General features: G+C 64.0%; 46 protein-coding genes and 2 pseudogenes (2 of these 48 only partly in view). 14 read left to right on the forward strand and 34 right to left on the reverse strand.

The window, feature by feature from the left end:
* Positions 1 to 150: the 3' end of a TetR/AcrR family transcriptional regulator gene (locus HDC29_RS18000; RefSeq protein ID WP_373562835.1), read on the forward strand. Its footprint begins 441 nt before the window's first position; the window shows 150 of its 591 coding nt (coding positions 442-591); its start codon lies off the left edge, out of view; it ends in the stop codon at positions 148 to 150.
* Between the two features lie 13 nt (positions 151 to 163).
* Here the strand turns inward: HDC29_RS18000 and HDC29_RS18005 are convergent, their stop codons facing one another.
* The 5 genes from HDC29_RS18005 to HDC29_RS19330 are packed head-to-tail and all read right to left on the reverse strand — an operon-like array spanning position 164 to position 3,445.
* Positions 164 to 571: a hypothetical protein gene (locus HDC29_RS18005; protein WP_179499675.1), complete on the reverse strand. Its 408-nt coding sequence runs from the start codon at positions 569 to 571 to the stop codon at positions 164 to 166.
* Positions 568 to 1,353: a 3-hydroxybutyrate dehydrogenase gene (locus HDC29_RS18010; RefSeq protein WP_179499676.1), complete on the reverse strand. Its 786-nt coding sequence runs from the start codon at positions 1,351 to 1,353 to the stop codon at positions 568 to 570. The genes HDC29_RS18005 and HDC29_RS18010 overlap by 4 nt, the downstream gene beginning before the upstream one ends.
* A 36-nt stretch (positions 1,354 to 1,389) precedes the next feature.
* The gene (locus HDC29_RS18015) at positions 1,390 to 2,574 is read right to left on the reverse strand and encodes a patatin-like phospholipase family protein (RefSeq protein ID WP_179499677.1); all 1,185 of its coding nucleotides are present in this window, start codon (positions 2,572 to 2,574) and stop codon (positions 1,390 to 1,392) included.
* Positions 2,571 to 3,320, reverse strand: a complete 750-nt coding sequence (locus HDC29_RS18020; RefSeq protein WP_179499678.1) for an acetoacetate decarboxylase — start codon at positions 3,318 to 3,320, stop codon at positions 2,571 to 2,573. The genes HDC29_RS18015 and HDC29_RS18020 overlap by 4 nt, the downstream gene beginning before the upstream one ends.
* On the reverse strand, positions 3,317 to 3,445 hold the full coding sequence (locus HDC29_RS19330) for a hypothetical protein (RefSeq protein WP_257018372.1): 129 nt from the start codon (positions 3,443 to 3,445) through the stop codon (positions 3,317 to 3,319). Before HDC29_RS19330 ends, HDC29_RS18020 begins: the two co-directional genes overlap by 4 nt.
* 454 nt (positions 3,446 to 3,899) lie before the next feature.
* On the opposite strand from HDC29_RS19330, the gene HDC29_RS18025 reads away from it, so the two are divergent.
* Positions 3,900 to 4,730: an alpha/beta fold hydrolase gene (locus tag HDC29_RS18025; RefSeq protein WP_179499771.1), complete on the forward strand. Its 831-nt coding sequence runs from the start codon at positions 3,900 to 3,902 to the stop codon at positions 4,728 to 4,730.
* A 279-nt stretch (positions 4,731 to 5,009) separates the two neighbouring features.
* Here HDC29_RS18025 and HDC29_RS18030 read toward each other — a convergent pair whose 3' ends face one another.
* On the reverse strand, positions 5,010 to 6,395 hold the full coding sequence (locus HDC29_RS18030) for an SRPBCC family protein (protein ID WP_179499679.1): 1,386 nt from the start codon (positions 6,393 to 6,395) through the stop codon (positions 5,010 to 5,012).
* Positions 6,392 to 7,342 (reverse strand): acyl-CoA desaturase, encoded by a 951-nt coding sequence (locus tag HDC29_RS18035; RefSeq protein WP_179499680.1) that lies wholly within the window; start codon positions 7,340 to 7,342, stop codon positions 6,392 to 6,394. The genes HDC29_RS18030 and HDC29_RS18035 overlap by 4 nt, the downstream gene beginning before the upstream one ends.
* Between HDC29_RS18035 and HDC29_RS18040 the strand changes: the two genes are divergently transcribed.
* Positions 7,311 to 7,751 carry a metalloregulator ArsR/SmtB family transcription factor gene (locus tag HDC29_RS18040; RefSeq protein WP_257018373.1) on the forward strand — a complete coding sequence of 147 codons (441 nt, stop codon included), beginning with the start codon at positions 7,311 to 7,313 and terminating at the stop codon, positions 7,749 to 7,751. The genes HDC29_RS18035 and HDC29_RS18040 overlap by 32 nt on opposite strands.
* Before the next feature lie 150 nt (positions 7,752 to 7,901).
* Here the strand turns inward: HDC29_RS18040 and rtcA are convergent, their stop codons facing one another.
* Positions 7,902 to 8,930, reverse strand: coding sequence for an RNA 3'-terminal phosphate cyclase (gene rtcA / locus HDC29_RS18045; RefSeq protein WP_179499681.1), 1,029 nt, complete (start codon positions 8,928 to 8,930; stop codon positions 7,902 to 7,904).
* Positions 8,931 to 8,973: 43 nt separating this feature from the next.
* Complete coding sequence (locus tag HDC29_RS18050; RefSeq protein WP_179499682.1) at positions 8,974 to 10,200, reverse strand: RtcB family protein; 1,227 nt, start codon at positions 10,198 to 10,200, stop codon at positions 8,974 to 8,976.
* A gap of 320 nt (positions 10,201 to 10,520) precedes the next feature.
* On the opposite strand from HDC29_RS18050, the gene rtcR reads away from it, so the two are divergent.
* Positions 10,521 to 12,110 carry an RNA repair transcriptional activator RtcR gene (gene rtcR, locus HDC29_RS18055; RefSeq protein ID WP_179499683.1) on the forward strand — a complete coding sequence of 530 codons (1,590 nt, stop codon included), beginning with the start codon at positions 10,521 to 10,523 and terminating at the stop codon, positions 12,108 to 12,110.
* A 119-nt stretch (positions 12,111 to 12,229) separates the two neighbouring features.
* On the opposite strand, the gene HDC29_RS18060 is transcribed toward rtcR, so the two are convergent.
* From HDC29_RS18060 to HDC29_RS18100, 9 genes are all read right to left on the reverse strand, one after another.
* Positions 12,230 to 12,697 (reverse strand): DUF6130 family protein, encoded by a 468-nt coding sequence (locus tag HDC29_RS18060; protein ID WP_218844755.1) that lies wholly within the window; start codon positions 12,695 to 12,697, stop codon positions 12,230 to 12,232.
* The gene (locus HDC29_RS18065; RefSeq protein WP_179499684.1) at positions 12,694 to 13,131 is read right to left on the reverse strand and encodes a cupin domain-containing protein; all 438 of its coding nucleotides are present in this window, start codon (positions 13,129 to 13,131) and stop codon (positions 12,694 to 12,696) included. Before HDC29_RS18065 ends, HDC29_RS18060 begins: the two co-directional genes overlap by 4 nt.
* Before the next feature lies 1 nt (position 13,132).
* Complete coding sequence (locus tag HDC29_RS18070; protein WP_257018374.1) at positions 13,133 to 13,351, reverse strand: DUF2798 domain-containing protein; 219 nt, start codon at positions 13,349 to 13,351, stop codon at positions 13,133 to 13,135.
* Positions 13,352 to 13,447: 96 nt separating this feature from the next.
* Positions 13,448 to 13,858 carry an organic hydroperoxide resistance protein gene (locus HDC29_RS18075; RefSeq protein WP_179499686.1) on the reverse strand — a complete coding sequence of 137 codons (411 nt, stop codon included), beginning with the start codon at positions 13,856 to 13,858 and terminating at the stop codon, positions 13,448 to 13,450.
* A gap of 27 nt (positions 13,859 to 13,885) precedes the next feature.
* The gene (locus HDC29_RS18080) at positions 13,886 to 14,680 is read right to left on the reverse strand and encodes an SDR family oxidoreductase (protein ID WP_179499687.1); all 795 of its coding nucleotides are present in this window, start codon (positions 14,678 to 14,680) and stop codon (positions 13,886 to 13,888) included.
* A gap of 137 nt (positions 14,681 to 14,817) precedes the next feature.
* A complete protein-coding gene (locus HDC29_RS18085; protein ID WP_179499688.1) occupies positions 14,818 to 15,720 on the reverse strand; it encodes a LysR family transcriptional regulator in 903 nt (300 codons plus the stop codon).
* A 141-nt stretch (positions 15,721 to 15,861) separates the two neighbouring features.
* Positions 15,862 to 16,098, reverse strand: a complete 237-nt coding sequence (locus HDC29_RS18090) for a 4-oxalocrotonate tautomerase family protein (RefSeq protein WP_056369379.1) — start codon at positions 16,096 to 16,098, stop codon at positions 15,862 to 15,864.
* Positions 16,099 to 16,123: 25 nt separating this feature from the next.
* Positions 16,124 to 16,834 carry an SDR family NAD(P)-dependent oxidoreductase gene (locus HDC29_RS18095; protein ID WP_179499689.1) on the reverse strand — a complete coding sequence of 237 codons (711 nt, stop codon included), beginning with the start codon at positions 16,832 to 16,834 and terminating at the stop codon, positions 16,124 to 16,126.
* A 150-nt stretch (positions 16,835 to 16,984) separates the two neighbouring features.
* Positions 16,985 to 17,914 (reverse strand): LysR family transcriptional regulator, encoded by a 930-nt coding sequence (locus HDC29_RS18100; protein WP_179499690.1) that lies wholly within the window; start codon positions 17,912 to 17,914, stop codon positions 16,985 to 16,987.
* Between the two features lie 159 nt (positions 17,915 to 18,073).
* Here HDC29_RS18100 and HDC29_RS19335 point away from each other — a divergent pair.
* Positions 18,074 to 18,493, forward strand: a pseudogene (locus HDC29_RS19335) (tyrosine-type recombinase/integrase); the annotation flags it as partial.
* Positions 18,494 to 18,602: 109 nt separating this feature from the next.
* Here HDC29_RS19335 and HDC29_RS19340 read toward each other — a convergent pair.
* The 5 genes and pseudogenes from HDC29_RS19340 to HDC29_RS18120 form a co-directional block, all read right to left on the reverse strand.
* Positions 18,603 to 19,520 (reverse strand): annotated as a pseudogene (locus HDC29_RS19340) (recombinase family protein); the annotation flags it as partial.
* A gap of 15 nt (positions 19,521 to 19,535) precedes the next feature.
* Complete coding sequence (locus HDC29_RS19345) at positions 19,536 to 19,685, reverse strand: hypothetical protein (protein ID WP_257018376.1); 150 nt, start codon at positions 19,683 to 19,685, stop codon at positions 19,536 to 19,538.
* Positions 19,686 to 19,706: 21 nt separating this feature from the next.
* Positions 19,707 to 20,099: a hypothetical protein gene (locus tag HDC29_RS19350; protein WP_179499629.1), complete on the reverse strand. Its 393-nt coding sequence runs from the start codon at positions 20,097 to 20,099 to the stop codon at positions 19,707 to 19,709.
* Positions 20,100 to 20,118: 19 nt separating this feature from the next.
* Complete coding sequence (locus HDC29_RS18115) at positions 20,119 to 20,424, reverse strand: sigma factor-like helix-turn-helix DNA-binding protein (protein WP_179499691.1); 306 nt, start codon at positions 20,422 to 20,424, stop codon at positions 20,119 to 20,121.
* Entirely contained in the window at positions 20,417 to 20,875 is a 459-nt protein-coding gene (locus HDC29_RS18120; protein WP_179499692.1) for a hypothetical protein, read from the reverse strand. Before HDC29_RS18120 ends, HDC29_RS18115 begins: the two co-directional genes overlap by 8 nt.
* 262 nt (positions 20,876 to 21,137) lie before the next feature.
* Between HDC29_RS18120 and HDC29_RS18125 the strand changes: the two genes are divergently transcribed.
* Together HDC29_RS18125 and HDC29_RS18130 are read left to right on the forward strand one after the other, a co-directional pair.
* On the forward strand, positions 21,138 to 21,293 hold the full coding sequence (locus HDC29_RS18125) for a hypothetical protein (RefSeq protein WP_179499630.1): 156 nt from the start codon (positions 21,138 to 21,140) through the stop codon (positions 21,291 to 21,293).
* Positions 21,294 to 21,379: 86 nt separating this feature from the next.
* A complete protein-coding gene (locus HDC29_RS18130; RefSeq protein WP_179499693.1) occupies positions 21,380 to 21,970 on the forward strand; it encodes a hypothetical protein in 591 nt (196 codons plus the stop codon).
* A 264-nt stretch (positions 21,971 to 22,234) separates the two neighbouring features.
* On the opposite strand, the gene HDC29_RS18135 is transcribed toward HDC29_RS18130, so the two are convergent.
* Positions 22,235 to 23,635 carry a sulfotransferase gene (locus HDC29_RS18135; protein ID WP_179499694.1) on the reverse strand — a complete coding sequence of 467 codons (1,401 nt, stop codon included), beginning with the start codon at positions 23,633 to 23,635 and terminating at the stop codon, positions 22,235 to 22,237.
* 520 nt (positions 23,636 to 24,155) lie between these two features.
* On the opposite strand from HDC29_RS18135, the gene HDC29_RS18140 reads away from it, so the two are divergent.
* On the forward strand, positions 24,156 to 38,117 hold the full coding sequence (locus tag HDC29_RS18140) for an autotransporter-associated beta strand repeat-containing protein (RefSeq protein WP_179499695.1): 13,962 nt from the start codon (positions 24,156 to 24,158) through the stop codon (positions 38,115 to 38,117).
* Between the two features lie 152 nt (positions 38,118 to 38,269).
* On the opposite strand, the gene HDC29_RS18145 is transcribed toward HDC29_RS18140, so the two are convergent.
* Both HDC29_RS18145 and HDC29_RS18150 read right to left on the reverse strand, forming a co-directional pair.
* Complete coding sequence (locus tag HDC29_RS18145) at positions 38,270 to 38,968, reverse strand: pirin family protein (RefSeq protein WP_179499696.1); 699 nt, start codon at positions 38,966 to 38,968, stop codon at positions 38,270 to 38,272.
* Positions 38,969 to 39,020: 52 nt separating this feature from the next.
* Positions 39,021 to 39,719, reverse strand: coding sequence for a pirin family protein (locus HDC29_RS18150; protein WP_179499697.1), 699 nt, complete (start codon positions 39,717 to 39,719; stop codon positions 39,021 to 39,023).
* 113 nt (positions 39,720 to 39,832) lie between these two features.
* On the opposite strand from HDC29_RS18150, the gene HDC29_RS18155 reads away from it, so the two are divergent.
* Positions 39,833 to 40,762, forward strand: coding sequence for a LysR family transcriptional regulator (locus HDC29_RS18155; protein WP_179499698.1), 930 nt, complete (start codon positions 39,833 to 39,835; stop codon positions 40,760 to 40,762).
* On the opposite strand, the gene HDC29_RS18160 is transcribed toward HDC29_RS18155, so the two are convergent.
* From HDC29_RS18160 to HDC29_RS18190, 7 genes are all read right to left on the reverse strand, one after another.
* On the reverse strand, positions 40,759 to 42,117 hold the full coding sequence (locus tag HDC29_RS18160; RefSeq protein ID WP_179499699.1) for an alginate export family protein: 1,359 nt from the start codon (positions 42,115 to 42,117) through the stop codon (positions 40,759 to 40,761). The genes HDC29_RS18155 and HDC29_RS18160 overlap by 4 nt on opposite strands.
* Positions 42,117 to 43,706, reverse strand: a complete 1,590-nt coding sequence (locus HDC29_RS18165) for an MFS transporter (protein ID WP_179499700.1) — start codon at positions 43,704 to 43,706, stop codon at positions 42,117 to 42,119. The genes HDC29_RS18160 and HDC29_RS18165 overlap by 1 nt, the downstream gene beginning before the upstream one ends.
* Positions 43,703 to 44,110 carry a DoxX family protein gene (locus HDC29_RS18170; RefSeq protein WP_179499701.1) on the reverse strand — a complete coding sequence of 136 codons (408 nt, stop codon included), beginning with the start codon at positions 44,108 to 44,110 and terminating at the stop codon, positions 43,703 to 43,705. Before HDC29_RS18170 ends, HDC29_RS18165 begins: the two co-directional genes overlap by 4 nt.
* Before the next feature lie 3 nt (positions 44,111 to 44,113).
* Entirely contained in the window at positions 44,114 to 46,048 is a 1,935-nt protein-coding gene (locus HDC29_RS18175) for an amidohydrolase (protein ID WP_179499702.1), read from the reverse strand.
* Positions 46,045 to 46,293, reverse strand: coding sequence for a XapX domain-containing protein (locus HDC29_RS18180; protein WP_179499703.1), 249 nt, complete (start codon positions 46,291 to 46,293; stop codon positions 46,045 to 46,047). Before HDC29_RS18180 ends, HDC29_RS18175 begins: the two co-directional genes overlap by 4 nt.
* Before the next feature lie 22 nt (positions 46,294 to 46,315).
* Positions 46,316 to 47,152 (reverse strand): alpha/beta fold hydrolase, encoded by an 837-nt coding sequence (locus tag HDC29_RS18185; RefSeq protein WP_179499704.1) that lies wholly within the window; start codon positions 47,150 to 47,152, stop codon positions 46,316 to 46,318.
* Positions 47,153 to 47,220: 68 nt separating this feature from the next.
* A complete protein-coding gene (locus tag HDC29_RS18190; RefSeq protein ID WP_179499705.1) occupies positions 47,221 to 47,880 on the reverse strand; it encodes a hydrolase in 660 nt (219 codons plus the stop codon).
* A gap of 495 nt (positions 47,881 to 48,375) precedes the next feature.
* Here HDC29_RS18190 and HDC29_RS18195 point away from each other — a divergent pair, with 495 nt between their 5' ends.
* Positions 48,376 to 50,529 carry a catalase gene (locus HDC29_RS18195; protein WP_179499706.1) on the forward strand — a complete coding sequence of 718 codons (2,154 nt, stop codon included), beginning with the start codon at positions 48,376 to 48,378 and terminating at the stop codon, positions 50,527 to 50,529.
* A gap of 237 nt (positions 50,530 to 50,766) precedes the next feature.
* On the opposite strand, the gene HDC29_RS19425 is transcribed toward HDC29_RS18195, so the two are convergent.
* Complete coding sequence (locus HDC29_RS19425; RefSeq protein WP_179499707.1) at positions 50,767 to 53,544, reverse strand: hypothetical protein; 2,778 nt, start codon at positions 53,542 to 53,544, stop codon at positions 50,767 to 50,769.
* 173 nt (positions 53,545 to 53,717) lie between these two features.
* On the opposite strand from HDC29_RS19425, the gene HDC29_RS18205 reads away from it, so the two are divergent.
* From HDC29_RS18205 to HDC29_RS18220, 4 genes are all read left to right on the forward strand, one after another.
* Positions 53,718 to 55,127, forward strand: coding sequence for a sulfatase (locus tag HDC29_RS18205; RefSeq protein WP_179499708.1), 1,410 nt, complete (start codon positions 53,718 to 53,720; stop codon positions 55,125 to 55,127).
* A gap of 214 nt (positions 55,128 to 55,341) precedes the next feature.
* Entirely contained in the window at positions 55,342 to 56,202 is an 861-nt protein-coding gene (locus HDC29_RS18210; protein WP_257018379.1) for an FAD:protein FMN transferase, read from the forward strand.
* 15 nt (positions 56,203 to 56,217) lie between these two features.
* Positions 56,218 to 57,477 (forward strand): Gfo/Idh/MocA family protein, encoded by a 1,260-nt coding sequence (locus HDC29_RS18215; protein ID WP_179499709.1) that lies wholly within the window; start codon positions 56,218 to 56,220, stop codon positions 57,475 to 57,477.
* 25 nt (positions 57,478 to 57,502) lie between these two features.
* Positions 57,503 to 57,671 carry the start of a Gfo/Idh/MocA family protein gene (locus tag HDC29_RS18220; protein WP_179499710.1) on the forward strand. Its footprint extends 986 nt past the window's final position, so the window shows 169 of its 1,155 coding nt (coding positions 1-169); its start codon is at positions 57,503 to 57,505; its stop codon lies beyond the right edge, outside the window.

The following is a 57,671-nucleotide window of genomic DNA, read 5'->3' on the forward strand; positions in this document are numbered from 1 at the left end:
CCCGCCGAAGCCGCATGGATTACGCTCGCGCTGTGCCTTGGTTTCAATCATCGCCACCTCCTGGCGCGCGATGTTGTGAATGCCGATGAGGACGACGCAGACGGCGCCGACGGCGTGATGTCCATCCTGCGCCGTCTATACGGCCCCTGATAGCTTTATCAGTTCAGGCGTTGGTGGAGACTGGTTCGGACGCTGCGGCCAACCGCACCGAGACCGCGGCGCAGTCGATGGCGCCCGCGAGCGGGCACCGCGATGCGCTGAAATCGAGCCAGCCGTCGGCGGTAGCGAGCTGACCGGTCGCCAACAGCGCGTCGATGCCGCACTGGTCGCGCGTCGGTTGGTCCGCGAGGCCGGCAAGGAGCGGACGACCGGCGGCGTGCTCGACCAGCAGCATCAGACTGTCGAAGCTGGCCGCCATCATGAAGAGCCCGAGCGGCGCAAACAGGCGATGGAGTGCCGGACCGCCGGGCTGCGCGCGTTGCCGCGCCCCGCACCAGCGGCGGGTCGCCTGCACGATCAGGGCGGTGGACAGCACCGGCTGGGCGCGGCGCGCGACCCCGCTGGCTTTCATTCGGCGGTCCAGCCGCCGTCGATGGCGATATTGGCGCCGGTGATTTGTGCCGCGGCATCCGAACAGAGGAACAGCGCCATGGCCGCGACCTCTTCGGGCTGAACGAACGCCTTGGTTGGTTGCGCGGCGAGCAGCACGTCGTGCATGACCTCCTCGCGCGTCATGCCGCGCGCTTTCATCGTATCGGGTATCTGCTTTTCCACGAGCGGCGTCCACACATAGCCGGGGCTTATGCAATTGGCGGTGATGCTCGACGTCGCGAGTTCGAGCGCGACCGTCTTGGTGAGGCCGGCCAGCCCGTGCTTGGCGGCCACATAGGCGCTCTTGAAAGGCGAGGCGGTCATCGAATGCGCGGAGGCGGTCGAGATGATCCGGCCCCATTTGCGCCTTTTCATGCCCGGCACGACCGCGCGGATGGCGTGGAAGGCCGACGACAGGTCGATGGCGATGATCTGGTCCCATTTCTCGCCCGGAAATTCCTCGATCGGCGCGACAAACTGGACCCCGGCATTGTTAATGAGGATGTCGACACCGCCGAGGCGTGTTTCCGCTTCCGCGATCATCGCGGCGATCTCGCCGGGTCGCGTCATGTCGGCCTCGAGATACAGCGCCGTGATATCGTTCTGCGCTTCGAGCGCCGCGCGTTCGGTCTCGATCTCTCCGGCATCGCCGAGGCCGTTGATCACGATGTTGGCGCCCGCCGCCGCGAGCGTGCGGGCGTAAGCCAGCCCGATGCCGCTGGTCGATCCCGTGATCACGGCCGTCTTGCCTTTCAAAGTCATGTCATTCTCCAGATTGCTGTTTCGAAAGCCCGGCATTCAGGCCGATTCTTCGCGGTGGATGTCGTGAACGACGATGCATTCGTCGTTGAGCAGCGGTTCGAGCCACTGGCGGTGGTGCAGCGTCTTGCGCGTATCTTCGCAGCCGGCGGCGATATGCTCGCGCATCGAGACCGCCGAGAACTCATAGTCCTTGGCCTGGCTCTCGTAGGTTTTCTGCTGATAGATGAGATGGATGATGTTGACCGAGGCCGGCGCACTCGTCCGTTCGAGCTGGATCTTTTCGAGCGGCGTCAGCTGATCGGGCGGCACGCGTTTCAACGCTTCGCGCAGCTGGAGCTTGAGATCGTGAATGTGCCGGTAGCTGTCGGTATTCTGCCGGGTGCGGCTGGAATAGAGGATGTCTTTCTGGCGCGTCAGGACATCGTCCATGTCGCGCGGCAGCATGCCGCGTGCGGAGAAAAGATCGACCTGGAAGACCAGCGATCGCATTTCCTCTTCCTGCGCGAGCAGGTGCTGGAGCGGCGTGTTTGAGACAAGGCCGCCGTCCCAATAATCCTCGCCGTCGATCTTCACCGCGGGAAGTCCGGGCGGGAGCGCGCCGCTCGCCATCACATGTTCGGGGCCGAGGCGCATGTTCGCGCTGTCGAAGAAGGTCAAATTGCCGGTGCGGACCTTGACCGCGCCAAGGCTGATCCGTTTCTCGCCATTGTTCAATATGTCGAAATCGACGAGCCGCTCCAGCGTTTCACGCAGGGCGTCGGTGTCGTAGAAGCTGGTGGCCCCGGGCGCCCCGGGCGGCAGCAGCCAGGGATTGGGCTGGCGCGGGGTAAAGAATCCGGGCGCGCCGCCCGACAGGGTCAGCATCGCGCTCATCCGGTTGCGAAGCTGCTTGTATACGTCCCACTCGGGAAGATGGTCGCTCCACAATGTCCGCCCCGAGACCGTCGCCCAGAACTCCTCCAGCCGGTCGAGCCGATCGGCGGGCCGGTTGCCCGCGATGATCGCGGCGTTGATCGCGCCGATCGAGACCCCGGAAATCCAGTCGGGCTCGGCTCCCGCCTCGGCGAGCGCCTTGTAGACGCCAACCTGATAGGCGCCCAGCGCACCGCCGCCCTGGAGGATCAGCGCGACGCGGTCGTAATTCGCAGTCACCTCTTCGATACGCGGCGTCGCATAGGGATCGAAATAATTGGGATCGCGCGTGGGCGCCGGGCCGGTCATGCCGCGTCTCCCGCGAGATAGTCGTGGACCACCTCGCCGAGCCCCAACGTAAGGTCGGCAATGAAATGCGTTGCGCCGAGCACCTCGAGCACGGGGAGGCGGGCGACATCGGCGATCACATGCGGAAAGAGTGCCAGCGCTGCCGGGCCGCTCCACGCGCCCTTGAGGTCGATATCCTCAAGCGAATAGCGGACGAGCTCGCAGATGCGCGGCGTGCCGTCGACGTGCGGGATGATCTTGAGCATGAAGTTAGGGCGGCGCATGCCGTCGAGAACCGGTGCGGGGTTGAGGATTTCGTGCTTGTAGCCCACCGATCCCGAAGCGCAGAGCGCCGAGCCATAGTGCAGTGTCCCGCGAATGACGTCGGACTCATGGACGATCGCCGGGGCAGCAAGCTTCTTGGGAAAACCCCAGATTTCACGGCCGCCGGCGATCGGTGCCTCGTCGTCGAGATACATCGAGTGGACATAGCCGCCAGCTTCGCCGCGATAGCTAACCGGGATGACCTGACCGGTCTCGGTATAGTCACCGAACCCGGTGGAATCGGGCATGCGGATAAATTCATAGCTCACCACCGGCTCGGCGATCTCGAGCGGCTCGGGCACCACGGCGCGCAGCGCATCGGGGTCGGTGCGATATTTGATGATGATATATTCGCGGTTGTAGAAGCGATAGGGCGGCCTCGGGTAGGCGGGGTTGGTGAGCGGCATGGCAAAGGCCTGCGCCGTGACGTCTTCGATCTTCATGCAGATTTCCTTAGAACTTTAGCGAGGTTGCGGGGCGGCGTGTCCGGCCCGTGCGCCTCGGCGGCGCCCAAGTCATTGGCGACCGGTGCGTGATCGGCGAGGTGGAACGGCATCCGGAAAGTCATGGGCGGTCTCCTTGCGTGCCGCCGAGCTAGACGGCGCGGGCAACGCCCCGCGACTGTGCCGCGGGGTTAGGGAGCTAGGCTGTTCGTCTAGGGAATGGTGCGTTCACCAGCTGGCAGCGGAGCCGAATGTTGCGCTGCGTGATCCGGGGGGCTGTCTGCCCCCACCCAAAGCGCACGGAGCGCCTCGACCTTCGCATAGGCGCCCTCTGCTTCCCGGACGGTCGTGAAGCTGTCCCAAATCTTTATGTCGGACGGGCTGGCTCCATCCAATATCGGCACGTCACGGAGCTGGCCTCATGCAGGGGACCGCAACATGCCGCTTCTCGAAGAATTCATGATCGATCGCCGCGCGCTCATGGTCGCGGGGACCGTGGCCGCAATTGTCGGCGCTACCGAGTGGTCCACCGCTGGTTTCGCCGCCCCTCCCATCCCGGGATCCGAAGGAGACACTATAATGAACTTCATCAAAACCGCCGACGGCGTGCAGATATTCTACAAGGATTGGGGGCCGCGCGACGCACAGCCGCTTGTCTTCCATCACGGCTGGCCGCTCACCGCCGACGAATGGGACAATCAGCTGCTGTTCTTTCTGTCGAAAGGCTACCGGGTGATTGCCCACGACCGAAGAGGGCATGGCCGATCGAGCCAGACGGACACGGGCAACGACATGGATACCTACGCCGCCGATGTCGCCGCGCTGGTCGCTGCGCTCAATCTCAAGGGCGCAGTGCATATCGGGCATTCGACTGGTGGCGGCGAGGCCGCGCATTATGCCGCGCGAGCAAAGCCCGGGACGCTGTCGAAACTGGTTCTGGTCGCCGCGGTTCCGCCAGTGATGGTCAAGAAGCCGGGCAACACCGGCGGACTGTCAATCGACGTGTTCGACGGATTCCGTACATCGCTCGCCGAAGATCGCTCGCAATTCTATCTCGATATCGCGTCCGGGCCTTTCTACGGCTTCAATCGCGACGGTGCAAAGATTAGCCAGGGACTGATCCAGAACTGGTGGCGTCAGGGCATGGTCGGCAGTGCCAAGGCGCATTACGACTGCGTGAAAGCATTCTCCGAAACCGACTTCACGGAAGATCTCAAGAAGATCCAGGTGCCGACGCTCGTCATGCATGGGACCGACGATCAAGTCGTGCCCTTCGCACATTCGGCGCCGTTGTCGGCCAAGCTGCTCCCGAAGGGCGTCCTCAAGGCATACGAAGGATATCCTCACGGCATGGCGGCCGTGCATGCCGATGTCATCAATCGCGACTTGCTCGAGTTCCTCCGCGCCTGAGCAGGTCCGGGATGGGGCGCGGCTCAAAAAGGGCCGCGCTCCATCCGATTGACGGCTGAGAAATGCCAAGTTTCGATGGCTGGAATGGCATCATGCAGCGCTCTGGTTCGATAAAATGACGAAGCGTTGTGCTCGGACACATGTTCGTAGAATTGCCGCAACCGGTCGATGCAAATCATCCCCGCCGAGAGACGCAGTCGAGCGGCCGCTTTCCTAGGATCGTCACGCAAAGCTGCCTGACCGCAAACGGCCAACTTTGTTGGGTGCGGCGCGAAATTCTCATGACGCGAACTGTGAGGACATCGCCAGCGCGGCTTCATGCCGCTCCGCTTCAGTACGCTGCTCGGCATCATTCCGGACGTCGGTCAATACTCGCGCAACATTGCGTTTGATCGCCCAGCGCGCGATCGGACCCCAATAATATACAGGATCGATGCGCAGCACGTGATCTGCGGTGGCGATCAGTCGTGTCCGCCCGTTCGGCAACGGCACAAGGTCGAACCGTGTCTCACCAGTGTCGAAGTACCCGATGAGATGAGGCGTGTGGAGCTGCCGGTACGGGCTCATCTCCTCCATCGCGGGCGGTTGGCGGACAACGCGAAACGCCAGCGTTCGGCCGGGTTTCCAGATGGTGACACGCTCATCGGCGGTGCCGGTCGAAAAGACGCCAATACGGCGCGCGCCTTCGCCTTCGCCGGCAACGCGGCTTGCAACGGGATAGGCCAGTCCCGCCAAGCCAACTAGCCCTGGCGCTTCTGTGACTTGGCGGTCGACGGTCAGGCTGCGCCATACCGCATCGGGCGACGCGGCGATGACGATGCTGGTGCGCGTTTCGATCGGCAGTTCGGGCGGCATCGCCGCGTCGAGCAGAAAAATCAGCGGTAGAAGCGCGACACTGTAGAAAGGCTGGCGCGGATCGACTAGCCGCTTTGCCGCCGCGCGGCCGATGAAGCCGCCGATCAAGGCGAGCCCAACCGCAAGCGGCAGGACTAGTATCACACACATCAGCCCTTCGAGCGCCAGCATCAGCAGCGCAACCGTGCCCAGCGCTCCCGCCGCCGCGACGGCGCCGAAGGTCTCGGCGGCGCTGCGCACATGGCTGCGGTTGACGAGGAAGCCGGTAATCAGGCCGACGAGAAAGGGGGTCGCGACGAACAGGCCCCAGCCATAGGCGCCCATCGTCAGCGCGGAGACCGCGACTGCGGCGACGATCAGCGCGGTTCCGGAAAAAATGCCAATCGCGAGCTGGTAGGGCGGCGCGGGGTCGCCGACCTGCTCGGGCGCGGCCTCCGCGCGGCGCGGCCACAGCAAAGCAAGCGCGAGGACAGCGAGAATCTGCAGGGTCGGGATCATGGTTGCCAGCGCCAGCCAGCCGCCACGTCCGAGCCGGTCGGCACGGCGTAGCGAGAGGCGGGCGAGGATTCCCGATATCGCCAGACAAAAGGCGAAGCCGCCAATCGCAGCGAGCGGTGGGATATCGGGTCGCATCGCGAGCTGGCGGATCGGGAACAGCCAGAACATATCGTTAATGGCGAGCGGAGTGCCGAGTACGCGACACGCAAGCGCGACCATGGCGTGCTGCGACAGGATCAGCGCCAACGCGGCCAGCGCATAGAGGCCAGCGGTAGGCGCTTCGCTCCGGAGTCGTTGAAGTAGGTCGTTCATCGCACTGTCCCGGCGAGGACGGCGGGCGGCATCGCGTCCTTCCGTACGGGGCTCAGTCCGTTCCGCACGCCAAGCGTCGCGGGAGTCTGGACGTGCGAAATCAGTCCAACCCCCTCGCACAGGCGGATGAAGGCATAACCCCAGTCGCTCTGGCCGGGATGAAGGCCGATACGCGCCGATCCAGGATACGCGTGATGATTGTTATGCCATGCCTCACCCATCGTCGGAATCGCGGCCCAAGGGACATCGAACGCCTGCACCCCGTGCGCATCAACGGTCCAGTGCTGCGGTCCTCGATTATGTGCGAGATGGCCGACCAGCCAATGCCCGTGGTTAGCGACTGCGACGCGCGCGGCGACGCCCCACACGACCCAGCTCCAGCCGCCGATCGCGAGGAAGACCAGCGCAACGGGCAGTTGCTGCCAGCGCCACGTCGCCTTGAGCCAGCGGTAGAAGGGATCGCGGTCGAGTTCAACAAAATCGAACCTCGGGGGCCGATCGAGGTCGAGGCGGCAATAGATCTGCCACCAGGCGTCGCGGATGATGTGGGTCTTGTGCGCAAGGAAGGGGTGGCAATCGGTCTGCCGCTGCGCCCAGTCGCGCGTGTCGTGCGCGCGGATGATGCCATAGGGGCCCGCCATGCCGACGAAGGCGCCGAACCAGACGAGGGTGCGCGTCAGCCAGCGTCGCGCATTAAAGCTGCCGTGGATCATCATGCGGTGATATCCGACGCTGTGGCCGAGCAGCAGCGCCGCGCCGGTGGTAACGAAGAAGAGGAGGATCGCTGACGGCGTGACGAAGAAAGGGCCGGCTATCAGCGCGACAGCCGCCATGCCGCCGTTCCAGACGATGCTCGGCAAGTCGGCGCGGACGCGGCCGCTGCGCGGATCGGGTCCCTCCTCGTCGATCAGGAAATTGACCGCATGGGGATCATCTTCGCTGCGCATTGCCCGACTCCTCATTAAAAAGAATATAAGTAATTACTTAAATAAATTATTGCTTGTCAAGAGGCTCGGCGATGCCCATTTTGGGACCATGGAACGGGTTTTTCAGGCATTGGCATCGACGCCGCGGCGCAAGATATTGGCGTATCTGGCGCATGCCGAGCTAAGCGCGGGCGACATCGCCGCGCGGTTCGAGATGAGCAAACCGGCGGTGTCGCAGCATTTGTCGGTGCTCGAAAATGCCGGGCTGATCGAAAGCGAGAAGCGCGGCCAGTTCGTATTCTATCGCCTTTTGCCCGACGCGCTTACCAACGTGCTCAACGGTTATGTTCAGGAAGTCTGCCCGGTGTCGCGGCCGCTGAAAGCAGAATCGCGGGCGATCGCTGACAGACGAAGGCAGACGGGGAACTGAGGTCCCGCAAATAAACTCGGTCGTCATTTAGCGAATTCGCCGCCTACGTCGATGCGCTTGATTTACGTCACCAGCAGACCGGAAATTTGTATGTCAGCTTTAGCGATTTTCGCGTCAAAAAGCTGTCTGAGCGCAACCGGCCAGATCCAGCTAGCTTGTGCTAACGTCAACCTCCACGAGATTAGCACCTTCGTCACGCTCCAAAAGCCTGAAGCGACTTCCGACAAATTGTTCGATCAGACTGGCGGCTGTCCGCGTGTGCTCGCTGATCTTGACCGTTGTGAACGCCCCGCCGCGAGCAATAGCCATTGGGAGCAAAAGCTGATCCTGTAAATAGGGGCCCGCGAAGGCATCTGACGCAAGATAGCCTGCCATGCGCCTAGCCGCCGTCTTAGCTAGACGTTCGGCTGGGACGCCAATCTTGCCAAATGCCGACATCATTTCCGTCACATGCTCGAAGCTCGCCTCGAGCAGGAGCGCATTGCCCGGGCCCTGATCGGCGGGAAGCTGCCGTGTCACGAAGGCTTCCGCGGGCCAATCCATCAGGACCTTCTGTGCCGCTTTCAGCTCTCGATCCGCAACGTCAAAGGGGATACCCGCAACAATCGCGGTAACCTGCATCGGTCCGGCTGTACCGCGGTCGATGCACTTGATCGCGCGCAGCGGCGCGGGGTCGATATCGATTTCGATACGGCCGCCCCCACGCGGAAAGAAGCCGTGCCGAACCAGCTTTGCCGTAATGGTCGGCCCCATGCGGTTGATGACCGGGAGCAGAGTCCGCTCGATAAAGTCGAACGGGGGAGCTGCCAGTGCATGGGTGCCCCCCTCGATCACAAGCCGCGAGGGCACGCTTGCGAGCATCAGCGGCACAAGGACCGTCTGAAGTACGAGACCCGTGCTGCCGGCCGTGCCGACGGCAAAATGATAGTCGCCAGGCGTGACGGTGCCGGGCCGAAAGCTGATGCTGGTTGAACCTACGGCAAGACCGGAGCACTCTGCGTTACCGATTACGCATGCGGCTTCGATCGCGGTCACATGCTGACGCATAAGCCCCGGCTTTTCTCGCCCACCGCGGATATTTTCGATCGTGAAAGGCTCACCCGTCAGCAGTGACAGGGCGCATGCGTAGCGCAGAACCTGACCGCCGCCTTCGCCTTCTGATCCGTCAATCGTGATCATTTTTCTGTTCTTTTTTGAAAGTGGCCGAGGGCGGCGTGGAGGGTCACCCCTTCACGCACACTACCTGCTTCAGCGTATGGACGATCTCGACGAGGTCGGCCTGCGCCGCCATTACCGCCTCGATTGGCTTGTAGGCCCGGGGGGTCTCATCGATCACGCCTTCGTCCTTGCGGCATTCGACGCCTGCGGTGTCGGCGATATGCTCGTCGAGGGTGACGAGCTTCTTCGCCGCGGTGCGGCTCATGACGCGGCCAGCGCCATGGCTGCAGCTGTCGAACGACTCCGGGTTTCCGAGCCCGCGCACGATGAACGATTTCGCGCCCATCGAACCCGGAATGATTCCCATAGTGCCCTTGGCTGCACGCACCGCCCCCTTGCGGGTGACGAGCACATTCTCCCCGAAATGGTTCTCGCGCGTCATATAATTGTGATGGCAGTTCACCGCCTCGGCTTCGGCCTCGAAAGGCTTCGCGATCCGCTGCCGAAGTGCAGCAATAACGTTCGCCATCATCATGCGCCGGTTCAGCGCTGCAAAGTCCTGCGCCCAACCCACCGCTTCGACATATTCGTCGAAATGGTCCGTCCCTTCCGGAAAATAGGCGAGATCTTCATCGGGCAGGTTGATGAACCACTTGCGCATGTCCTTCTTCGCCAGTTCGATGAAGTAGGTGCCGATCGCATTGCCGACGCCTCGCGACCCCGAATGCAGCATCACCCACACGCGCGCATCCTGGTCGAGGCACAGCTCTATGAAATGGTTGCCCGTTCCGAGCGTCCCCAGATGCGTAAGATTGTTGGTGTTCTTCAGCCGTGGATGCTTGGCCACGATATGACCGAAACGCTCGGCGAGCGTCGCCCAGGCATCGACGATGGCCTGCGGGGGATCGCCCCACGAACCATGGTCGCGCCGACCGCGACCGACCGAGCGGCCGTGCGGCACCGCGGCCTCAATTGCCGAACGGATTGCTTCCAGATTGTCGGGCAGATCGTGCGCCATCAGCGTTGTGCGCGCCGCCATCATGCCGCAACCGATGTCGACGCCTACCGCTGCCGGGATCACCGCGCCTTTGGTCGGGATGACCGACCCGACCGTCGCGCCGATGCCGACATGGACATCGGGCATCGCGGCGACATGCTTAAAGACGAACGGCATCTGCGCCGCCTTGCGCAGCTGCGCACGCGCCATGTCCTCGACGGGGACACCGCGGGTCCACATCTTCACCGGGCTTCCGCCCTCGACATTCAGCACTTCATAGGTCGTCTGGGTCATGGCTGACCTCCTGCTTTCTCTTTGCGGCAAGCTACGCGTTGATGCGAGCATCGCCGAATATTCTTCACATCGGCTCAAATGCGTTCTGGGGCGGCCAGCCTATTCCGGCCGCCCCATCGCTTCGTCCTGTCGGGAGACGTGAACCCCGACACCCATATGATTGCAGAAGCCGTGCCAAGTGGAATCGCCACGCGCATATTCGCTACATTCCATTGTTATATAACAATTTCTTTGACTGCGAATTCCGGCATCGCCGCTGCGCCTTCGCCAAGGTGAGAGATATCTGTATCGTCATTTATATTTCTGTATAATATTTATTTATGAAACCGCTCACCGTCATCGGCTTCCTTGGCTCGACACTCGACGCCGCCAAGTTCGGCCCCTCCCGTTGGAACAAGTGGCGGCCGACGGTCAGCATCTGCATGCAGGAAAATCTGCGCGTCGATCGCTTTGTCATGCTGCACGGCACCCATCACCGCCGCCTCGCTGAATATGTCGCCGATGATATCCGGGATGTGTCCCCCGAGACTGAAGTAGCGCCGCATGTCCTGGACTTTGACGACCCTTGGGATTTCGAAGAGGTCTATGGAAAACTCCTCGACTTCGCGCGCAGCTTTCCATTCGATCCCGACAATCAGGATTATCTGATCCACATTACAACCGGGACACACGTTGCGCAGATCTGTCTCTTCCTGCTGACTGAGGCGCGCTACTTGCCCGGCAGGCTACTCCAGACCCAACCGCAACGGGGTGTGCCGCAGCCAGTGGGGACGTGGGGCGCCATCGATCTCGACCTCTCGCGCTACGACAGCATAGCGACGCGCTTTGCGGAGGCGAGCGCCGAAAGCGCGAGCTTTCTCAAAAACGGCATCGAGACCCGCAACGCTGCCTTCAACCGCATGATCGACGAGATCGAGCAAGTCGCAGTGCGCAGCCGTGCGCCGATCCTCCTCATGGGTCCAACGGGCGCGGGCAAAAGCCAGCTCGCGCGCAAAATCTATGAGCTCAAGAAACTGCGGCACCAGATCGGCGGCGCTTTCGTCGAGGTGAACTGCGCGACCCTTAAGGGCGATAGCGCAATGTCGGCGCTGTTCGGGCACCGCAAAGGTGCTTTCACCGGCGCGGTCCAGGATCGTCCTGGGCTGCTCAAGACCGCCGACAAGGGCGTGCTCTTCCTCGACGAAATCGGCGAGCTCGGCCTCGATGAGCAGGCGATGATCCTGCGGGCGATCGAAGACGGGCTGTTCCTACCGGTAGGCTCTGACAAGGAAGCCGCGAGCGCATTTCAGCTCATTGCCGGCACCAATCGTGACCTCGTCGACGAGGTGGCCGCAGGGCGTTTCCGCGAGGATCTGTTTGCGCGCCTCAACCTGTGGACATTCAGCCTTCCGGGGCTGGCGGAGCGCCGAGAGGATATCGCCCCCAACCTCGACTATGAACTCGAGCGATTTGCGGAGCGCGAGGGAACGCGGGTGACCTTCAACAAGGAAGCCCGCGATCGCTATCTGCGCTTCGCCGAAAATCCTGGATCACGCTGGCGCGGCAATTTTCGGGACCTCGCCGCCAGCGTTACGCGCATGGCAACGCTGAGCCAGACAGGGCGCATCGATGTCGACACCGTCGCGCTGGAAACGTCCCGGCTTCATTCGCTTTGGGCCGGCGACAAGAAGGTGGGGGATGGGCTCGAGGGTCTATTGTCGTCCGATCAGCTAGCCCAAATCGATCCGTTCGACCGCGTCCAGCTTGCCTATGTCGTTGGTATCTGCCGTAGCTGCGGTAGCCTTTCCGCTGCGGGGCGGCAATTGTTCGCCGCCTCCCGGGAGCAGCGCGCATCGACAAATGACGCCGACCGACTGCGCAAATATCTTGCACGGTTCGATCTCGATTGGATCACCGTTACGGGCAAGTAGATGCGTGGAGCGCCGCCCGAAAGTGAGATCAACACGACATCTCCCCGATGCGCCTAAGAATGTCGGCTATCCGAATACTCGGCCGCAAAGCCGACAGGCTTCTAACGGCCAATCCTACATTAATGATCGTGTGACGGTTCAATCGCGGTAGCTTTCGTCAAGTCTGGCACGATGAAGGACACGGATTTGCCAGTCAGAACCTTGTGCTCGGGCGTCGCCAGCTCGATCGTAATTTTATGGGGGCCGGCAGGCAGTCCGTTCACGACGACAGCGCCATTGTTACCGGCGTCCGCCCACCGCCAAGGCAGATCGTCAACGCTGACGTGAAGATGTCCGGCGCGTGGCGAGACGTCCACGGCGCTTGCTCCAAAGATCGGTAGGATCCGAAAATGCTTCGTCCGGTAGGGAATGATGACTGCTCCCCGCGCAAGCGGACCGGCAAGCGGCGCATCGACGAACAGCTCGGCAGGCGGTTCGTTGCTAATCGGGACGAATTGTGAAGCTTCGCGACTGGTGTCAATCGGCTGCGCGACTGCGGTCGTGGCCAACATCGAACCGAGCACGGCATAAAGCGCGGAGCGAATCATCGCAATTTCTCCTGCGTTTCGGATTCGCCCGTTGACACCTCGGCAGGAACGAGCAGCGGCTTGCCTTTTTCGACGATATAGGTCGCAAGTTCGGCGCCGTTGCTGGCGGTGCGATTGCGCGCCATATGGGCAACGCCCGCGGGAACGAAAAGAACCTGGCCGGCCGCGACGGTGACTGGCGGTTGACCCTCGAGCTGATATTCGAGCGTTCCCTCGATGACGTAGATGACTTCCTCGCCCGGATGGCGATGCCACGGTGCCACCGCTCCCGGGGCAATGTCGATGCGCGCCTGCACGGTTTCGCGGCCCGCGATCGACAGGTCGTGCCGCTGCAGGTCGGTGCGCGTGACGCCTGAGGGCGTGGGCGTTGCAGCGGATGCCGTGCCAGCCGTCAACAGGATGGCGGCTAACAGATTTGAGATTGCGTGCTTCACCTTAAGCCTCCTTGCCGATGACCCGGTCGATCCGGGCCTGCAAACGCGGGCCGATCAGAAGAATCGCGGGAATGACGATGACATAGGCGATCGCCCAGGACCGCAGCCATGTCCTGACAAAGCCAGTCGAAAAACCGAGATTGAGCGCGAGGAGCGTGAAGGAAATAATTCCCGTGGTCACGACTCCCATCAGGAGGGCGAAGGCGATCTTGCGTTTCATTTGGATGTTCATGATCGAGGTCCTTATTCATCCGCAGTTTGGCGGCAAAAACCGTCGCGCCATGTCATGGCGACAGGCGCGACGGTTTTGGGTGGGTCAGGCGATGTTGATGTCGACCGCGATATTGCCGCGCGTCGCCTTCGAATAAGGGCAGATCTCGTGCGCGCGGGCGGTCAGCGTTTCGGCGGTTTCGCGGTCGATGCCAGGCAGGCTGACGTTGAGGCGCGCGATCAGCGAAAAGCCCCCGTCGTCGAGCGCAAGATCGACTTCGGCGTCGATGGCGGCGTCGGCAGGCAGCCGCAATTTGTGTTCGCTGGCAGCCTTGCCAATCGCGCCGAGGAAGCAGGCCGACCAGCCGGCCGCGAACAGCTGTTCGGGGTTGGTGCCGGTGCGGTTCGATCCGGGCGGCGACAGCGCGATATCGAGTTCGCCGTCCGAGCTGCGCGATGCGCCGTCGCGGCCGCCGGTGGTGTGCGTTTTTCCGGTATATACGATATTCTGTGACATGGTTTTACTCCTGCTAGGCTTCGGGGATCAAGCGGCCAGGTATCGGGCCGCGAGGGTGCTGGTGGACAATTCGCCCGCCATGGCCTGCCGGGCTGCCTCGAAGGCGGCCCAGCGGGATTCGTCGTGAAGACTGGGGATGGTCGCAAATTCGCCGCGCGCGAGGCCGGTCAGCGCGGCATCGACGAGCTGATCGGCGCGCATGACGATCTCGCGGGGCAGATGCTCGACGGGCGTGCCCGCGATGTCCCAGAAATCGGTCGCGGTCGCGCCGGGCAGGACGACCTGTACATGGACCCCGGTGCCGTCGAGTTCGTGACGCAGGTTCTGGCTGAAGGCGAGCACGAAGGCCTTGGACCCGCCATAAACGCCGTTGAGCACCTCGGGGGCGACCGCGACGATCGAGGCGATGTTGACGATCGTGCCGCGGCCCCGCGCCACGAAGGCAGGTATGACCGCATAGGTCAGCCGCATCAGCGCCTCGACATTGAGCGACACCATCGCGCTCATCGTATCGACGTCGGCGTCGAGGGCGCGAGCGGTCGATCCGATGCCGGCGTTATTGACCAGCAGGGTGATGCTGCGCTCGTTCGCGAGCCGCGCTTCGATCAGCCGAAGATCGCCCGCGTTCGCAAGGTCGGCGGGCAGCGTGTCGATCTGGCGGCCCGTGGCGTCGCGGATCGCTTTCGCCACCCGTTCGAGCTTGTCGGCGCTTCGGGCAACGAGGATCAGGTCATAGCCTTGGCGTGCCAGGCGATCGGCGTATAGCGCGCCGATACCGCTCGACGCGCCGGTGATGAGGGCAGTGCCCTTTGTTTCGTTCATCGCTCTTCCTTTCCGAATAGGGACGGATGCCGACCAGCCGAGATGGACGGGGCGGACCAGAGCGATTTAGTCGGGCGGGAAAATGCCGGTAGCGGGCGAAAGCGAGAGCCAGCCTCTCAATTGCAGCAAGGGCCGGGTCAGGGGCAGTCGAACCCCGCACATGCGGCGCGCAGTCGCGGGGTCGCCCAATCGATGAAAGCCCTGACCTTCAGCGGCAGCAACCCCTGGCGCGGATAAACGATATGGACGGGGCGCGGCTCGCTGTCACAGTCGGGAAGCACGCGCACGAGCGCCCCCGACTGGATCTGTCCCGACAGCTGATAGTCGAAGAGGCGCGCAATCCCGACCCCGCCGAGCGCCGCCGCGAGATTTCCCGCGGCGCTGTTGACGGCGATCCGCGTCCGCGGCACGCAGACCATCTCCTCGCCGTCGACGCGGTAGGTCCAGAACATTTGCCGGGTGCCGAAGAGGATGCCGTCGTGCCCGGGAAGGTCGCGCGGGTCGGTCGGTGTTCCGCGCCGCTTGAGATAGTCGGGACTGGCACATGTGATCAGGCGAAAGTCGCCTGTCTTGACCGCATAGAGCGCACTGTCGGCCAGATGGCCGAGGCGGATGGCGACGTCGATATGTTCATCGACCATATGGGTGCGCCGGTCGGAGGCGATGAGGTTCAGGGTGACTTCGGGATATTCGGCCATGAACGACAGCGCGATCGGCATCACATGACGCGCGCCGAATTCGACCGGCATGGTGACCGTCAGTTCGCCGCGCGGGGTGTTATATTCGCCCGATGCGCGCCGTTCGGCCTCGTCGAGATCGGCAAGGATCCGCCGCGCGGAATCGACATAATCGCGCCCGGCATCGGTGAGCTGGATGTTGCGGCTGGTGCGGACGAGGAGGTTGGTGCCGAGATGCCGCTCGAGTTCGGCGACCTTGCGGCTGACGCTGGGGAGCGGCGCATTCAGCTTGCGGCTCCCCGCGGACAGGCTGCCCGCGTCGACGACCGCCAGAATCACCCGCATGGCGTCAAGACGATCCATCTGTCTCCCTCTCTTGCCCGCACGCTGAATAGCGGAATTTGCCCGGTCGTCACAGCTGCAAGCAATTGCCGCTCGCGTCGCAAACAAACACCCGCCATCGGCGATCAATGGCGGGTGTTTTCGGGGGTGCGTTGACGAGACTCAGCCCGGGGGACCAGCGAGCTTCTTTCGATATTCTGCGACGGGCATTCCGCCCCAGCCCCAGTCCTCCATCTCGACTTCCTGGAAGATCACCCAGGTCCATTCGGGGGGCTTCTTGAGCACATCGAACAGAACCTGGCTCATTCCCTTATAGATAGCGGCTTTCTGCTCGGGGGTTACATGATCGACACCGGCTTCGGTGCCCTCCTTGGTGACTTGTACGGTTACGATCGGCATGATCTGTCTCCTCGCTCTCGCCGGATCAGTGGCCGGCTGACTGGCCGCCATCGACATGGAGGATTTCGCCCGTCACGAAACCGGCGCTTTCAAGATACAGCACGGCCTCGACGATGTCCGAAATATCGCCCATCCGGCCGACAGGGTGCAGCGCCGACAGGAAGTCGTGGGTTTCGGGGGTGTGCATCGGCGTCTTGATCACGCCCGGCGATACGGCATTCACGCGGATACCACGCGTCGCATATTCGATCGCCAAGCTCTTGCTCGCGGCGTTGATGCCGCCCTTTGACAGTGAAGCGAGCACTGACGGCACCTGCGACAGGGCATGATCGACGAGGCTCGTCGTAATGCTGACGACATGGCCGCGGCCAAGCTTTTCCATCGCCGCGATGGCCGCCTGGGTGATGTAATAGAATCCGTTGATGTTGGTCGAGACGACATCGGCATATTGCTGTGCGCTGTAATCGGTGAACGGACCGGCGAGGAAAATGCCGGCGTTGTTGACCAGCGTATCGACGCGCCCGAATTTTTCGATCGCTGCGGCGATCACGCGCGGCCCGGTTTCGGGATCGCCGATGTCGCCGGCGATCGTCAGGATATCGGGATTGTTCGAGGGCTGGATCGAGCGCGACGTCGCGACGACGCGATAGTTGCGATCGAGATAGGCGCTGACGAGGGCCGCGCCGATCCCCTGTGATGCGCCGGTGATGACGACGACTTTCTTTCCATTGCTCATGATATTTGACCTTTCTTCGGATGAATGCGGGCCAAATTTCATTGGTCCGGCCGGCGCAATCCGCGTCGACAGGACCTATCTAGGGCAGGTCGTTTTCCGTGATAATCTAGACAGATTGACAGACATCATGCCGATTAACGGCATAATAGCCTAGAGCTTGCTAGCGTCGAGAGCCAACCGGTTGAACGCGGTACGCAGCCGCGGTGCGGCAAAATCGATGAAGGCGCGGACTTTCGGTACGGCTTGGCGCCCGGCGGGCGTCAGCAGGTGCGCCGGCTGGACCGGCGGCTCGGCGTCGGCGAGCACGACCTGCAAACGCCCCGCCCTCACTTCTTGCGCGACATGATAGGAATAGACTCGGGTCAACCCGCCCCCGGCCACCGCCGACGCGACCGCCGCGCGCACGCTGTTGACGATGAGGCGGGGCGCGAAGTGAACGGTCCGCGCGGCGCCGGATTTGCCGGTGGCGGAGAAGGCCCAGGATTCCAGCCCAAAATGGGTCAGCGAAATGATCTGGTGTCCGACGATGTCGCCGGGCGCTTCGATCGGCGGATGCTGTGCCAGATAATGCGGCGCGGCAACGATGACCCGGCGCACCCCGTCGCCGACTCGCGTTGCGAGCAGCGATGAATCGGGCAGCTCCGCGACCCGGAGCGCGATATCGACGCCTTCGTCGATCAGGTTGACCGACCGGTCCACCAGAAGCAGGCGCGCCGTGACCAGTGGATAGGCATCGAGAAAATCGTCGAGGATGGTACGCAATATTTCCTCACCACTGATGGGCGGCGCGGTGAGCGTCAGCAGCCCGCGCGGTGCCGCACGCTCGCCCCCGGCGAGAAGATCGGCCTCCTCGAGCTCGGCGAGAATGCGGCGGCACGATGCCGCATAGTGCTGGCCTGTGTCGCTTAAGCGGATGCTGCGGGTCGTGCGGTGGAGCAGTTCGGCGCCGACATGGGCCTCCAGCGACGCGATCGCGCGACTGATTGCGGTCGGCGAACGGCGGAGGCGACGCGCTGCGCCCGCGAGGCTGCCCTCGTCGACCGCCGTCACAAATATCTTCATCGCATCGATGCGGTCCATCGCCCATCCGAAAACAGCTTTGAAAGTTTGATGCTACATGCGGCGCGCGGATTGGTCGAGCGTTGGCCATCCAGCGTGCCAGACCACGGCAGAAAAATGCCTGCGACCGAGAATTTGAAGCGTTTCGTCCGTGGCCATGTTGGCCTCAGGAGAACGATCATGGGAAGGTCAGAATTTGACTATTCGATGCCCCGTCCGGCGTGGAATGCCGGCAGGAAGGTTGGAACAAAGCGCCCACTGAAACCTCGCCAGATATGGGCCATTCGCTTTCATCTCGATCGCGAGCACCGACTTAGAGACCGGGCGCTGTTTGATCTTGCGATCGACAGCAAACTGCGGGGCTGTGATCTGGTGAAAATCAAGATCGGCGATCTAGTGACGGGTGGAGAATTGCGAACGCGGGCAATCGTAATTCAGCAGAAGACGGGTAAGCCAGTTCAATTCGAAATAATGTCGGACGCGCGAGGGAGCCTGCTGGCGTGGCTCGAGCGTCGGGGCGGATCGATCGAGGACTATGCGTTCCCCAGCCGCATCGACCACTCTGCCCATATGAGCACGCGGCAATATGCGCGTCTCGTGCCACATAGGCGCGCTTGCGCGTCGTCTGTTCCTGCCGCCGGTCCAGAACGGCGGACAGGATGGTCTCCAGCCGATCGGGCCGGAGAAGCTCGTCCTCCAAATTCTTTGCTATCAGGTCGTCCAGCTTCTCCATTGGCACTGTCATGCCCGTGCAGGCAGTTGGTCCTTGCCGCGCCTTGGTCGAGCCGGCGTAATAGCGATACTGCCCGCCCTTGCCGGTGCGAATGGTCATGGCGCCCCCGCACTTGGCGCAATGGATGAGCCCGGTAAGCAGCGTAGGGCCGCTCACGACGCGAGGCGGCACCTTCTTGGGGTTGCGGGCCTGCAAATGTGCCTGCACCGCGTCAAACGTCTCCTGATCGATGATCGGAGGCGCCTCGACCACGACGGCCTCAGACTTCGGCTTAAGCTTCCTGTCCTTGCCGCGCCGATTGAACTCGTGGCGTCCGGTATAGGTCGTGCGGGTCAGTATCTGGTGGACGGCACCGAGGCCCCAGCGCCCGCCGTCGCGGGTGCGAATGGACCTTTCGTTGAGCCGCGCGGCAATGGCCTTGACCCCCATCGAGCCTGACACGCCATCGCCCTCTAGGGCGAGCCGGAAGATGGTTCGCACAGTCTCCGCATTGAAGGGGTCGATCTGCAGCCGCTCCTTGACCTTCGCGCCGCGTTGTTCCGCCGCGACGACACGGTAGCCGATCGGTGGCAGCGAGCTGTTCCAGAAGCCTTGCCGCGCATTCTCGCGCATTGCGCGCAGCACGTGCTTGGCGGTCTCTTTTGACTGATACTCGTCGAACAGTGCCATGATCTGGCGCATCATGACGTGCATCGGATCGTCGCCCATCTCCTGCGTGATGGAGACGAGCTTCACGCCATTCTTGGCGAGCTTTCTGACATAGAACTCCAGCTCGAAATGATCGCGAAAGAAGCGGGAGAAGCTGTGGACCGCAACGAGGTCGAACGGCGCCGGTTTGGATGTCCCCGCCTCGATCAGCCTCTGGAACTCGGGGCGGCGGTCATTCGTCGCAGAGGCGCCCGATTCAACTTAGGTGTCGACGACCTTGAGGCCCCGCGCCGCGCACCAGCCTTCACCTTGCCGTCGCTGGTCGGGGATCGATACGTCATGCTCGGCCTGCCGCGCGGTCGAGACGCGAAGCGCCGCGCGCGCCCCCGTGATGGTCTGCGGCGCGGTCATGGCAGTCTCCGTAAGGTCAGATCAAAGGGGCGAGGAAAACAGCTCGTCGAAAAGGTCGCCGAACCAGCGCTCAAACACTTCGACTTCGGCAAGCGTGACCGGAACGGGATTGGGCCAGTCGTTGACGACGCGCCACGTCGAGAGGTCGTGCTTGGGAGGCCGACCGGGAACGGGCCAAGGCTTGCCGAGCAGGGTTCCAAGCTGCTCGGATGCGCTGGGCGCTCGCCCGGGGGGGGGGGGGGCGGGCCATGCCGCAACGGTCGCGCAGTTCATGGTGCGATGGAACAGCAATCCGCCTTTTCGCGGCGCGCGTGCAACGATGGAGAAGAAAGACAGGCCATAGGAAAGATCGGTTGCGGGCGCCGCCGCCGCTTTCGGGCCTCGGTTCGGCCTCGGTCTGCGAATCACCGTCATTACCGCCCATGCCAGACGGCTATTTGGAAAGTTCGCGGGCAGGTTCTTCCCTTGCCTTGCGAATAGTCCATAACGCCCGGACCATTTCCCGCTCGACCGCTTTTTCGCTGATGCCGAGTCGATGTGCGATGCGGTCGTAACCCAGATTATCGAAGCGGTGCATAAGGAACACATCGCGGGTGCGCTTTGGCAGGCGCGCAATGGCCCACTCGACTCGCCTGATCTCCGGATCGACATTTTCATCGAACCTTGGAACGATCGGCGGCGGCACGAGCAGGTTACGGATCGTACGCGCAAAGCGGGCGGCCATGTTGTCGTCAGCCATGAGCCTTCCCCCGCCGGGGGCGAGCGTGGCCTGTCACTCCCTGTACATGATCGAGCAAGTCACGGAGCAGCGGTGGAATGTCAGGTAGCAGTTCAGAGGCCGGGGGCCGTGACCCGTCAAGGCTCGGATTGCGCCACACGTTATAGGGTGACAGCACCGGGGTCAGCCGCTCCAGTTCCGGGGAGTGATAGTTGAGGCCGGTCGCGTTGGCATATGCCAGTGCCTTGCCGATATGCAGGCCGATGTTCCGGGCGCACCATCTATCATCAAAGCCGATGTCCAGCAGATGCGAGCTTAGCGCCATCTGGGCCACGATGCCGGTCTGGTAGAGAAGATCGCCTGTATCGGGGAAACGCAAGTCCGCAATGGCGAGGTAGAAACTCTCGCCGTTTCGATAACGGGATCGGCTTAGAATTCGGCCCTCCCGTGTTCGACCGATGAGGATAGGCATTCGGTTAACCACCGGTGACGCAAAGTTTGAAAGAGCGCCAGGGAGAAGAGAGGTGGCGGCGAGCGTCTCTCGCCGCGAGAGCGTCACGCATCGCTTGGCTGCGTTTTGGCAATCATCGGGTATCTCCCGCTGTAATAGTAACCGATATCGGATATACGTCAGCCCGAACTTCAAGGCAATAAGCGATATCTCTTATTAGGGTTGTGATTGCGCGACCCACTGGTCCGGTTAGGTCGATCCTATGGGAAGACCGCCGCTAAAAGTGAAATCTACGGTTGTTCGCCTGCCAGAAGGCATGGGTAAACGAATCGACAATCTCGTTGGAAAGCAGCGTCGCGCCGCATTTATCCGTGACGTTGTTGAGCGAGAGGTTGAGCGGCTGGAACAGAAGCAGCGGGAGATGGGGCTGCTCAAATAGGCGGGCTAGGATAGGCGAAGACTGCGCCGGGCGGATGCACGTCGCGTTTTTTCGGCCGCTATTTCCAGCTCCTGATTCCAGATGGAATGGTGTCGGAATCTGATTTTGCAGACTTGGTCGACGCTGCCGCCGACGGCGTCGCGCTCGCTGCTGCGATTGACGGCTTTCGCGCGAGAGGCGCCCTTCCAGCGTTGGTTGCACGCTTCGACGAAGCGGTCGATCAACTTCCGCTCGAACATTTCGAACGGCTGATGCCTGCAATCTTCGGCCTTGGCGAGGAACTGAGCAGTGCGCCAGGTTCGGACAGTCCGTTCAACACGCCCTTCATTTCCGCGTGGCGCTCGGCCACGTGGTTCCTGCGGCGTATTGAGGATCGAAAGGAACGCGCCCGCATTCTTTCGGCGGCAATGGTCGAGACGCAGGCGCTAGCAGTGCCTTCTGTGCTTATCAGCCTCGAGGCTGAAGCACTCGAAAAGGACGAGCCGTCCCGTGCGCCTGAGCTCGACGCAGAGGACGTAGAAAAACTAAAGCAGGCTTGGCTCCAGATCATGACGGATCGCGCTGATAACGATCCGACCATCCTCGATCATGATCGGCTGGTCGGACACCTCTATCATTGGCAGGATTATGCAGGGAGTATTGGCGCTGGCGTAAGTTGGCGCACTTTGACCAAATAAACTGCAGCTGCGGGCTTACGTTGCAACGCGGCATTCGCTTGGATTGCGCCACCGCCGGATTTGTCTTTGTCCATTGACCGAGCAGTCGGCGGTTTCCGCCTCGCACCCGATGCTGAGAGTGGGCGAGCGGGCGGGTGGTTGGGCTCAAGATATCCACTGTCGGGCGTCATCGTTTCGGCAGGCGACATGCTGATCGAGATCGTTCCGCAAGGCAGGGCCCTGGCCTGCCGGTCGACATAATTTCATGGCGATAAACAAATGCCCTCATGCGCCCAGCGAAGTTTGGAGCGAACCCAGCCAAGGCAGGTAATTGCGAAACCGGTCGTGTGTTCGATGAATCGCCGAGCGAACCTGCTGAGCGCTCGGCGTATAGACGGCGCGGGGGTTCTTTTCCGGCGCGAGGCAAGCTTCCGCAAAAGGAAGCCGCAACTGATCGAGCAGAGCGGGTATCTCGCGGTCCGGGTCGGATACGAGCCGCTCATAGTCGACGTCGCACAATCTTTCGGTTGCGGAGGCTTGGGCAATTTCCATCATACGGCGATAGGATTGGTAATATCGGCCGACGTCCGCCAGTGCGTTCGGAAAATCGGTATTGCGATTGAAATGGGTGGTGAAGGCAGAAAAGCCACACGCCATCGGATCGCGGCGCACGTCGACGATGCGCGCATCCGGCATGATCCGGCGAATAAGCGCAACAAATCGCCAGTTGGCGGGCATTTTGTCCGTGAAAAATGGGCGGACGGTGCGGCGATAGCGGCCGGCTCTCGCCAGATAATCCGCGCCGAGTTGTTCGGCCTGGCCCTGCGTCAACAAATGCAGGCGGCCGACGAAGGCCGCAGGGTTGTCGAAAGCGCCGATCGATGCGGCGACATCCTCGAGCGCGAACAGTTCCCCGAGACCCTCGACTTCCGGATGGCTGGCGAGGATCTGTTCCACCAAAGTGGATCCCGAGCGCGGCATGCCGACGATAAAGATCGCGCCATGCGCTTCGGCGGGAACGTCTTCGACCGCCGCGAAAAAGGATGGTTGCAAAATCCGATGCGCCTCGACGAAGGCAGCAAGCCGCGCTCCGTCATGGGGAATGATGGAGTCCCGCAAGGCGTTGGCCTTGGCGTAATTGTCGAACGACCGGGCGAAATCTCCCCGGTCGCCCAGTGCCCGGCCAAGTGCGAAGGAAACTTGGATCCGTTGATGAGGGTCAGGGGCCAACCGCGACGCCCGCTCCATTTCTTCGATATCGCCATCGGAAAAGGGCGCGCCGCGCAAATTGGCGATCCCGAGCCAGGCTGCGCCCATTTCTGGCGCGCGCGCAACGGCGCCTCGATAAGCGGCGGCGGCGTCGGATGTCATGCCGAGGGCTGCGAGGTCATGTCCGAAATTGGACCAGAGAACCGGCACCTCCGGCGCCATGGCAACGAGCTTGCGATGGAGATCGATCGCTTCGCCGGCGCGCCGCTCGGCGGAGAGAACGCCCGCCTTTAACGATAGCGGCCAGATGCTCGATGGCCGCTGCCGCGCCTCATGGTCGAGGTGAAACAGGGCTTCGTCGATGCGCCCCGCGCTGCACAGATAGGATATGAAGCCGGTATGCGCGCGAGCGGAATCCGGTTCGGCCCCAATGGCCTGGCGTAGTCGCCGCTCGTCGTCGGAGCCGAGTGAATTCACAGCCTTGGATCGCGGCTCGAAAGTAACATCATGACGCACATTATCGGTGCGCTCGCCCGCAGCGCAAGTAACCAGCAGCGGCGCAGCGACGCAATCCGGTGGATCGCCGGATGTTACCCGGCCTCAGTCTCTCCCATCGATACGGTAACACACCCCCATTCACTGTCATTCGGTAACCTGCTGATAATAATTTGATTTATATCAAGCTCTGCACTGGCTTTCGATTCTGCGGAGATCGGGCCGGACGGACCGCCGTTTAGCTCGCCTTGCGCAAGGGAGGTACGAGCGACGCGGAGGCAAGCCTCCAGAGGAAGCGTGTTCGTGGGACGAACGTCGATTCTGGGGCGGGATTTGAGAAAAGGGGGGTGAATGATCGAAGATCGCACGGCTTTGCCCGTCATGCTCGACCCTGCAAACGTCGCACTCCATGCGCCGCGCCATCCCCTGTCGAACCCGACCACCTCTGCCAATCTCCCCAGCTCGCCCGCCCCGCGGGCCATTTCGCGTTCAAGGAAAGCTCATGGCCGATAACAGCATGAACCGTGGAAATGTCGCCGGCGCTCGGGCCCGTTCGCGGTGGCTTCTTTGCAGTGCATCGCTTGCCGCGGTGCTCGCCTGCGTTCCCGTGGCGGCACATGCCGAAGATCGCTATTGGGACGCCAACGGCACCGCCGTGGGTTCGGGCGGTAGCGGGACGTGGAACCTCGCCAACCTCAACTGGAGCCCCAATGGCGACGGGGTCAGCGGACCGTTCGTCGAGCCGTGGGTCAATGGCGATCTCGACAATGCGATCTTCGGTGGCACTGCCGGGACGATAACGGTCGGTGTTCCTGTCACCGTCGGTAACATCACCTTCAGCTCGGCGGGCTATGTGCTGAACGGCAGCACGATCACGCTCGGCGATGCCGATTCCACCATCACGACGGCGACGGGGATCAGCACGATCAATTCGATTGTCGCGGGTTCGAACGGGCTTATCAAGGTCGGCAATGGCGCGCTGATCCTGAACGGCGTCAACAGTTTCACAGGCGATATCAATATCAACGCGGGCAGCCTTTATGCCGCTGCCGACAGTGCCCTCGGTGCAGCGGGCAACAATATCTTCACCGCCGCAGCGTCCAATGTGCGCCTGTCGATTGCGGGTGCCGGCACCGCCCGCACCGTAACGATCGGCACCGGTGGCAATCTGATCCTCGAGGGGACAGGATCGGGGTCGGCGCGGATCCGCGGTGACGGGTCGGTGCAGCTTGCCGCAAGCGGTATCACGATGAGCAACGATCTCAGCGACTATACCGGCCGCACCGTCTTCCAGGGCTGCAACGGCGTCTGCTCGACGCGCTTCACCTCGATTGCCAATCTTGGCCAAGCCAGCTCGCTCGGCGCGCCGGTCACGGTAGAGGACGGCACGATCGTCTTCAACCAGCAGAGCCAGTATAGCGACAGCATCATCTATCTCGGCGACGGCGACAGCTCGAACCGCAATTGGGACATCAACGGGAATAACGCCCAGATTCGCAACCAGGGGACCGGCACGCTCGAGATAACCGGGAATATCGATATCTCGGCGGCCGGGGCATTCAATGCCGAAACCGCCGACATCCACCTGCTCGGCGTACTCAGCGGCGGAGCCTATGGTTTCAGTGCGCTGGCGGGGCGCCATATCGCGCTCGGCGACGCGAACAGCTTTACCGGGCAGGCGACGCTTGCGGGCGAGATTCGCCTTGGCAAGCTTGCCGACATTGGCAGCGAGAGTTCGCTCGGCGCGGGCACGACGATCGGACTCAGCAACGGAACGCTGAGCTACACCGGCGCGGGCGACGCCAGCAATCGCGAGTGGCTGGTCAACGGGACCGCCAATGCGATCCGCAACGACGGCACCGGCGCGCTCGATCTGTCGGGCGCGCTCGCCTTCAACGTGGCGAATCCCAATCCTGATACGCTGACTTTCGGCGGAACCTTCGCCGGGACCAATAGCTTCTCGGGCGTCATGTCCGGCAACGGCAACATCGTCGCCGATAGCGCGGGGACATGGGTGCTTGGCGGCGCGAATGTACAGCGCGGAACGGTGACGGTGAACGGCGGCACATTGCGCGCCGGAACCGCTGGTGCTTTCGGCAACGCGACGGGATTCATCGTCAACGGCGGTACTCTCGACCTTGGCGGTTTCGACCTTGTCGCGCCGTCGCTGACGGGCAGCGGCGGAACGGTGGCGCTCGGCGGATCGACGCTCACCGTCGCGGCAGCGACGGCGCAAAGTTTCGGGGGCAGCATCGCGGGCAGCGGCGGACTGACAAAGTCCGGCGCGGGCACACTGACGCTGACGGGCGCGAACAGCTACACCGGCGCGACGACGATTTCGGGCGGCCGGCTCGCGCTCGATTTCGCGGGTGCCGGCGGTCCGGCGTCGGACATTATTTCATCGGCATCGCATCTGGTGCTGTCGGGCGGTGCGCTCGACGTGCTGGGCGCGGCGGGCGAAGCCAACGGCCAGACCTTCGACGGGCTGACGGTCAGCGCGGGCAGCAACACGCTGCGCGCGGTCAGCGGGGCTGGCGGCACGGTCGATCTGAACCTTGGCGCGATCAACCGCACGGGCGGGCTGGTCAATTTCGTGCTGCCCGGCGCGGGGGCGATCACGACAAGCAATCTCGACGGCGTACTCGGCGGCTGGGCGACGATCAACGGATCGGATTATGCAAAGGTTGTCGGCGGCAATATCGTCGCGTTCGACGCAAGCGATTATACTGACAAGGACGATGCGGGAACCTGGGCCGATGGCGAGATCGTCAGCGACGCCGCCGGGGCAGCGAATTCGCCTTTCTTCGGAACGGTCGGCAGCGACGTCACGCTGGGCGGGCTGCGCTATTCGGCGGCGGCGGGATCGACCGTCACCGTCGGCGCGGGCAACCGGCTGGGCGTCGAGGGGACAATCATCGTCGCGCCAAGCGTCGGCGCGGCGAACCAGGCGATCAACGGCGGCGAACTGACTAGCGGCGTCGCGGGCGGCACGCTCGGCATCCAGCACAATGGCGGCGGCACCTTCACCATCGGGTCGGCGATCGTCGACGGCGGGGGGGTGACCTCCTTTGCCAAGGGCGGCGCGGGCCGCGTCACGCTGTCGGGAACGAATAGCTATACCGGCGCGACGACGCTGACCGACGGGGTGCTTCAGATTTCCAGCGTCGGAAATGGCGGCGTGGTATCGGGCATCGGCGCCTCCTCGGCGGACTCGTCGAACCTCGTCCTCGAAGGCGGCACGCTCCAATATACCGGAGGCACGGCAAGCAGCGATCGCGGCTTCACATTGGTCAATGGCGGCGCTGCGCGAACGATCGATGTCGCCGCGGCGGGCACCGACCTGACTTTCTCGGGCGTCGTGACAAGCTTTGACGATGCCGGTTTCACCAAGGCGGGCGCGGGCACGCTGACACTCGCCAACGCCGCCAACGACTATATCGGGGTGACCACCGTCGCAGGCGGAACGCTCGCGGTGAACACGCTCACCGACGGCGGGATCGCGAGCGGGATTGGCGCTGCGAGCAATGCGTCGGAGAATATCGTTCTCACCAATGGAGGGCAGCTGCGCTATACGGGCGGCACGGCCACGACCGACCGCGGCTTCACACTCGCAAGCGGCAACGGCCGCATCGACGTCGAGCAGGCGAGCACGACGCTAACGATCAGCGGCGTCGCGACGGGTTCGGGCAATAATTTCATCAAGGACGGTGCCGGCACGCTCGTCCTCACCGGCACCAACACGTACACAGGCGAGACGATTGTAACCGCGGGGACGCTGCGCGCGGGATCGGCTCTGGCGTTCGGTCCGGGCGGGCGCTATATGACCGTCGATGCGGGGGCGACGCTCGACCTAGGCGGCTATGATATCAATATCGCGGCGATTATCGGCGGCGGACTTGTCGATCTGGGCGGGCAAACACTGACGACTGCGGGTGGTCCCGGCGTTTTTACCGGGCGGATCACCGGCACCGGCGGTTTCACGCGCGGCGCGGGCAGCTACACGCAGACGATCAGTGGCTGCAACAACGACTATACCGGCGTCACGACGATCAGCGGCGGGCTTGCGATCGACTGCATCGCCGACGGCGGGCAGGCGAGCAGCATCGGCGCCTCGTCGTCGGCCGCCGCAAATCTCGTCTTTGCAGGCGGGACACTGGCTTATACCGGGGCCAGCGCGTCGACTGATCGCGGCTTCGCGTTGACCGGCAATGGCGCGATCAACGTGGTCGATTCCGCTGCCGTGCTGGAATTTTCCGGTATTGTCACCGGCGGCGGGCAACTGGCCAAGACTGGTGCCGGGACCTTGCTCCTGTCGGGGACGAACAGTTCGACCGGAGCTCTGCGCATCATCAATGGTACTGTTCGCACGGGATCGACGGCCGCGTTGGGAAGCGGCCCGATGACGCTCGATAACACCGCCGGCGTCCTGCTCGACGTCGATGGTTATGACAATGATGTCCGCTATCTGACAGGCGGCGGCGTGCTCGGCGGTAACATCGCCCTTGGCGCAGCGACGTTGACAATCACCACGGGGGGCAGCGCCGCCGCCGTTTACGGCGGTGCGATCTCGGGCAGCGGTGGCCTGGTGAAGGACGGCGGCAGCTATCAGGAACTGTCGGGCTGTGCGAGCAGCTATGCCGGGGCAACCGTGATCAACGCCGGCATTCTCGGGGTTGCCTGCCTCGACGATGGCGGCGCGAACAGTTCGATCGGTTCGTCATCGGGCGCGGCGAGCAATCTCGTCCTGAACGGTGGCACGCTGCGATATGTCGGCGTCGGCGGAGCGACGAACCGCCAGTTCACGCTTGGCGCATCGACCACGAGCAAGCTCGACGCATCGGGCACCGGGGCGATTGCCTTCACTCACGCGGGTCCGCTGACCTTTGCAAGCGCCAATACGGCGCAGACGCTGACGCTGGGCGGCACCAACACGGGCAACAATGATCTCGCCGCGCAGATCACCAACAATGGCTCGGGTATCACGCGCCTGACCAAGACCGATGCGGGCACATGGCTGCTCACCAACGCGGGCAGCACCTACACCGGCATCACGACGATCAGCGGCGGCGTCCTTGGGGTCGACAAGCTGGCCGACGGCGGGATGGCGAGCAGCATCGGCGCATCGTCGGCCGCCGCGTCGAACCTCGTCATCGGCAATGGATCGACGCTGCGCTACACCGGTGCGGGCGATACCACGAACCGTCTGTTCACCCTGTCGGCGGGCGTCACCTTCATCGAATCGTCGGGCACGGGCGCGATCGTCTTCACTGACACCGGACCGGTGACGCTGGCGAACAACAATCAGGCGCGCACCATCGCGCTTGGCGGCACCAACACGGGAAACAACACGCTGGCGGGGTCAATCGGCAACGCCGGATCGGGCGTCACCACGCTGGCGAAGAACGACAGCGGCACCTGGGTTCTTACTGGCAACCACAGCTATACCGGTTCGACCAACATCAACGGCGGGACGCTGTTTGTCGGGGGCGGCGGCACGACGGGCTCGATCGCAAGTGCGCTCGTCAACAATTTCGGCACGCTCGGGTTCAACCGCAGCGACCTTTTGTCCTATGGCGGGCAGATCGTCGGCACCGGAGCGCTGCGACAGGCGGGGACGGGGACGACCGTCCTTACCGGCACCAACACCTACACCGGCGGCACGACGATCGAGGCGGGCACGCTCCAGCTCGGCAATGGCGGGACGACGGGCAGCATCGTCGGCGATGTCGTCGATAACGGCGTGCTGGTGTTCAACCGATCGGATCTCGTGACTTTCGCCGGCCTCATTTCGGGCAGCGGCGCCGTGCGGCAGGTCGGAAGTGGCACGACGGTGCTTTCGGGCATCAACAGCTACGCTGGCGGCACGTCGATCGTGGGAGGTACGTTGCAGGTGTCGGCCGACGCCAATCTGGGCGACGCCGCCGGCGGTCTCATTTTCTCCGGCGGCACGCTGCGCACGACCGCATCCTTTGCGAGCGCGCGCAGCAGCAGCCTGACCGGCGCGGGCACTATCCTGACCGATGGCGGGACGATCTTCGCGCTGGGCGGCGTGATTTCGGGCGCGGGCGGCCTCACCAAGTCCGGCACGGGCATTTTGACGCTGAGCGGCAACAACAGCTATGCTGGCGCGACCAACGTGAACGCAGGTACGCTGCGCATCAATGGCGACCAATCCGCGGCGACGGGCCTTGTGACGGTGGCGTCAGGCGCGACGCTGGCGGGCAGCGGGACGATCGGCGGCAGCGTCAATGTGCTGAACGGCGGCATCCTCGCGCCTGGCAACAGCCCCGGCACGTTGGATATCAACGGCGACCTGTCGCTGGCGGGCGGTTCGATCCTGAACTTCGAATTCGGCGAAGCCGGTGTCGTCGGTGGAGCACTCAACGATCTGGTCAACGTCGGTGGCAATTTGACACTTGATGGCACGATCAACGTCACCTCGTCGAGCGGCGGCTATTTCGGCGGCGGCATCTACCGCGTCTTCAACTATGCCGGGACGCTCACCGACAACGGGCTCGCGCTGGGATCGATGCCGGCGGGAAGCGACGTCACCGTCCAGACGTCGGTTGCGGGACAGGTCAACCTGATCAACAGTGAGGGCCTTGCGCTCAGCTTCTGGGACGGCGACGCCGGACCCAAGTTCGACGATCTGGTCAACGGCGGCAGCGGCAGCTGGCATCTCAGCGGCGCCGACAACAACTGGACCGGCGCCGACGGCGCGATCAACGCGGCCTATGCCGACGGCACCTTTGCGATTTTCGCGGGCGCGCCCGGCACGGTCACGGTGAACAATAGCGACGGCGCGGTCACCGCGACGGGGATGCAGTTCGCGACCGACGGTTATCTGATCGACGGCGCGCCGTTGACGCTGGTCGGTCCTGAATCGGTCGTTCGCGTTGGCGACGGCACCGCGGCGGGTGCAGGTTTCACCGCGACGATCAGCGCTGACCTCACCGGTGCGTCGCAGTTGGTAAAGACCGATGCCGGCACGCTCGTGCTCACGGGCGCGAACAGCTACACCGGCGGCACCCGGATCGAGGGCGGCGTCATTTCGGTCGAGAATGACAGCTTCCTCGGCGATGCCGGTAGCACGATCACGCTTGATGGCGGCACCTTGCGAATGACGGGCGCCAGTTCGGTCAATGCGCGCACCTACATTATTGGCGCGAACGGCGGTGCGATCGACATTGCAAATGCCGCAACGTCGAACGGCGTCCTCGATGCCATGACAGGAAGCGGCGGATTTACAAAACTCGGCGACGGTTCGCTCGCGCTCGCTGGCGAGAACAGCTATACCGGCGGCACGACGATCGAGGCCGGTACGCTGCAAATCGGCGGTTTGGGCGGCGCGACCGGCTCGATCATCGGCGACGTGGTCAACAATGCCCGCCTCACCTTCAACCGCTCGAATGCCTATACCTATGCGGGCTCGATCACCGGCACTGGCAGCGTTCAGGTAGCAAGCACCGGCGTGACCACGCTGACCGGCGACAGCAATTATGGCGCCGGGACGCTCATCAATGGTCTGGGCGGCGAGCTTCGTATCGTCGGCGGGGCCAATGTCATTTCCGGGGGTTCCACGACGATGGGGCGCTCGACGCTGAGCGTCGACGGCGCGAATTCGGTCTTCAGCACGACCGCCATTGGCGGGACTATTGCCTTCGCCGGCTCGACCGTGGTGAACGTAACGGACGGCGGCACGCTCCGGATCAGGGCGGGCGACCTGGATCTGCGAGGCACTCTCAACGTCGCGACCCGGATCAACATCACCGGCGCGAACTCGCTGGCTGATGTGGCGGGCGGCATTCGCGGGAGCGCGACCTTCAACGCTCCCTTCAGCCTGACGATCGGCGCGGGCGGGACGCTGCGCACCGCGGGGGAGAGCCAGATCGGCACCGCGACCAGCAACACCAATCCCATCGCCGTCGCGATCGCTGCCGCGGGTTCCAACTGGACGAGCACCGGTTCGTTGCTGATGACCGCCGGCAATTTCACTGTCGATCAGGGCGGCACGGCGAGCTTTGCGTCGGCGACCTTCGGTGCCGCGCCGCAGGCCGCAAACCTGACAGTGTCGGGCGCGGGCTCCAGCTTCGCCACGACGGGTGACCTGATTATCGGTAGCGGGACTGGCACTGCGGTTCTGACGGTTGCCGACGGCGGCCGGACGGTCGCCGGCTCAGGCCTCCAGATTGCGGCCCAAGCCGGTTCGACCGGCACCGTAAATATCGGCGGCGTCGAAGGCGGTTTGGCCGCCGCGGCGGGCTTCATCGAGGGCAACATAACTTTCGGGTCCGGCGCGGGCGAGTTGAACTTCAACCACACCGGCACCGACCATCTCTTCGCCAACAGCATGTCGGGCGCGGGTTCGATCGACCATGCGGCCGGCACGACGCGGCTGACCGGTGACAGCTCGGCCTTTACCGGCACGACGTCGGTCGCAGGCGGTACGCTGCTCGTCGACGGCATCCTTGGCGACGCGTCGAGCGGCGTCAGCGTAGCGACGGGCGGCACGCTTGGCGGCACCGGCACGCTCGGCGGCAATGTCGCCATCCTCGATGGCAACCTCAATCCGGGTAACGTCGGCGGGATTCCGGGCAGGCTGACGATCGCCGGCGACTTAAACCTCGCCCCGGCCGCGACGCTCAACGTCGACTTTGGTCAGGCGAATGTCGTTGGCGGCGCGTACAACGACCTGATCGATGTGGGCGGCGACCTCGTTCTCGGCGGGACACTCAATGTACAGGAGGCCCTTGGGGGTAATTTCGAACCGGGCGTCTATCGCGTCATCAACTATGGGGGGACGCTGACCGACAACGGTTTGACGGTCAATGCAGGCTATTTCGTGCAGACCTCGGTCGCGAACCAGGTCAATCTGGTGAACACCACCGGCCTCACGATGCGCTTCTGGGACGGTGTCAACGGCGGCAAGAATGACGGGGTGATCACGGGCGGGGACGGCCTGTGGCAGGCAAGTGGCGGCAACGACAACTGGACCGAGTTCGACGGATCGGCGAACGCGCCGTTCACCGATGCGGCCTTCGCGGTCTTTTCGGGTGTCGGTGGCGCGGTAACCGTCGACGGCTCGCTCGGCGCGGTCACGGCATCGGGGATGCAGTTCGCCAGCGACGGCTATGTCATCGCGGGCGCCGATATCGCGCTCGTTGAAGCAGAGGCGATCATTCGCGTCGGTGACGGCTCGATTGGCGGTGCGGACTATAGCGCCACCATCGCGTCGAACCTGACCGGCATCGGCGATGTCATCAAGACCGACCTCGGAACGCTCGTGCTGACGGGCGACAACAGTTTCGTGGGCGAAACCAACGTCCGGGGCGGCGAACTGCGGCTCGCGGACGGCGGCACGCTGAACAATGCGGACGGCATGATCGGCCGCGAAAGCGGCGAGCAGGGCGTCGTCACCGTCACGGGCACCGACGGCAGCGGCAGCGCCTCGACCTGGACCAACACGGGTATCCTCCGTGTCGGCCGCCTTGGCTCCGGTACGCTGGGCATCCTCGATGGCGGCATCGTGACCGTCGCGGACATCGCTTATATCGGCGACGACGTCGGCAGCCAGGGGACAGTCAATGTTTCGGGGCAGGACGCCAATGGCAATGCCTCGACCTGGACCGGGGCGAGCGACATCGTCGTCGGCGAGTTCGGCAGCGGCACGCTGAACATCACCGCAGGCGGTCAGGTCGGCAACCAGTCGGGCTGGATCGGCTCCAATGCCGGCAGCCAGGGGATCGTCAATGTCTCGGGTGTCGGCGCCAACGGCGCCGCCTCGACCTGGACGAACAATGGCGATGTGCTGGTCGGTTATGACGGCAACGGGACGTTGAATATCGCCGACGGCGGCAAGGTCGTCAGCGTCGGCGGCCAGATCGGCGCCAATTCCGACGGCGTTGGTGAGGTGCTCGTAACCGGCGTCGGCTCGTCGTGGGAAAACAGCGGACGGATCAACGTCGGCCTGTTCGGCGCCGGAACGCTGCGCATTGAAAATGGCGCGACGGTCACCGGCAACGACGCGATCATCGGGGCTTCCGGAAACGGCAACGCGATCATATCCGGCGCCGGCACGTCGTGGATCAACACCCATCAACTGAGCGTCGGTAGCTTTGGCACCGGCTCCATGCGCATCGAGAACGGTGCGAGCGTCACCAGCAATCAAGCTTATATCGGCGCCAATTCCACTGGCAGCGTCGTCGTGACCGGGGCAGGGTCGAACTGGCTGGTCACCGATTTCTCGATGACCGTCGGCAATGAGGGCGCGGGCTCGCTGCTGGTCGAAAACGGCGGGCTGGTCCGGGCCGAGGGCGGCTTCGCGCTCGGCGTCGCGGCGGGTTCCAGCGGAACTGTGACCATTGCGGGCACGACGGGCAACCGTGGTGTTGTCGAGACCAGCCAGATCGGGGGCGGTTTGGGTACGGTCGATTTCTCGCTCGACGGCGGCGTGCTCCGCGCGACGCAGGATGAAGGCGAGTTCTTCGCCGATTTCGGTGCGAACGACGTCACGCTCGGCACAAACGGTGGCATCATCGATACCGACGGTCACAATATCGGCATTGCGCCGCGCTTTGCCGGCGCGGGCGGGCTGACGAAGGACGGCCTCGGCACGCTGACGCTGACGGGTGCCAACAGCTATGCCGGAGCCACATTCGTCAACGCGGGCACTTTGCTGGTCAATGGCGACCAGTCGGCGGCGACCGGCCTGATGACGGTGTTCGCGGGCGCGACGCTCGGTGGCACCGGCACGATCGGCGGAGATGTCGCCATGCTCGACGGCGCCATCCTTGCGCCGGGAGAAAGTGCCGGCACGCTGACGGTCGGCGGCAATCTGTCGCTCGCCGGTGGTTCGATCCTGAATTACGAGTTCGGACAGGCCGATGTCGCTGGCGGTGCGCTCAACGACCTGGTCAATGTCGGTGGCGATCTGACGCTCGACGGGACGATCAATGTGACGGTCGCGGCGGGGGGCAGCTTCGGCCCCGGCATTTACCGCGTGTTCAACTATGGCGGCGCGCTGATCGACAACGGGCTGACGCTGGGGACAATCCCTGGCGGCACCGGCGGCGTTTCGGTCCAGACCGCGATCGCGGGCCAGGTCAATCTCGTCAATTCGCAGGGGCTGACGCTCAGCTTCTGGGACGGCGCGGTCGGGCCCAAATATGACGGCGTACTCAACGGCGGCGATGGGGTGTGGCGCGTCGCGGGCGGCCTCAATAACTGGACCGATGCGGACGGTTCGATCAACGCCGATTATGCGCAGGACAGCTTCGCGGTCTTCGCGGGCGCGCCGGGCACCGTCACGATCGACAACGGCGGCGGTAACGTCCTCGCTTCGGGCATGCAGTTTGCGAGCGACGGCTATGTCGTGGCGGGCGACACGCTGACGCTGACCGGCGCGCAGGCGATCGTTCAGGTCGGCGACGGCAGCGTCGCGGGCGCGGGCTATACCGCGACCATCGACGCACAGATCGCGGGCACGGCAGAGCTGCTCAAGACCGACGCGGGCACGCTCGTCCTGACCGGCGCGAACAGCTACAGCGGCGGCACGCTGATCAACGGCGGCACCGTCCGGATCGGCAGCGACTCCAATCTGGGCGATGCGAGCGGCGGGCTGTCGCTCGGCGGCGGCGCACTTCACACCACCGCCGATATCGTTTCGGGCCGGACCGTCACGCTGATCGGCGACGGCGTGTTCCGCAGCGATACGGGCACCACGCTGACGCTGACCGGCCCGGTCGGCGGGGCTGGCGGCCTCACCAAGGCGGGTGCGGGCACACTGGCGCTCGGCGGCAGTGGATCCTTCGCCGGCGCGACGACGGTCGAAGCGGGCACGCTGTTCGTCAACGGCGACTATTCGGCGGCGACCGGCGGGACAAGCGTCGCCGCCGGCGCGACGCTGGGCGGCACGGGGACGATCGGCGGCAATGTCGACTTCGCGAGCGGGGCCTCCCTCGCGCCGGGCGCAGGCGGAACGGGCACGCTGGCCATCGGCGGCAATCTTTCGCTTGCGGCCGGAACGCAGCTCGATTTCGAATTCGGGCAGGCGGGTGTCACGGGCGGCGCGCTCAACGATCTCGTCAACGTTGGCGGCGATCTGGTCCTCGACGGTGTGCTCAACGTCAGCGTCCCGACGGGCGGCGCGTTCGACGTCGGCATCTATCGCCTGTTCAACTACGGCGGCACGCTGACGAACAACGGTGTGACGTTCGGCACCATGCCGACGGGCGCCAGCACCGCCGTCCAGACTTCGGTCGCGGGGCAGGTTAATCTGGTCAACTCGGGCGAGCTGACGCTGAACTTCTGGGACGGCGCCGCCGGACCAAAGGTCGACGGCGTGATCAACGGTGGTGATGGCGTGTGGCAAAGCAGCGCCGGAAACAGCAACTGGACCGACGCGACGGGTAACCTCAGCGCGCCCTACGCCGATGGGGCCTTTGCGGTCTTCGGCGGAACCGCGGGCACGGTCACGGTCGATAACGCACCGGGCGCCGTGTCGGTCACCGGCATGCAGTTTGCGGCCGACGGCTATGTCATCACCGGCGAATCGGTCGCGCTCGACGGGGCGCAGGCGGTGATGCGCGTCGGCGACGGCAGCACGGCGGGCGCGGGCTTCACCGCGACGATCGCTTCGGCGCTCACCGGCACCGCGCAGCTGGTCAAAACCGATGCGGGGACGCTCGTCCTCGGCGGCACCAACAGCTATACCGGCGGCACACAGATCGTTGGCGGCACAATCCGCATCTCGAACGATGCCAATCTCGGCGCGGCGAGCGGCGACCTTACACTCGATGGCGGCACGCTCGAAACGAGTGCCGACCTCACCAGTGCGCGCGGCATCGTCGTCGGCGGCGGGGGCACGATCGCGACCGCGTCCGATACCATCTTTACATATAATGGCCTCTTTTCGGGCACGGGCGGACTGACCAAGAGTGGTGCGGGCACCCTGCTCGTTACCGCCGACAACAGCGGCTTCGGTGGCAACACGACCGTCGCGGGCGGCACGCTGGCCGTGCAGGGAAGCCTTGGCGGCGCCGTCACCGTCGGCGCGGCGGGCCGCGTCGAAGGCGCAGGGCGCGTCGGCAGTCTGGTCAACGCCGGCGTCGTCGCACCGGGCAGCGGCATCGGCTCGCTCACCGTGGCGGGCGACTATACCGGCAACGGCGGCCTGCTCGAGATCGAGGCCGTACTCGGCGGTGATGCCTCGGCGGCTGACCGCCTGGTTGTGAATGGCGCCACGTCGGGCAACACGCGCGTCACGGTGATCAATCGCGGCGGCATCGGCGGCCAGACGGTCGAGGGGATCAAGATCGTCGATGTCGCGGGCGCATCGAACGGCAGCTTCACGCTCGAGGGCGACTATCTGTTCGAAGGCGAGCAGGCTGTGGTGCTGGGCGCCTATGGCTATCGCCTCTACAAAAATGGGATATCGACGCCGCAGGACGGCGACTGGTACCTCCGCTCTGCGCTGCTCGACCCCGGCGAGAATCCAGAAGGTCCGCTCTATCAGCCGGGTGTCCCCGTCTATGAAGCCTATGTCGGCGCACTGCAGTCACTGAACCGTCTGCCGACCCTTCAACAACGCGTCGGCAACCGTTCGTGGGCTGCGTCGCCGATCGCCGGTGCGGGCCTGTGGGGTCGCTTCGAATCCGAGCGCCAGCGGCCGGAAGCCGTGGCATCGACGAGCGGCGCCGACCGCAAACTCAACCAGTGGCAGGCGCAGCTCGGGCTCGATGCGGTGCTGGCAGAGCGCGGCGACGGTGCCGCGCTCGTCGGGGGGCTGACCGCCCATTATGGCAAGGCGGACAGCAGCGTCGCTTCGATCTTCGGCAACGGCACCATCGATACGCAGGGCTATGGCGTCGGCGCGACGATGACCTGGTACGGGCCGAAGGGCTTTTATGTCGACGGGCAGGTCAAGCTCAGCTGGTTCGACAGCGATCTGGAATCGAACATCCTTGGGGATCTTGTCCGCGGCAACAAGGGCGACGGCCAGGCTTTCAGCCTCGAACTCGGCAAGCAGACGCCCATCGGCCGCAACCTGTCGGTCACGCCGCAGGTGCAGATGAGCTATGCCAAGGTCGCTTTCGATCGTTTCGCCGATCCTTCGGCGGCCGCGGTTTCGGTCGGGAAGGGCGAAAGTCTGAAAACCCGCTGGGGCCTGGCGATCGACCATCAGACAAGCTGGAAGGGCCGCGCGGGCGATACGCGCCGCACTCGCCTCTACACCGTCATGAACCTCAGCTACGAATGGCTCGACGGCGCGGTAGCCGATGTGTCGGGAACGCCGATCGTCAATCGCGACCATCGTCTGTCGGGTGAATTGGGGCTTGGCGGCAGCTACAGCTGGGGTGACGACCGCTTCACCCTCTATACCGAAGTGTCGGGCGATACGGCGATCGCCGATTTTGGCGCGGGCTATACCCTGAAAGGTACAGCTGGGTTCCGGGTGCGGTTCTGATCACTAACCCGAATGATGCGGGAAGGTGGGTCGTTTACCCGTCTTCATATGAAAGCTGACGATAAGGTGGAGACGCAACGCCCTGACTTGTCTTGGCCGTCCGCTTCGCGCGATTCTCTGCTGAGGTCCGTGACCGGCGATGCTCGGTCTGGTCAGGGAAGGTCGATGAGCAAAACTTCCGCATCGGAATCGGCCTCAATCGACAACATGCCTTCCGATGTCAGCGCGGCGCCGTCGCCCTCGCGCATTTCGGTTCCATTCAAACCGACAATGCCGCCAACGACCTGGACCCAATAGCCGCGCTTCGGGTCGAGTTCGCGTGCGATCGCCTTGCCGTCGTCGAGCCGGGCTATCGCCATGACGGTATCCTGGCGCAGCGTTAGCGATCCTTCGCGTCCGTCGCCGCTCGCGATGGTGACCCAACGGTTGCGCCCTTCATCGGCGGCGAAGGATTTTTGGTCGTAAGAAGACGGCCCCCCGAACTCGGACGGGATGATCCATATCTGGAGGAGGTGGGCGCGTTCATCGGCGCTCGGATTGCGTTCGCTATGGCGGATGCCCGTGCCCGCGCTCATCCGCTGGACCTCGCCCGCGCGGATGGTCGCGCTGTTGCCGAGGTCGTCGCGATGCTCGATGGCACCCTTCAGCACGATGGTCACGATCTCCATATCTTCGTGACCATGCTCGGAGAGTCCGGCGCCGGGGACGACTCGGTCTTCGTTGAGCACCCGCAAGGCACGAAAGCCCATATGCTTGGGGTCGTTATAGTCGGCGAAGGAAAAGCTGTGCCAGGCGTCGATCTGGCCGCCCTGGTGGCGGCCGCGGGCACCGCGGTCCCGGAAACGGATCATCGTCATTCTCCCCCTTGGGAGCGCCACCGGCCGGGCGGCGCTCCGGGCTTTGTCAGGCCGCGTCGACGAGGACGATTTCGCTGTCCTCGATCGCGGTCACGCGAAGTACCTCCATATCGCTGATCGCGGCACCGTCGCGGGCATTCACGCGGACGTCGTCGATCTGCACCGCGCCCTTTGCCGGGACGAGATAGGCCTTGCGATCCTTGCCTAACGGATATTCCGCCGTCTCGCCCGCGCGGAGCGTCGCGCCGACGACGCGGGCGTCGGTGCGGATCGGCAGCGCGTCATTATCGTTATCGTAGCCCGAGGCCAGCGTCACGAACTTGCCCGAACGCTCACCCTTGGGAAAGGGCTTCGCGCCCCACTGCGGCGCTTCGCCGTCGCGGGTCGGAATGATCCAGATCTGGAAAATCTTGGTCGTGACGTCCTCCAGATTATATTCCGAATGGCGGATACCGGTGCCGGCGCTCATCACCTGCACGTCGCCCGCCTCGGTGCGGCCCTTGTTGCCGAGGTTGTCCTGATGGGTGATCGCGCCTTCGCGGACATAGGTGATGATTTCCATGTCGCGGTGCGGGTGCGGCGGAAAGCCGGTCTGCGGCTGGATCGTGTCGTCGTTCCACACGCGCAGATTGCCCCAGCTGGTGCGGGCGGGATCGTGATAGCCGGCGAAGGAAAAATGATGCTTGGCGTCGAGCCAGCCGTGATTGGCACCGCCGAGGCTGTCGAAAGGGCGAAGTTCGATCATCTTGTATCTCCATGGCTGGCAGGGATCGGCCGCCGTCGAGAAGGCATTTAGGCATTGCGGGCTTCACTGTTCAGTGAGATAAAATTTATCGAAACGTTCGAGGAAGTTGAATAGTGAATAATCCCGGGACGCCGACACTGGACCAGCTTCGCATCTTTCTAGCGATCGTCGATACCGGAAGTTTCGCTGCTGCCGGGCGCCGGCTCAATCGCGCGGTATCGGTGATCAGCTATGGCATTTCCAATCTAGAGGCGCAGCTCGGCCTCATGCTCTTCGAACGCGAAGGGACGCGCAAGCCGCAACTCACCGTCGCGGGCCGCGCTCTCCTTTCGGAGGCGCGGGCGATTTCGGTCGGTATCGATGGTCTGCGTGCCAAGGTTAAGGGGATGCTCGACGGTCTGGAAGCCGAGGTCGATCTGGCGGTCGACGTGATGCTGCCATCCGAGCGGCTCGGCAGGGTCTTGAGGACCTTTGCCGCGGAATTCCCGACGGTGCAGCTTCGGCTCCATGTCGAGGCGCTCGGTGCGATCACGGCGATGGTTCTCGATCGCAAGGCTATTCTCGGGATATCGGGGCCACTCGCGGCCGGGGTCGAGGGGGTCGAATGCGTTGCGGCGGGATCGATCCCGATGGTGCCGGTGGCGGCGCCCGATCATCCGCTCGGACGGATGGAGCGTATCCCGCCCGGGGCGGGGCGCGATTATACGCAGCTCGTTCTCACCGACAGGTCACGCTTTACCGAGGGGCGCGACTATTCGGTGATGAGCCCGAAGACCTGGCGCCTTGCCGACCTTGGCGCCAAACATGCGCTGCTGCGCGAAGGGGTCGGGTGGGGCAATATGCCCCTGCCGATGATTGAGTCCGATCTGGTTGCCGGCGTGCTCGTCCAGCTTGCCATGCCGGACCATCCGGGCGGCACCTATCGTTTTGCCGGCGTCTGGCGGCGCGATACGCCGCCGGGACCGGCGGCGTCGTGGCTGCTCGAACAGTTTGTTACTCTCGGACAGCATGATGCGGAGCTTGCCGGGATGATCGATCTTTAGAGCTTCAGCATCGCCTCGGCGCCGACCATGTGGATCGTGCGCGCGGGCCCCGTGTCGCGGATATAGGGACCGGGGCGAAAGGCCGAGAGCGAGGCGTTGAAGGAGAGGAGAGCATTCGCCTGCCAGCCCGCCGAAATCTCGACCTGGTCGCCGATGTGCCGCGCATCGCTGCCGCCTGACGGACGGATGAGCCCGCCTGGGATGTCGTAAACGCCATCGCCCCGGCTTTCGCGCCAGAAACGCGCGGCGACCAGTTCGACCGTCACGCCTTTGCCCAGATCGAAATCGACGCTGGGGTGGAAATTGACGATGTTGCGCGGTCCGACCGGCGACAGTTCGCCGAAATATTTACCTTTGGGAAACAGCGCGTTGAAGGTGCCGAGCCGGCGGTCGGCGGGGTCGTGGTCGCCGCTCGCGATATTGGCGCGCAGGCGAAAGCGCGGTTTGAGCGGCGCTTGCGGAAAGCTCCATGCGGTCTCGGTGGCAAGCGACCATGCACGGATGCGGTCACCGTCGAAGTGCCCGCGCTGGAGCATGGCCTCCCAGTTCCAGCCGAGGTCGCCGCGCTTGCCGAAGAAGCGCACGCCGAACGTGTGGCGCGTCTCGCGGCCGGTGCGGTCGGCAAAGCGGGCCTCTTCATTTTTATAGCCCAGCCAATAGGCGTCGATGCCGGTATCTGTCGCGGGCGCTATGGTCGCATAGACGCCGTCGAGCCGCCGTGTCTTCGAGGCCCGATCGTCCAAATCGCCGCCGCCCACCGTGACGGGTCGCAGGTGGAATGCGTCGATACGGATCGGGCCCCGATCGACGACGGCGCGAACGCCGTCGAGGGGCTGCGGAATGTTCGGGCCATAGCGGACGCCGATAAGCCGCTCGGATCCGAGCGCCACGAGCTCGCGCCCGCCGCGCACGGTCAGGCTGCCGTGGCCCCCAAGTGGCACGCGTATATCGGCAAAGCCCTGCAGCAGGTCGATCCCGGTTTCGTCCACCGGTCCCTTGCCCGCGCCGACGCCGCGTGCATAGCCAGCGATGCCCTGCACGAAGACGCGCGCCGGGCCGGCATGAAGGTCGGCGTGCGGCATGACGCGCAGCCAGAGATAGCCATCGTCGGGCGCGGGCGGGTCGCCCCACAGATTGTCGTCGAACCCTTCGAACCGTGCCCTGGCCTCGCCGCCAAGCGTCAAGTAGGCCGCGCCATCGATGGTCAGCGGGATATATTTGGCTTCGCGCCACCCCTCGCGTGGCGCCGCTGACAGCCCGGACCAATCCTCGTCATAGCGATGGTTTGTCTGCTCGGCCTCCTGCGCCGCAGCCATCTTGGGGAGCAGCGCGGCGAGGAGGAAGAGAATACGCATCAGTGCTGGGTGACGAAGTGGCGCACGAGCGGCGGCGTGTCGCTAGTCTGGAAGGCGCGCAATGCCTCCTGCTGCACGCGGTCGGCATTGGTGACACGGTCATGCTGGCGCAGATGCTCCAGCCAGCTTTCGACGGTGAAGCTCTCGATTACCGTGCCGGGCGCGGCGGTGTCCTCGTAAATGCCCCAGTGGATCGCGCCATCGCGGCGGCGGATACGCTGCATCTTCTGCATTTCGGTGAAGAAGGCGGGCACCTTTGCCGGGTCGATACGATATTCGACCGTCACCAGCACCGGGCCGCTGTCATGCTCGACATCTACATCGCCATCGACGATCGGCGCCGGCCAATGCGCGGACGGCGCGAGGTCCAGCGTGCTCGCCTTGTCGAGCGGGAAGCGCCATGCGAGTGCCATCCCGGCGAGGGCGAGCAGTGCCGCCGCGGCGAGCAAGGTTGACGGTACGCCGATGCGCGACGCGATCGACCCCCAGAGCGCCGATCCTCCCGCCATCGATCCCTGAAAGACGAGCAGATAGATGGCGAGCGCGCGCGCCTTGACCCAGCCGGGCGAGGTCGCCTGCGCACCGCCGTTGAGCGAAGCCATCATCGCGATCCAGGCTAGGCCCGCGACGAAAAGCGCCGCCGAAGCCGTCCAGAAGCCATCCGCAAGCGAGAGGGCCGCCATCGCTGCCGCGAGCAGGGTCGACGCGGCGAGCGTGATCATATTTGCTCCCATGCGTCCGCGCATCTTTGGCATCAGTATCGCGCCACCGATCGCGCCGAGCCCCATGAAGGTCAGGAGCCCGCCGTAGCCTGCGGGGCCGAGCCCGAGGTCGCGCCGTGCGATGATCGGCAGCAGCGCCCAAAGCCCGCTGGCGAAAACGAAGAAGCCGACCGAGCGGATCAGCACCACCTGTAGCTCGGGCGCGCGCATCGCATAGCGCAGCCCTGCGCGCATCGCGCCGACCATATGCTCGGCGGGGAGGTGGCGGTCGGGGACCGCGCGGCGCCAACGGAAAAGGACGATGATGACGCCGACGACCGACAATGCGTTGACGGCAAACACGGCGGCGGGCCCCGAGGCGGCGATGATGACGCCCCCGAGCGCGGGGCCGATCGCGCGCGCGATGTTGACCCCGAGCGAGTTAAGCGCGACCGCCTGTTGCAAAGCCTTCGGCTGCACCAGTTCGGGGACGATTGCCTGAAACGCCGGAGCGGAAAAGGCCGCGCCGACCGCGATCACGGCTGTGAACACGAGCAACACCCAGGCTGTGGTAAGCCCCGCAAGTGTGATCGCCGCGAGACCGGCTGCACCGGCAAGGCCGAAGACTTGTGCCGCGATCAGCAGGCGCCGCCGGTCGACGATGTCGGCAAGGGCGCCGGCGGGAAGCGCGAGAGCGAACATCGGAAATGTCGTCGCGGCCTGAACCAGCGCGACCATCAACGGGTCTGGCGAAAGCGAGGTCATCAGCCAGCCCGCACCGACATCGTGCATCCAGGTGCCGACATTGGAGACGATGGTCGCGATCCAGAGCGCACGGAACATGGGGCTGGCGAGCGGGCGCTCGGTTGCGGGGGCGGCGGCGCTCATGCCTTGCGCTCCTGCAGGATCGGAGCGAGCATCAGCCCGCCGATCAGGCCGACATGTTCGAGGAAGGTGTTGCGTTCATGAAAGCGCGTCACCGGGTCGGCGACCTGCCAGAAAGGATGCGCGATCAGCGTTGCGGCGGCGGTGAAGACGCCGAGTGCGCCCGCCCCGAGCCAGGCCTGACGCCCGAGGATGATCAGCAGCGAGCCGCCGACCTGCACCGCGATTGTCAGCGCGACGACAAGCGCGGCTGGTTCAAGACCGAAATGTCTGGCTTCGCCGAGCGCGCCGCCGAGATCGAACAGCTTGGCGATGCCGCTGGTCCAATAGGGAAGGGTGAGAACAGCTGCGGAGAGGGTCGCAAAGCGGCGGTCGCCGAGCAGGCGGGTGATGGGTGCGGGCGTCATCGTTCAGACCGCCCAGCAGCCGCAGCCGAAGGCTCCCCAGAAGCTCTGGACGTCCGCTGCCGGAACATTGGCGCCGAGCGCCGCGGCATGGTCATGGCCATGGACATTGCACGCGCTGGCGCAGCCGCATGCCGAAGCGAGCTTCTTCGCTGCACCTGCGGTGGGGCGATGATAGCCCCCAAAGGTCGCGACGGGCGACCAGTCGGGCATCGGCTTGGGTAGAGCAGGGGCGATCGGGCTATAATCGCCCTCGCCATGGACGATTTTGCCGCCGAGAATGGTCAGCACCGCGCGAAGGTGAACGATGTCGCTTTCGGCAACGCTGAAATAGTCTTCCGACAGGAGAGCGAGATCGGCGAGCTGGCCTTTCTTGATCTGCCCCTTCTTGCCGACTTCGTTCGAAAACCATGTGTTCTTCTCGGTCCACAGGCGGAGCGCCGTTTCGCGGTCGAGGCGGTTGCGGACAGGATAGAGCGTTGTGCCGCCCAGCGTCGTTCCCGTGACGAGCCACGACAGCGAAACCCAGGGATTATAGCTTGCGACACGCGTCGCGTCGGTGCCCGCGCCGACGGGAATGCCCGCCTCCATCATCCGTTTGATCGGGGGGGTCGCCTCGGCCGCCTTGGCTCCATAGCGTTCGATGAAATATTCGCCCTGGAACATCATCCGGTGCTGGACCGCGATGCCGCCGCCCAATGCGGCGATGCGGTCGATATTGCGCTCGCTGATCGTCTCGGCATGGTCGAAGAACCAGTTGAGGCCTTGAAGCGGGATGTCGCGATTGACCTTTTCGAACACATCGAGTGCGCGCGAAATCGTCTGGTCATAGGTCGCGTGGAGCCGCCAAGGCCATTTGCGTTCGGCCAGCAGGCGGACGACGGGTTCGAGGTCGCTTTCCATATTCGCCGGCATCTCGGGGCGCTCGACGCGGAAATCCTCGAAGTCGGCGGCCGAATAGACGAGCATCTCGCCCGCGCCATTGTGGCGATAGCTGTCGTCGCCGTCGCCGGGCTTCACTTGGCTGGACCAGGTCGCGAAATCCTTGAGCTCTTCCTTCGGCTTTTGCGTGAAGAGGTTGTACGCAATGCGCAGCGTCAGTTCGCCGTCCTTGTGCAGCTTTTCGATGATCTGATAATCGTCGGGATAGTTCTGGAACCCGCCACCCGCGTCGATGACGCTGGTCACGCCGAGCGAATTGAGCTCGCGCATGAAATGCTTCGTCGAATTGACCTGATAGTCTTCGGGCAGCTTTGGCCCCTTGGCGAGCGTCGCATAGAGGATCACCGCATTGGGCTGCGCGAGCAAAAGCCCAGTGGGGTTGCCCGCCGCGTCGCGGACGATCTCGCCGCCCGGCGGGTTCGGTGTGTCCTTCGTATAGCCGACGGCGCGTAGCGCTGCGGCGTTGAGCAGCGCGCGGTCGTAAAGGTGGAGGATGAACACCGGCGTGTCGGGCGCGGCCGCGTTGATCTCATCGAGAGTGGGCAGGCGCTTTTCGGCGAACTGATGTTCGGTGAAGCCGCCGACGACGCGCACCCATTGCGGAGGCGGGGTGTTCGCGGCCTGCTTCTTCAGCATCGCCATCGCGTCGGCAAGGCTCGGCACGCCGTCCCAGCGCAATTCCATATTATAATTAAGGCCGCCGCGGATGACGTGGATGTGGCTGTCGATCAGTCCGGGGATCAGGCGGCGGCCCTTCGCGTCGATGACCCTCGCATCGGGGCCGGCGGCGGCGCGGACCACCTGCTCGCTGCCGACGCTCAGGAATTTGCCGCCGCGGATCGCGACAGCCTGTGCCTCGGGATTGGCCTTGTCGAGCGTGGTCACCCTGGCATTGACGATAACGAGGTCGGGCTGGGTCATGGCGATGCTTTCCGTGGCGGTGAGAAGGGCGGTGGTAGCGGCGCCGGCAAGCGCCTGGCGGCGGGTAATCGGGTTCATGCGTCGCGCTCCTTTCCGGTGGGCGGCGTCCCCAAAATCTGCGGGGCGCAATCTTGGTGAAAATAGCGAGCCAGTTCGGGTCTGTCGGCCAGCCGCTTTGCCAAGGGGATGATATGCTCGCCGAGCAGGATTCCAGCGAGACCGACCAAAGCGACGATCGGCGGGGCGGGAGAACGGACGCCGAGCAGGTTGTAGATGACACCGACCAGCAATCCGGCACCAAGCGAGACGAGGTATATCTTCATCGTCCGTTCTCCCTTTTCAGCCTCAGCTCTGAACGAATGCGAGCAGGTCGCGGTTGATGACGTCGGCGTTGACCGTCAGCATGCCGTGGCTGAAGCCCTCGTAGATTTTAAGCGTCGCGTTCGGCAGGATTTCGGCCTGCAACACCGCCGCGTTCTTGTAGGGTACGATCTGGTCGTCGTCGCCGTGCAGCACGAGCGTCGGTACGCTAATCGCCTTGAGGTCGTCGGTCTGGTCAGTCTCCGAGAAGGCCTTTACCCCGTCGTAGTGCGCCTTGGCGCTGCCCATCATGCCCTGGCGCCACCAATTGTCGATCACGGCGGGGATGACGTTCGCGCCGTCGCGATTGAAGCCGTAGAAGGGCCCGGACGGGAGATCGCGGAAGAATTTCGCGCGGTTCGCAGCCAGTTCGCTGCGAATGCCGTCGAACACCTCGATCGGCAGCCCGCCCGGATAACGGGCGGTCTTGAGCATGATGGGCGGCACAGCCGAAACCAGTACGGCCTTGGCGACGCGGCCCTGCGGGATGCCATAGCGCGCAACATAGGCAGCGACTTCGCCGCCACCCGTCGAATGGCCGATGTGGACCGCATTTTTGAGCTCGAGATGTTCCATGACGGCGGCTGCATCAGCCGCATAATGGTCCATGTCATGGCCTTCGCTGACTTGCGCCGACCGGCCGTGGCCGCGGCGATCGTGCGCGACGACGCGGTAGCCTTTGGCGAGGAAGAAGAGCATCTGGATGTCCCAGTCATCCGACGACAGCGGCCAACCGTGATGGAAGACGATGGGCTGCGCGTCCTTTGGCCCCCAGTCCTTGTAGAAGATTTCGACACCGTCGTTGGTGGTAACGTAGCCCATGGTTTCGTCCTTTCATTTGGTCGGGAAATGCGGGCCGGATGTGGCGCCCTCCGGCCCATCGGGCAAAATCAGTGGCCGCCCTCGGAAGCGCCGAACATCGCCTTGGCATAGGTGATGCCGAGGCCGTAGCCGCCGCCCCATTTGCGGGCGATACCGGTGGTGAGGTCATAGGTTTCGGCGCGCGCCCAATCGCGCTGCAGTTCGAGCAGATATTGCAGCGAAGTGATGGGCTTAGCACCGGCCTGGATCATCCGTTCGACGGCGCGTTCATGGGCCTCTTCCGAAATGTCGCCGCTGGCGTCGGTGATGACATAGGCTTCGAAGCCCTGTTCGAGTGCCGAAAGGACCGGGCCGACGATGCAGACCGAGGTCCACAGACCCGCGAAAACGATGCGGTCCTTGCCAATCCGGTTGACCTCGTCGATCACCGCGGCGTCTTCCCATGTGTTCATGCTCGTACGGTCGAGCAGCGCCTGGCCCGGAAAAGCGTCGGTGATCTCGTCGAACATCGGACCCGAAAAGCTTTTCTCTGCGACCGTGGTCAGGATGGTGGGCACGTTGAAGCCGGCGGCGCCGTTCGCGACGAGCGCGGCATTGTTGCGCAGGAGTTCGGGTGCGATCGACTTGGTGGCGAAGGCCATCTGCGACTGGAAATCGATAAGGACCAGCGCGTGGTTGCCGGGGTCCAGCAGCGTCTTCGCGGGGGTAGGGGTGGCTTTGATCGACATGGGCAACAACTCCTGTTGGATGATCCTGACACCCGAACCGTTCGGGCTGAGGCGGGTTTAGACAGGAGAGTTTGTGCGAAACAGACGGATAAAATTATCCATTATATTCTAAAAAATAGAAAGGTATGTCGATCGGGCGAAATCCGGGGAAGATGTTGCGCTGACAGGCGCAACTGGACGCACTCTGGTTGGCAGCCGTTATGGCTGTCCGGGTGCTATGCTGGCAGGCCCGTCCATCGTGACAGACGGGTCGTCGCCTTCTGGACAGCTCAACCCCGGCGAGACGGACATTAATGGAGATCATCCAAGCGGGAAGGCTTGCGGCTACTGCCCTGTTCGGTACGGCGCCTCGGGTAAGAACGCCAGTCCAAGTGCTGCTGCCTGTCCAACATAGGATAAGCTGTGGCGTAGTCGACCATGCAATTATCGCTGGTCCGCGAAACTTGCCCGGTCGCCGGGGGTTGAGAAGGCATCCCCAATTTCAGGAGCAAATCGATGGCCAAGAAATCTGCGCCCACCCCCGCTAGCGTCAATTCTCTCGAGGATCACCAGCCGGGGAGCGGCCAGACGGCGGTCAAGGCTTCCAATGGCAATGGCGGCGAGCTTCATCAGCAGATCGCGCATGACGAAGATCATCGCGACGGCCGGGCACACCTCACCGACAATTTCGGACATCGGATTGCCGACAATCAAAACTCGCTGAAGGCGGGCGAGCGCGGACCCACGCTGCTCGAGGACTTTGTCCTCCGCGAGAAGATTTTCAACTTCGATCACGAGCGTATTCCCGAGCGGATCGTCCATGCCCGCGGGTCGGGTGCGCATGGGGTCTTTGAATGTACGCGCGCGATCCCCGACCTGACCAAAGCCGATATTTTCCAGGAAGCGGGCAAGACCTGTCCGGTATTCGTGCGCTTCTCGACCGTCGCGGGCGGAGCCGGGTCGGTCGACACGCCGCGCGACGTGCGCGGATTTGCGGTCAAGCTTTATACCGAGGCGGGCAATTGGGATCTGGTCGGCAATAATATCCCTGTCTTCTTCATCCAGGACGCGATGAAGTTTCCCGATCTCGTTCACAGTGTGAAGATGGAGGCTGACCGCGGCTATCCGCAAGCGGCGAGCGCGCACGACACCTTCTGGGATTTCATCGGACTGATGCCCGAGGCCACCCACATGATCATGTGGGCGATGTCCGATCGCGCGATCCCGCGCAGCTTTCGCATGATGGAAGGTTTCGGCGTCCATACGTTCCGCTTCGTCAACGCGAAGGGGAGGGGGAAATTCATCAAGTTCCACTGGAAGCCTGTTCTCGGGCTGCAATCGACGGTGTGGGACGAGGCGGTCAAGATAGCGGGCGCCGACCCTGACTATCAGCGTCGCGATCTCTTCGAGGCGATCGACGGCGGCGACTTCCCCGCCTGGGATCTTGGCATCCAGGTTTTCGACGAGGATTTTGCGGCGAACCAGCCCTATGATGTTCTCGACGCGACCAAGCTCATCCCCGAAGAGGATGTGCCGGTCGAGATCATCGGCCGCATGACGCTCAATCGCAACGTCGACAATTTCTTCGCCGAAACCGAGCAGGTCGCGTTCCTGCCCTCGAACATCATCCCCGGCATCGATTTCAGCAACGACCCGCTGCTCCAGGGACGGCTCTTCTCCTATCTCGATACGCAGAAGTCGCGCCTCGGGACCACCAACTTCCACCAGATCCCGGTCAATGCGCCCAAATGCCCCTTCCACAATTTCCAGCGCGACGGGATGATGCAAACGCTCGTTCCGCAAGGCCGTGCCAATTATGAGCCCAACAGCCTTGCCGAGGCTGGCGAGGACGGCGGACCGCGCGCGTGCCCCCAAACGGGGTTTGCAACCTTCCCGGTCAACGACGAGCGCAATGACGCCGGAGAGAAATTGCGCATTCGTGCAAGCCTGTTCGCCGACCATTTCAGCCAGGCGCGTCTCTTCTATCGGTCGCAAACCGAGAATGAGCAGGCGCATATCGCGTCGGCGCTGGTATTCGAACTGTCGAAGGTGACGCTCGACCATGTGCGTGCGCGTGTCGTCGGCCAGCTTCGCAATGTCGACGAAGACCTTGCGAAGCGCGTTGCACAGGGGCTTGCGATCGACTTGCCGCCCAAGATCAAGGCGGCAAAAGCGCCGATCGATATGGCGCCCTCCGACGCGCTGTCGATCCAGAAGGTCGGTTATCCCGACTTCGAAGGTCGCAAGGTCGCGATCCTCTTTGCCGAAGGGTCGGACCTCGCGGCGATCGACCGGCTCAGGAAGCAGATCGAAAAGGCGGGGGGCACTGCTTTTCTCGTCGCGCCCAAGGTGGGCGGAATTGCCGTCAAAGGCGGAACGCTGAAGGCTGACGGACAACTCGCGGGTTCGCCGTCGGTGCTGTTCGATGCCGTGGCTTCGGTGCTTGCGCCCGACCAGGCAGAAGCGCTGGCGACGCAGGGCGCAGCGGTGCAATGGTTCATGGACGCATTCGGCCATTGCAAGACGATCGCCCATGATGCTGCATCGCAGCCGCTGCTCGACAAGGCTGGTGTCGAGAAGGACGAAGGGGTGGTGGACTTGGCGGAGTTCATCAAGGTCGGAACGCGGCGCCATTGGGCGCGCGAGGCGAAGGTGCGCGACCTCGCGTGAATCGGCGGCCAGTCTTTGCCCAACAAAAAGACCCGCCAGTGGCTCGCCTTTAAGCGGCGTCTGAGGCTTTTTGGAGTCTCGGTCAATCAGGCGCCGGGTTTTACGAGCGGCAAGTGGACCGCAACGAGGGTATATCAGCCATCAGCCGGGCAGCGCTTCCGCTTTGCGCCCATGTCGATCGTTCGCAGCCTCGCTCAAATCATTCGAAAGCGGCCATTCAGTCGGGATATGTGGGGGTCATTCTTGTACAGTGGGACGAACGTTCGAGGCGGAGATGTCCAAGCGTCCTTTTCGCGAACCGCTCAACGGTATGCGCAATTCATAGGCGCCGTCGTGGATCGCGATCGCCTCGATCGATCGGTTGTTCCAGGTCGCGCGATACCGCTCCCCGGGTGCGAGCGTTGCCAGAACGCTGATAAACCCGTCGTTTCGCGCGCTGTGGATCGCCAGGTCTGCGGTGATGCCGCGCTTGTCCGGCCGGGTGGTCTGCGACCGGACCCATATGTCATAGCCGGTGCTCAGCCGGCCCGGGACGAAATAGGCCTGAAACCAGTTGGCGATCGGCGATGACAGGCCCGAAAACTGGTGCCAGCCCGTGCCCTGACCCGTTGCAACCTCGAAATGTTCGGCGGAGGACCAGCTCGCGTCGGCCTCGGTCTGATAGGCGTCCAGCGCCGTGCGCGCGATCTGCCAGGCAAAGCCGCCCTCGCCCTGATCGAGCAGCGCCTTCCACACGAACCACTGGTGCGGGAACCAAACAGTCCCGTTCCAATAGCCATCGGGACGATAATAGGATGCCGAACGGTCGACGGCGGTGAGCCCGACAGGCGTTAACAGCTTTGCCGGGTCGCGCAGGTTCGCGAGGATGGCGCGGGTCTGCTCGGGTGTCGTGATGCCTGCGATCAGCGGCTGGACGCCGTCGAGCGTGCGGTTCCAGTTTTCGCCGTCGGGGGTGCGGAGCAGCCCTTCGGGACGGCCTGCCGCATCGTGGAGGACATAGCCGAAATAGCCGGTCGCGGGGTCCCAGGCGTTCGCCTGCACCGCGCGGGTCAGGCGCGCAATGTCGGCGTCATATTGCGCGAAGTCGCGCGTCCGTCCCAGCTCGAGCGCCGCCATGCGCAGCGTTTTGGCTGCGCGGATCGCGTGCGCGGTGGTGACCATCGGCGCGGCGCGCGCCTGCAGCTTTGCCGCGTGTACCCTCACCTGCGGTGGTAGATCGTCCCAGCCGCCGGAATTATAGAAATAATCCCAGCTTTTCAGAAGTCCGGACGGCAGCGCCGCGATCGTCGAGCCTTCGACCCGGCCGAGCAGGAAATCATAATAATGGCGCAGGCGGGGATAATTGTCGGCCAGCATCCGCCGGTCCTGGGTGCGGTTCCAGAGCTCCAGATATTGATGATGCTGCACTGGCAGCGGTGTGCCGTGATGGATGAAGGCGGATTGAGCGCGGGGCGGCGTCGTATAGGCGCGCAGCACGTCGGCGCTGAGGCGCGGCGCGACGTCGGCCATTCCGATACCGATGAAGCCCGAATCCCAAGTGTAGAGCGAATCCCACCATTTGCCGGGCGTGAAATGCCGGATGTACTGGTCCTGCGTATAGACTGGATAGACGATGTTCATCAGCAGATTGGCGCCGATCAACTGGCGTGCCAGCATGAACCGCCGGCCGGCGGGAAGGGGATCGGCGATTGCCGCACGCGCCTTGCCCCGTGCCCATGCGCGTTCCAGCGCGGCGGTATCGGGGTGGCCGTCGAGCGTGCGCTCGACGGCCTCGCGCGAGCCTGTCGACACCAGCGCCCAGATCGTCTCCCTGCCGCCGGCGGCGACCGGCGTGCCGCCGAACAGCAGATTGGCATAATGACCCCGGCCATCGCCCTGCGCGACCGTCAGCGTTTTGCTGTGGCTGCGCCGGGCGAAGAAGAAATCGAGCGTCCCGTTGCGAAATTCGCGGATACGCACTCCCGGCCGGAACCAGCGCAGGCCGTACCAGGCATCGGCCTGCCGATATTTGAGTAGCAGCGATTGCTCGGCGGGTCCCTTCGCCATCTCCGGGCGGGTGTCGGCGTCCTCCGGCGGAAAGCTCACCGCCGACGCGGATGAGGCGGGTACGAAGGCGATCCCTTCGAGGTCGACCGCGCCCGCCGGACGGAGCGTCAGCGCGCGCGTGCCGACGGCGAGCGGCATCGTCCACGTCCCGCCGTCGGGGGCGGAGGGAAGCGACACGCCTCCGGCGTCGGCCAGCGCGACCTGCGTCTTGGCGCGATAGCGCAGCACCGCGACCTCGGTTCCGGCGGGAACCGCATAGGTCGCCGTGTCTCCCGCCGCCATGCGCAGCGCGCGGCCATCTACCAGCCCGTCCTCGCGGACCTCGCCGCGCAACCAGCCATCGTAAACGAGCCACTCCGACGGTGTCGGCCGCGCCCGGCGATGCGCTCGATAATGAACCCCCGACACCCATGTGCCGCCCGCCGGAACGCTGGCGCGCAAGATGCGCCGCGGCGTCAGCACGCTGCCGGGCGCCCGGTTGGGACGTTGCATCGAAGCCAGAAGATTGAGCGTCATTGTTTTCGCCCGCGTGCCGCCGTTGACCAGATCGACGCGGATCAGCCGTGCATCCGATGCCGGGTCCAGCGCGGCAAACGCGATCTCGGCATAGACCTGCTGCCCTTCCAGTTTCTGGCGATACGAATGATAGGACAGGTCGGGCGCCGCTTCCCAGGCGACGAAACCGGTGTTGAGCGACGCATTGGGGACATCGGGCGTCGACGTCGTGTGCGGCCCGGCGAACAGGGTGATGTCGAACCGCATTCCCGACGCCAGATCCGGAATGTGCGACACGCCCAGATAGGCGTTGGAATAGGGGCCCCAGCGGGGCAGATTCAGGTCATGGCTCCGTGCGTCGATGCCGGAGCCTTTCTGCGCGTGCGGTTCCGCGAGCGTTGAAGACAACAGGCCAAGGACGGCGGCGGCGGTGATCGCGGCGCGGGCCGTCCAGCGGTTGCAGATGGTTGTCACGCTATCGTCCTCCCCTGCAGGCCGTGCCCGCGGCCACGTTCGTTTCGACAGCGCTTCATGACGCTCTTCCACTTGCCACTTTTTAAATTGGCATATCTATAATATATATTATGCCTTTGTCGGACAACAGAGCAAAGAGCGCGGTGACGGCCGCGATGATTGAGGGAAGATAGATGCCAAAGGACTTCACGCGCCGCGAACTCGTCGGCGTGGCCGCGGCTGCTGCGGCCGCGCCATCGCTTTTCGACGCGGCGCGCGCCAGCGCGATCCAGCCGTCGCGGCGCACCAACATCGTCTATATCCATTCGCACGATTCGGGCCGTTACCTGTCGCCCTATGGTTATGCGGTGCCGACGCCGCGCCTCCTTGGCCTTGCCCGCGAGGGTGTATTGTTCCGGCAGATGCATTGTGCCTCGCCGAGCTGCTCCGCCAGCCGGGCGGCGATGCTGACGGGCCAGTCGTCGCACAGCAGCGGGATGCTCGGGCTCACGCATCGCGGCTGGGACCTTGCGCATCCCGAACGCCATCTGGTGCATACGCTAGGCCGGGCAGGCTATGCCACCATGCTTGCGGGGCTTCAGCATGTCGCGCGCGACGCCGCGTCGATCGGCTATAGCCAAATCCTTCCGCATCAAAGCAATATGGTGCGCGACGTGGCGCCCGGAGCGGCGGCATTTCTCCGCAGCCCGGCGGCAAAGGCTCAGCCGTTTTTCCTCGATATCGGATTTGAGGAAACCCACCGGCCCTTGCACCCGGCGGTGGACGACCCCGCTTTCATCCTGCCGCCGGCCCCCATTCCCGACACGCCCGAAAGCCGCCGCGACATGGCCGAATATCATGCCAGCGCCCGCGCGCTCGACAAGGGCGTCGGGCTTATCCTCGATGCGCTTCAGGCGGCGGGGCTGGCGGACAATACCCTGGTCATCAGCACGACGGATCATGGCCTGCCGTTTCCGACGATGAAGGGCGAATTGCGCGATGGCGGCACCGGGGTTTCGATGATCATGCGGGGCCCGGGTGCATTCGCCGGTCCCAAGGTTTCCGACGCCCTGCTGTCGCAAATCGACCTGTTTCCGACGCTGTGCGAATATCTTGGAATTGCGCCGCCCGATTGGCTGGAAGGCCAATCCTATCTGCCCGTCGTCGATGGGCGAAAGGCGGAAGTGAACGAGGCGATATTCACCGAGCTGACTTTCCACGCGGCCTATGAGCCGAAGCGCGCGGTGCGAACGCAGCGGTACAAATATATCCGGCGTTTCGATGGACGTCGGACGCCCGTGGTCGTCAATTGTGACGGCGGACTGACCAAGGCCCAGTGGCTGAAGCGCGGCTGGGCCGGCTATCCCCTGGTGGCGGACGAGGCGGGCGAAGAATTGTTCGACCTCCATTTCGATCCGACCGAACAGCGCAATCTTGTCGCGCTGCCGGAACTGGCGCCGGTGTTGGAGGATATGCGCTCGCGGCTGAGCGAGTGGATGCGCCGGACGCAGGATCCCTTGCTCGACGGCCCTGTTGCCGTGCCTCCGGGTGTTCGGTCCGATCCGCCCGATCCCCGGCCGGCCGGCGCGACGCGCAGGGAATAGAAGGTCCGCTGAGACGCGATATTTAATTATCGTATATATACTATTGCAGATGGTTCCGAGGCCCTTTAGGCTTGATGCAGGAGAGGCGCGAACATGACGGCGGCCAAGGCTTCGCTGGCTGCTAGCTCGCCCCAAGCGGCTGTGAGGGAATAATGGTGACGCGATCAATCGCCACCCGCGGAACTGTCATGAAGCTGCGATCGGCCCAAAAACCATGCTGTCCGGCGACGGGCAGATGACCGACGATATGGTCGAAACAGGCGTCGAGCGCTTCGCCGCTATGGGGACGCGGATCGAGCTTCACCAGTTCGGGCGGGCGGCGCCCGATGCGCTGCTGGCGGCGCGTCGCGCCATCGAAGCTGTCGACGACGCGCTGACGATCCACCGCCCGTCGGCGACAACCGCGGTCAACGACCGGCTGATGGCCGGCGAGTTCGCGATGACCGAAAATCCGGTGCTGCTCGACGCATTGGCGGCGATCGCGGAGGCTTGGCACGCGACCGACGGCCTGTTCGATCCGACGGTCGGCAGCGGCGGGGCGGCGGCCTGGCCGGGGCTATCGGTGGACCGCGGTTCCGGGCGCATCGAGACTGGCCGGCCGGTCGCCTTTGACTTCGGGGGCTTCGGCAAGGGTTTCGCGCTTGATCGCGCTGCCGCAGCCATGCGCGCGGCCGGTGTCACATCGGCATTCCTGTCGGCGGGGGAGAGTTCGGTCGCGGTGATTGGCGAGCATCCGCTCGGCGGCGCATGGCCCGTCGCGATACCGCATCCGCTTGATCCCGAAAGCTGGCTCGTCGAGCTATCGCTGCGCGATGAAGCGCTTTCGGTTTCATCCACTATCGGTGACGGCGCGGCCGCGCCGGGGCGCAGCCCGATGATCCGTCCTTCCGACGGCATGATCGTCACCGCTGCCGCAACCGCGGTGGCGGTCGACGCCTCGGGCGCAGCGGCCGAGGCGATGAGCACGGCGCTGTTGGTCGCGGATCCCGATGCCGCGCAGCGACTGATCGCAGCCGATCCGACGCGCCGTTTCACCTTCGCCTTTGACGACCCCTCCCGCCGAATGACGGCATAATTGAAAGATCGACAGATGACCGACAGTGATTTTACCCTTTCGCGCCGCAAATTCCTCGATCGGATCGCGATGGCATCGGCCGGCGCGGCGATGGCTGCGGCGGCACCCTGGGCGGCGATCGCGCAGACGCCCGTCGCCACCGGAAACCGCGTGCGCTTGGGGGTCATTGGCACCGGCGATCGCGGCCGTGCGCTGATCCAGAACATCGCGAAGACGCGCAACTGCACCGTCGCCGCGATCTGCGACAATTATGCGCCCAATATGGATCGCGCGCGCAAGCTCGTGCCCGCCGATACGCCGGGGTTCAGCGATCACCGGGCCATGCTGGATGCGCGCGGGATCGACGCGGTGGTCATCGCGACGCCGCTCGACCTTCACGCATCGCATACGTTCGATGTCCTCGACGCCGGGCTGCACGTCTGGTGCGAGAAGGCGATGGCGCGTAGCATCGCCGACTGCGGCGCGATGATCGAAAACGCGCGCGCGAAGGGCAAGGTGCTCCAGATCGGGCACCAGCGCATGTTCCACCCGACATATCTGAACGCGCTGAAGCGCGCCAAGTCGGGCGAGATCGGCGAAATTACGCAAATCCGCGCCAGCTGGCACCGCAACAACAAATGGCGGCGCAACGTGCCCGCCGACGCCACAGACGAGCAGATCAACTGGCGACTGTATCGCGACCGGTCGGCGGGATTGATGACCGAACTGGCCACGCACCAGCTTCAGGTGTGCAACTGGTTCCTTGACGGCGTCCCGACGCGGGTGATCGGATCGGGCAGCATCTGTTTCTGGAAAGACGGGCGCGAAGTGTACGACCATGTTGCGCTGATCTACGAATATGGCGACGGGCGCAAAGCCATCTATTCCTCGCTCCTCAACAACGCACGCTACGGCTGCGAGGAGCAGATTCAGGGCAGCACGGGCACCATCGAGCCCGAACTCGGCAGGATCTATCAGGAAGTGTTGCCCAAGCAGCTCGCGCTTCAGCGCATGCAACAGGATGTCGCGCGGGGGCACAAGCGCACGGTCCCGATCGGCGGCGCGACTTGGTTCCCCGAGCTGCCGGTGACCACGCCGGGGGAATCGCTGGGCTGGGGCGAGTATGACGAGACGATGCTTCAGTTCGAAGGGTTCGGCGAGGCGGTCCGCAGCGGCCGCGAAGTCCCCGGCCTGTTGCAGCAGGCCTATTATGCCAGCGTCGCTTCGCTGATGGGCGAACAGGCGATGGACAGCGGTGAGGCGGTCGAATGGCCGCGCTCGCTGGTTACGTTCTGAACCGGTTTCAGCGGGAATGTCTGCCATGACCTCGATCGATCGCCGCGCGCTGCTTGCTGGCGGCGGTTTTGCCGCCGTCATGGCGAGCGACGTGTTCGCCCAATCGGCCCCGCCGCCGAAGGCGCGCGCGGGGAGGGGGGCGCCGCGCGAGCCCGACGCATCGGCGCGCCACCGCATCCGCTTTGCGGTCATCG

It is taken from the genome of Sphingopyxis sp. JAI108 (assembly GCF_013410105.1).
Taxonomy (GTDB): Bacteria; Pseudomonadota; Alphaproteobacteria; order Sphingomonadales; family Sphingomonadaceae; genus Sphingopyxis; species Sphingopyxis chilensis.

Coding starts and splice junctions, on each gene's coding strand:
- HDC29_RS18005 (WP_179499675.1), bottom strand. CDS start 571: ATGAAAGCCAGCGGGGTCGCGCGCCGCGCCCAGCCGGTGCTGTCCACC.
- HDC29_RS18010 (WP_179499676.1), bottom strand. CDS start 1,353: ATGACTTTGAAAGGCAAGACGGCCGTGATCACGGGATCGACCAGCGGC.
- HDC29_RS18015 (WP_179499677.1), bottom strand. CDS start 2,574: ATGACCGGCCCGGCGCCCACGCGCGATCCCAATTATTTCGATCCCTAT.
- HDC29_RS18020 (WP_179499678.1), bottom strand. CDS start 3,320: ATGAAGATCGAAGACGTCACGGCGCAGGCCTTTGCCATGCCGCTCACC.
- HDC29_RS19330 (WP_257018372.1), bottom strand. CDS start 3,445: ATGACTTTCCGGATGCCGTTCCACCTCGCCGATCACGCACCGGTCGCC.
- HDC29_RS18025 (WP_179499771.1), top strand. CDS start 3,900: ATGAACTTCATCAAAACCGCCGACGGCGTGCAGATATTCTACAAGGAT.
- HDC29_RS18030 (WP_179499679.1), bottom strand. CDS start 6,395: ATGAACGACCTACTTCAACGACTCCGGAGCGAAGCGCCTACCGCTGGC.
- HDC29_RS18035 (WP_179499680.1), bottom strand. CDS start 7,342: ATGCGCAGCGAAGATGATCCCCATGCGGTCAATTTCCTGATCGACGAG.
- rtcA (WP_179499681.1), bottom strand. CDS start 8,930: ATGATCACGATTGACGGATCAGAAGGCGAAGGCGGCGGTCAGGTTCTG.
- HDC29_RS18050 (WP_179499682.1), bottom strand. CDS start 10,200: ATGACCCAGACGACCTATGAAGTGCTGAATGTCGAGGGCGGAAGCCCG.
- rtcR (WP_179499683.1), top strand. CDS start 10,521: ATGAAACCGCTCACCGTCATCGGCTTCCTTGGCTCGACACTCGACGCC.
- HDC29_RS18060 (WP_218844755.1), bottom strand. CDS start 12,697: ATGATTCGCTCCGCGCTTTATGCCGTGCTCGGTTCGATGTTGGCCACG.
- HDC29_RS18070 (WP_257018374.1), bottom strand. CDS start 13,351: ATGAAACGCAAGATCGCCTTCGCCCTCCTGATGGGAGTCGTGACCACG.
- HDC29_RS18075 (WP_179499686.1), bottom strand. CDS start 13,858: ATGTCACAGAATATCGTATATACCGGAAAAACGCACACCACCGGCGGC.
- HDC29_RS18080 (WP_179499687.1), bottom strand. CDS start 14,680: ATGAACGAAACAAAGGGCACTGCCCTCATCACCGGCGCGTCGAGCGGT.
- HDC29_RS18085 (WP_179499688.1), bottom strand. CDS start 15,720: ATGGATCGTCTTGACGCCATGCGGGTGATTCTGGCGGTCGTCGACGCG.
- HDC29_RS18090 (WP_056369379.1), bottom strand. CDS start 16,098: ATGCCGATCGTAACCGTACAAGTCACCAAGGAGGGCACCGAAGCCGGT.
- HDC29_RS18095 (WP_179499689.1), bottom strand. CDS start 16,834: ATGAGCAATGGAAAGAAAGTCGTCGTCATCACCGGCGCATCACAGGGG.
- HDC29_RS18100 (WP_179499690.1), bottom strand. CDS start 17,914: ATGGACCGCATCGATGCGATGAAGATATTTGTGACGGCGGTCGACGAG.
- HDC29_RS19345 (WP_257018376.1), bottom strand. CDS start 19,685: ATGACCGCGCCGCAGACCATCACGGGGGCGCGCGCGGCGCTTCGCGTC.
- HDC29_RS19350 (WP_179499629.1), bottom strand. CDS start 20,099: ATGACGGTGATTCGCAGACCGAGGCCGAACCGAGGCCCGAAAGCGGCG.
- HDC29_RS18115 (WP_179499691.1), bottom strand. CDS start 20,424: ATGGCTGACGACAACATGGCCGCCCGCTTTGCGCGTACGATCCGTAAC.
- HDC29_RS18120 (WP_179499692.1), bottom strand. CDS start 20,875: ATGCCTATCCTCATCGGTCGAACACGGGAGGGCCGAATTCTAAGCCGA.
- HDC29_RS18130 (WP_179499693.1), top strand. CDS start 21,380: ATGGTGTCGGAATCTGATTTTGCAGACTTGGTCGACGCTGCCGCCGAC.
- HDC29_RS18140 (WP_179499695.1), top strand. CDS start 24,156: ATGGCCGATAACAGCATGAACCGTGGAAATGTCGCCGGCGCTCGGGCC.
- HDC29_RS18145 (WP_179499696.1), bottom strand. CDS start 38,968: ATGATCCGTTTCCGGGACCGCGGTGCCCGCGGCCGCCACCAGGGCGGC.
- HDC29_RS18150 (WP_179499697.1), bottom strand. CDS start 39,719: ATGATCGAACTTCGCCCTTTCGACAGCCTCGGCGGTGCCAATCACGGC.
- HDC29_RS18160 (WP_179499699.1), bottom strand. CDS start 42,117: ATGCGTATTCTCTTCCTCCTCGCCGCGCTGCTCCCCAAGATGGCTGCG.
- HDC29_RS18165 (WP_179499700.1), bottom strand. CDS start 43,706: ATGAGCGCCGCCGCCCCCGCAACCGAGCGCCCGCTCGCCAGCCCCATG.
- HDC29_RS18170 (WP_179499701.1), bottom strand. CDS start 44,110: ATGACGCCCGCACCCATCACCCGCCTGCTCGGCGACCGCCGCTTTGCG.
- HDC29_RS18175 (WP_179499702.1), bottom strand. CDS start 46,048: ATGAACCCGATTACCCGCCGCCAGGCGCTTGCCGGCGCCGCTACCACC.
- HDC29_RS18180 (WP_179499703.1), bottom strand. CDS start 46,293: ATGAAGATATACCTCGTCTCGCTTGGTGCCGGATTGCTGGTCGGTGTC.
- HDC29_RS18185 (WP_179499704.1), bottom strand. CDS start 47,152: ATGGGCTACGTTACCACCAACGACGGTGTCGAAATCTTCTACAAGGAC.
- HDC29_RS18190 (WP_179499705.1), bottom strand. CDS start 47,880: ATGTCGATCAAAGCCACCCCTACCCCCGCGAAGACGCTGCTGGACCCC.
- HDC29_RS18195 (WP_179499706.1), top strand. CDS start 48,376: ATGGCCAAGAAATCTGCGCCCACCCCCGCTAGCGTCAATTCTCTCGAG.
- HDC29_RS18205 (WP_179499708.1), top strand. CDS start 53,718: ATGCCAAAGGACTTCACGCGCCGCGAACTCGTCGGCGTGGCCGCGGCT.
- HDC29_RS18210 (WP_257018379.1), top strand. CDS start 55,342: ATGCTGTCCGGCGACGGGCAGATGACCGACGATATGGTCGAAACAGGC.
- HDC29_RS18215 (WP_179499709.1), top strand. CDS start 56,218: ATGACCGACAGTGATTTTACCCTTTCGCGCCGCAAATTCCTCGATCGG.